Here is a 57,671-nt window from a genome sequence, read left to right as displayed (position 1 = left end):
TTGAGGATGCCGCTGTTCCGGAGTTCGCCATCGGTGCCGAACGTGACCGATGCCTCGGCGGCGAGGCTGCCGAGGCGCGGCGTGTTGGTGACGATGTTGACGAGCCCCGCCGAGGCGTTCTTGCCGAACAGCAGGCCCTGCGGCCCTTCGAGCACCTCGACGCGGCTGATGTCGATCAGCGACGCGGCGGACTGCGGCTGGCCGAGCACGACGCCGTCGACGACGGTCGATACGCTCTGTTCGACGGTCGAGGAAAAGGTCGAGGTGCCGATGCCGCGCACGGCGAAGCCCGACGAGGTGGGGATCGGATTGTCGCGAAAGGTGAGGGCGGGCGCGATCCGGGTCAGGTCGCTCGGCTGAACGATCTGCAGCGTATCGATAGACTCACCACTAACGACCGTGATCGATTCGGAGACGTCCTGGACATTCTCGGCCCGTTTGCGGGCGGTGACGATGATATCCGCAGGGCTGTGATCCGCTGTGCGAGCCGCGCCTTCGTCGGCGGCCGTTTCGGCCATTGCTGCTGCGGGCATTCCCGCGCCAAGGACCGCGCAGATGGTCAGGCTGACAGAAGTCGCAAGCGTCCCTTTACGCATATTTTCTCTCCCGCGTAGCATCCCTTTCTCGGGAATTGCCTTAACGCTGACCATAATTAGGGTTTGTGTCAATATTTATGATTGATATTCCGGCTTTTGAGGCCGTATTTTTGCAGGAATTGACATAATAATGGTGTGTCAGTCATAAAATTAAGTTGCCGAGACCAAGAGTTTCGGGACTTCGAATCGTCCCTGCCCTCGCTGATCGGCGGCGGGCGGTCCGGCAAGTCTGGCGCGGGCGACTCCCAATTGCGACGCGTGGAGCGGGCGTCGGCGTTCCGGGTGTCCGGACGCGGCCCGGCATCGATCCGGGCTCATCGGCGGCTGCGTCGATTTTTGTTGACAGAAACACCATAAAAATTGCTTGTGCCCGATGCGGTGCTGCTGCGGTGACGGCAGGCCGGGGACATGAGAGAGGATGGTCCGATGGCGCGAGGCGCGGACGCGAAGAGCGAAACGGTCGCTGGCGAAGGCCGCGAGGCGGCCGCCGGCGCGAAAATGCCGTTCGGGGCACGGCTGGCCTATGGCAGCGGGGCGATCTCGACCGCGGTCAAGAACGCTGCCTTCGCCTATCTTCTTCTCTATTATAATCAGGTGGTGGGGATTCCCGCGGCGATCGTCTCGACCGCAATCGCGGCGACCTTGATTATCGATGCGCTCGTCGACCCGCTGATCGGGCGCTGGTCCGACATGACGCGTTCGCGAATCGGCCGGCGCCATCCGTTCATTCTCGGCTCGGCGATCCCCACCGCGATCTTCTTCATCCTGCTGTGGTTCCCCCCCGCCGGGCTGACCGACGTCCAGACCGGGATATGGATTTTTGCCGTCGCGTCGCTGACGCGTGTCGCGGTCAGCGCCTACGACATTCCCTCGACCGCGATGGTACCCGAACTGACCCGCGATTATGCCGAGCGCACCAAGCTGTTCTCGCTGCGCTTCTGGTTCGGCTATGCCGGCACCTTCGCCTTCGTCGCGCTCAGCCTGTCGCTCTTTTTCGTCAAGACGTCCGAGCATCCCGTGGGCCAGCTCAATCCCGACGGCTATGTCAAATTCGCCTTTGCGGGCGGGTTCGCGATGATGCTCGCGATCCTCGCGTGCGGGCTAGGGACATTGGGGCAGGTCGCGCGCATGCGCCAGGCCGACGCGCCCGAACCGGTCCGCCTCGGCATGATGGGGCATGTGCGCGAGATCGGCACCGCCTTCCGCCACCGGAGCTTCCTCGCGATCTTCGCCTTCGGCGTCCTGAAATTCACCGCGATCGGCATGGCGAGCGCGATGGCGATCTATTTCAACACCTATATCTTCGACCTCTCGGCCAAGCAGGTCGCGCTGCTCGCGCTCGAAGCGGTGACGGCAGCGACGCTGGCAGCGCCGCTCGCGCCGGTCTTTTCGCGCAGGCTCGGCAAGAAGCGGACGGCGATGTGGATGGCGATCCTCGGTATCCTGATCAACAACCTGCCGCTCGCGCTCGTCTATTTCGGCCTCTTCTTTCCGATCGGGCACCCGATGGTCGTCCCGACGCTGCTCGTCTTTGGCACGATCGGCGGCGGCTTCATCGCCATCTCGCTCATCAACACCAGTTCGATGCTGGCCGATGTGGTCGAGGATTATGCCGTCAAATCGGGAAAACATCTGTCGGGGGTCTTCTTCTCGGCCTCGAGCTTCATGCAGCAATGTTCGGCGGCGCTCGGGGTGTTCGTCGCGGGGCTCGTCCTCACCTGGTCGGCTTTCCCCGAAAAGGCGAACCCGGCCAATGTCACGCGCGCCATGGAGCTGTCGCTCCTCGTCCATTATGTGCCGACGATCGTCAGTCTGTGGCTCGCCGGTTGCCTGTTCCTGCTCTTTTACGACATCGATCAGGACCGGCATCGGGCGAATATCGAAAAACTTCGCGCGCTCGAGGCGGAAGAGAATGCGCGCCGGCTGCAGGATGCCGGCGTGACCTCGCCGACCTTTTGAGCGGGAATTGCAATGCGCGGCGGCCGCGCTAGGAATCGGTGATGGACGATATGGGGCAACGGGGCGAAGGCCAGGCGCGCATGAAGGCGGCCGACCGCGCGGTGATGATGGTCGAGGAAGCCGACCGGCAGATCAACCTGCGCCGCAGCGCGCGCATCTCGCCCGCCGACATCGCGGGCGACCTCGGCACCAGCCGCTCGCTCGTCTATTCCTATTTCGCCGATCCGGCGGCGCTGCTGCGCGCGGTGCTCGACCGGCACGCCGGGCAGCTCGCGGCCGCCGGGATAGAGGAGGCCGTCGCGCGCCCCGATTTCGCCTCGGCGATGACCGACTGTTCGCTGATCTATCTGGACCATGTCGTCCAGCATGGCGCGGCGATCGAACTTTGCTTTCGCGACAAATGGCTGGCGCGTAACCTCGACGGGGCGATGCGCACGCTCGGCAACAGCATCTATCGCCGTCTGGCGCGCAAGGCGCAGCGCGAACTCAACTATTCGGCGCACGACGCACTCGGGATCGTCCAGATCTTGCAGGCCGTTCCCGAAGAGGGGGCGCGGCTCGTCCGCAACGGCGAGGTATCGTTCGCGATGGCGCAGGGGCTGTGCCGCCGCCTGATCGCGGCGTCGATCGACGAACTCCGTCCGTCGAACTAGGTGTCGCGGCTGCGGGGATGCGCCTTGGCGTGGCTCCGGATGCTGCCCATCACCATCGGCAGGCAGAGGCGGATCGCATTTTCGGTGGTGAGGCGTCCCGCCGAAACAAGGCTGCCCGCGCGCAGGCTGATCGCGGTGACGATCCAGTTGCTACCAAACGCTTCTTCCTCGCTCATGCCATAGCTCGATGCCATCGCCTGGACGATCGGCTTCGAAACCGAGATACGCGTCCGCTCGAATTCCTCGCGCATGATCTCGCGCACTTCGGGTTCGAGGAGCAATGTCTGGAGCAGCGCGCCGCGGCGCCCGGCCTCGCTCAGATAATTGACCGTCGACATGACGATCTGGGTGTTGCGGTCGCGCCCGCGCAGCACGACGCCGCGCCGCGAACGTTCATATTCGTCGATCTCGCGGCGCGCGAGCGCCGACAACATGTCGATCCGCCGCGCGAAGCAATTATGCGCCTGCGCTTCGGAAATGCCCGCCTCGCGCGCGACGCGGTTGAGGCTGACTTCGTCGATCCCTTCCTCGAGGCAGATGCGGCCGGCGATGCCGAGCATCTGCGCGCGCCGCGCCTCGATCGGCAGCCGCCGCCGTCCGGCCGGTCCGTTGGCCGGCGCCGCCTCGCCGCCGGGCGTTTCGGGCGACTTGAGCGAAGGCAGATATGCCGGTCGCGCGTCGCGTCGCTCGGCCGCCGGAAGGCGCCAGTAGTTGCGGTTCGGCCGCGGCACCTGCAACCGGTCGCAAAGCTTTGCCGCGCCGCCCGCTGTCATGCCGAGCGATTTGGCAACCTCGTGGAGCGGCGCGTCCCACACCTGCCGAAACAGCGTTTCGCGGTCGATCCGGGCGGCGGTCAACGGCGGCTCCGATCCGGCCGAACGCCGACGATCGGGTCGATGAGCCCGCGTGACAACGCCACCATAAAAATCCTGTGCCCCATGATGCCCGCTTGCCTAACGGATAATTGCTGGCGGTTCCAGAGGGACATATGCGCGCCCACTCTGACAGCCTGGCCATATCGAGGGGGTGATTGATCGTGCGGCCTTTTGCGGGCGGACCTATTCCTCGGCGTCGAGGGCCGCTTGTAGCGGGCCGAGCCAAGGCATATAGCCTTGCAGGCGGCTTTCGGCGCGGCGGACGGGCGCGCGGACCTGTTGGGCGCTCGGCGTGTATATGGCGCGCCGCATTTTCTCGGGCGCAAGACAGGCGGCCGCAAAGGGAAGGCGCAGAAAATCGAGCAGCGCGGATATCTCCGGCGCAGTATCCGATACCAGGCGCGCATAATCGAGCCGGTAGATTTTGCCGACTGCAGGACTGCCCACCATGTCCATCATCCGGAGATATTGCCGGTAGTATCGCCCCAGTTCGCCGAGCGTATTGGGAAAGTCCGTGTGGCGGTTGAAATAGGTCGTATAGGCCGAAAAGCAGCAGCCGAGCGGATCGCGCCGCACGTCGATGATCCGCGCGTCCGGGAGAATGCGGCGAATGAGCGCGACGAAGCGCCAGTTGGCCGGCATCTTGTCGGTGAAGCGGGGGCGGTCGGTCCGGCGATAGCGACCCATCCTCGCCAGATAGTCTGCACCGAGTTGCATGGCCTCGGCTTGCCCCAATGTCTGCAGGCGGCGGACAAAGGCATCGGGTGACGCAAAGGCGCCCGCCGCGGTGGCGACTTCGCGAAGCGCAAGCAGCTCGCCCATCGCTTCGACCTCGGGATGGCCGGCAAGAATCTGCTCCACGAGCGTCGATCCCGAACGCGGCATGCCAACAATGAAGATGGCCCCCGCCGATGCGGGAGGATGAGCCTGTGCCGTTTCGGAGAAATATGGCTCCAGATTCCGGTGCGCGTCGACGAAGGCGGCGAGCCCCGCTCCGTCGTGGCGAACGAGCGTGCTGCGGAGGGCGTTGGCTTCGGCGTATTTTTCGAAGGACCTGTCATAAGCCCCGCGCGCCCCATAACCGCGGCCGAGCGCGAAGAGGATCTGGACCTTGTGATAGGGATCGCGCGCGCGGGCGAGGCCGTTTTCCATCGCCGCGATATCGGCCTCGCTGGCGGCCGCAACGGGCAGAAGGGCAAGTCCGAGCCACGCGGGCCCGAAGTCGGGTGCAAGGCCGATCGCATTGCGAAAGGCGAGGGCGGCTTCGTCGACGTCGCCGAGGGCCGCGAGGTCGCTGCCGTAATTGGCCCACAGCAGGGGGATGCCGGGGGCTGTATCAACCAGAATCCGGTGGACGTCGATCGCGTCCGCCGCGCGCCGCTCGCCGGACAGAATGGCAGCCTTGATCGACAGCGGCCAGATGCGCGAGGGCCAGCTTTGAATCTGGCGATCGGCATGGGCCAGTGCCTCTTCGACGCGGCCGGCGTCGCACAGGAAGGAAGCGAGCGCGGCATGCGCGTGCGCCGAGTCCGGACTTCGCGCGGCCGCTTTGCGAAGCGCCTGCTCGTCGGGCGGGGGCGTTATGTCGGTTGCCGTCGACGGCGTGCGCGAGAACATCGGTTCGGCTTATCGGCCGCCGTGCGGTCGATGCAAGTGTCTCCCCCGCGACGAGCGCTTTGCAAGAGAGGCGTGGAGGTTACCCGGGTATCAATTCTCCGTATCGATACCGTGACATACCGGCATTTACTGCCTTCTGGTAACCGGTTGATAATAAATCCTTCGTAGCCGCGAACCGTGTCATCCATCGGACGAGCCGAAACGGGGACACGGCCTGGTTTTCCGCAATGACCCGCTTCGGCGGCGGAAGCCCGGTGGTGGGAGCGCGACGCGGGGCGTCCGGGTATCGGGCGCCTACGCGTGTCAATCGACGAAAGGGTTCGGCTGTGACGGACCCTTTGCGAAACCGCCGGGGGGCCGAATGATCGGAAGCCGCATTTTCTGTTCTCCGCGCCCGGCGCCCGCGGTGGCGATCGCCGCGCCTGAACGCATCCCGCGCCCTGACCTTTGCCCTGAAAAACCCGCTTGTCGTGACTCGTTCACGCAACCCGAACCGTGCCCGAAGGAAACAGTATGACGATCGACAGCAAGCCCGCTTTCTCCGTTCGCGATCAAAAGCGGCTGTCACGCCGCCTGCTCTGCGGCGCGTCGCTGGCGGCCGTGCTTGCCTGCGCTCCCGTGGCCGCGCAGGCGGAGGATCGTTACTGGGATGCCAACGGCACCGCTGTCGGTTCGGGTGGCACCGGGACCTGGAACCTCGGCAATCTCAACTGGAGCCCCAATGCCGACGGGGTCAGCGGGCCGTTCGTCGAGCCGTGGGTCAATGGCGATCTCGACAATGCGATCTTCGGCGGCACCGCAGGGACGGTGACGGTCGGCGCGCCTGTCACGGTCGGCAACATCACCTTCAGCTCGGCGGGCTATGTGCTGAACGGCAGCACGATCACGCTGGGCGGACCTGGTTCGACAATCACGACGGTGGGGAGCGGCACGATCAATTCGGTCGTCGCGGGTTCGAACGGGCTGACCAAGGCGGGGAACGGCGCGCTGGTCCTGAACGGCGTCAACAGCTTCACCGGCGATATCAATATCAATGCCGGCAGTCTTTATGCCGCCGCCGACAGCGCTCTCGGTGCGGGCGGCAACAACATCTTCACAGCGGCGGCGTCCAATGTCCGCCTGTCGATCGGCGGCGCGAGCACGGCGCGCACCGTTACGATCGGCAACGGCGGTAACCTGATCCTCGAGGGCTCGGGCGCCGGATCGGCGCTGATCACGGGCAACGGGTCGGTTTCGGTCGCGGCCAGCGGCGTCACGATGAGCAACGACGCCAGCACCTATACGGGGCGCACGGTTTTCTCCGGCTGCAACGGCGTCTGCTCGGTGCGCTTCACTTCGATCGGCGATCTGGGACAGGCCAGCTCGCTCGGCGCGCCGGTGACGGTCGAGGACGGTACGATCGTCTTCAACCAGTCCAGCCAGTATAGCGACAGCGTCATCTATCTCGGCGATGGCGACAGTTCGAACCGCAATTGGGATATCAACGGCAACAACGCGATCATTCGCAATCAGGGGACCGGCACGCTCGCGCTCACCGGCGATATCGATATTTCGGTCTCCGGCACGTTCAATGCCGAGACTGCCGACATCCACCTCCTCGGCGCGCTCAGTGGCGGAGCCTATGGTTTCGCCGCGTCGGCGGGGCGCAGCATCGAACTCGGCGACGCGAACAGCTTCACCGGACAGGCGGCGCTCGCGGGCGAAATCCGCCTCGGCAAACTCGCCGACATCGGCAGCGAAAGCTCGCTCGGCGCGGGCACGACGATCCTGCTCAACAATGGGACGCTGGGCTATACCGGCGCGGGCGATGCCAGCAACCGCGAGTGGTTGATCAACGGCGCCGCCAATATCATCCGCAACGACGGCACGGGCGCGCTCGATCTGTCGGGTGCGCTCGCCTTCAATGCCGCCAATCCCAATCCCGACACGCTGACCTTCGGGGGCAGCTTTGCCGGGACCAATTTCTTCTCGGGCGTCATGTCGGGCAACGGCAACATCGTCGCCGATAGCGCGGGGACATGGGTGCTCGGCGGCGCGAATGTCCAGCGCGGAACGGTGACCGTGAACGGCGGCACGCTCCGGGCGGGCGTTGCCGGCGCCTTCGGCAACGCGACGGGATTCGTCGTCAACGGCGGCACGCTGGACCTCGGCGGGTTCGATCTCGTCGCGCCGTCGCTGACGGGCAGCGGCGGCACGGTCGCGCTCGGGGCCTCCACGTTGACGGTCAAAGCGGCGGCGGCGCAGAGTTTTGGCGGCAGCATCGCGGGCAGCGGCGGGTTGACCAAGGCGGGCGCGGGCACGCTGACGCTGACCGGCGCGAACAGCTATACCGGTGCTACGACGATTTCGGGCGGCAGGCTCGCGCTCGATTTCGCGGGCGCCGGCGGCCCGGCATCGGACATTATTTCGTCGGCATCGCATCTGGTGCTGTCGGGCGGCGCGCTCGACGTGCTCGGCGCGGCGGGCGAAGCGAACAATCAGAGCTTCGACGGCCTGACGGTCAGCGCGGGCAGCAATACGCTGCGCGTGGTCAACGGCGCGGGCGGCACCATGAATGTCAGCCTCGGGGCAATCAATCGCACGGGCGGGCTCGTCAATTTCGTGCTGCCCGGCGCGGGCGCGATCACGACGAGCAACCTCGACGGGGTGCTCGGCGGCTGGGCGACGATCAACGGATCGGATTATGCGAAAGTCGTCGGCGGCAATATCGTCGCCTTCGACGCGAGCGACTATACCGACAAGGACGACGCCGGGACCTGGGCGAACGGCGAAATCGTCAGCGATGCGGCCGGGACGGCGAATTCGCCCTTCTTCGGCACGGTCAGCGGCGATGCCGCGCTGGGCGGGCTGCGCTATTCGGCCGCGGCGGGATCGACCGTCACGGTCGGCGCGGGCAACCGGCTGGGGATCGAAGGCACGATTATCGTCGCGCCGAGCGTCGGCACGGCGAATCAGGCGATCAACGGCGGCGAACTGACCAGCGGCGTTGCGGGCGGCGCGCTCGGCATCCAGCACAATGGCGGCGGCATCTTCACCATCGGCTCGGCGATCGTCGACGGCGGCGGGGTGACCTCCTTTGCCAAGGGCGGCGCGGGCCGCGTCATACTGTCGGGAGCGAACAGCTATACGGGCGCGACGACGCTGACCGACGGGGTGCTCCAGATCTCCAGCGTCGCAAACGCCGGGATCGCCTCCAGCATCGGCGCCTCCTCGGCCGATTCGTCGAACCTCGTCCTCGAAGGCGGGACGCTCCAATATAGCGGCGGTACGGCAAGCAGCGATCGCGGCTTCACGCTGGTCAATGGCGGCCCCGCGCGAACGATCGACGTCGCCGCGGCGGGAACCGACCTGACCTTCTCGGGCCTCGTCACGAGCTCTGACGATGCAGGCTTCATCAAGGCCGGCGCGGGGACGCTGACCCTCGCCAACGCCGCCAACGATTATGTCGGCGTGACGACGATTGCGGGCGGAACGCTGGCGATCGGCACGCTCACCGACGGCGGGAACGCGAGCGGGATCGGCGCAGCAAGCAGCGCGTCGGAAAACCTTGTCCTGACAACCGGCGGCCAGCTTCGCTACACGGGCGGCACCATCACGACCGATCGCGGCTTCACGCTTGCGGGCGGCAATGGCCGGATCGATGTCGCGCAGGCGGCGACGACGCTGACGATCAGCGGCGTTGCGACGGGCTCGGGCAATAATTTCATCAAGGACGGTGCCGGCACACTCGTGCTCAGCGGCACCAACACCTACACCGGCGATACGATCGTGACCGCGGGAACCCTGCGCGCGGGATCGACGCGCGCCTTCGGCTTCGGTGGCCGATACATGACGGTCAACACCGGCGCCACGCTCGACCTCGGCGGCTATGACATCAATGTCGCGTCGGTCACCGGCGGCGGCCTCATTGATCTGGGCGGGCGGACGCTGACGACCGCGGGCGGCCCCGGCTCCTTCACCGGCAGGATCACCGGCACCGGCGGCTTCACGCGCGGCGGCGGCAGCTATACGCAGACGATCAGCGGCTGCAACAATGACTATACCGGCGTCACGACGATCAGCAGCGGACTTGCGATCGATTGCATCGCCAACGGCGGGCAGGCGAGCGCGATCGGCGCGTCGTCCTCGGCGTCGTCGAATCTGGTGCTGGCGGGCGGCACGCTGGCCTATACCGGCGCCAGCGCCTCGACCGATCGCGGCTTCGCATTGACCGGCAATGGCGCGATCAACGTCGTCGACACCGACACCGTGCTGGAATTTTCAGGCGATGTCACGGGCGGCGGGCAATTGGCCAAGACCGGTGCCGGGACGTTGCTCCTGTCGGGAACGAACAGTTCGACCGGCTCCCTGCGCGTAATCAATGGCACGGTTCGCGCCGGATCGACGACCGCTCTGGGTAGTGGTCCCATGTCGCTCGACAACACCGCCGGCGTCCTGCTCGACCTCGACGGTTACGACAATGATGTCCGTTATCTGATCGGCGGGGGTGTGCTGGGCGGCAACATCGCGCTCGGTGGAGCGACGCTGACGATCAGCACGGGCGGCAGCGCCTCCGCCATTTATGGCGGTGCAATATCGGGAAGCGGCGGCCTGGTCATGAACGGGGGCAGCTATCAGGAGCTGTCGGGCTGTTCGAGCAGCTATAGCGGGACGACCGTCATAAACGCCGGCACGCTCGCGGTCGCCTGCCTCGAAGATGGCGGCGCGAACAGCTCGATCGGCGCTTCCTCTTCGGCCGCCGGCAACCTCGTGATCAACGGCGGCGGGCTGCGCTATGTCGGCACCGGCGGAAGTACGAACCGGCAGTTCACGCTCGGAGCCTCGGCTGCGAGCAGACTCGAGTCGTGGGGTACCGGCGCGATCGAATTCAGCCATGCGGGCCCACTGACCTTTGCCAGTGCGAATACGGCGCAGACGCTGACGCTTGGCGGCGTCAACACCGGGGACAATATCCTCGCGGCGCAGATTACCGACAATGGCACCGGCGTCACCCGCCTGACCAAGACCGACGCCGGCACCTGGATTCTGACCAATGCGGACAGTAGCTATACCGGGGTTACGACGATCAGCGGCGGCGTTCTCGGCGTCGACAAGCTGGCCGACGGCGGCTTGGCAAGCAGTATCGGCGCTTCGTCGGCGGCCGCCTCCAATCTGATCATCGGAAATGGCTCGACGCTTCGCTATACCGGCAGCGGCGATACGACGAACCGCCTTTTCACCCTGTCGCAGGGCGTCACCTTCATCGAATCGTCGGGCACCGGCGCGATCGTCTTTACCGACACGGGACCGGTTACGCTCGCGAACAACAACCAGGCGCGCACGATCGCGCTGGGCGGCACCAATACGGGCAACAATACGCTGGCGGGTTCGATCGGCAATGCCGGATCGGGTGTCACGACGCTCGCGAAGAACGACAGCGGCACCTGGGTGCTGACCGGCAATCACAGCTATACCGGGTCGACCAACATTAACGGCGGCACCCTCTTCGTCGGCGGCGGCGGCACGACGGGTGCGATCGCGAGCGCGATCGTCAACAATTTCGGCACGCTCGGCTTCAATCGCAGCGATCTTCTGGCCTATGGCGGGCAGATCGTCGGCACCGGGGCGCTGCGTCAGGCCGGGACGGGCACGACGGTTCTCACCGGCAACAACAGCTACACCGGCGGCACGACGATCGAGGCCGGCACGCTCCAGCTGGGCGACGGCGGAACGAGCGGCAGCATCGTCGGCGATGTCGCCAATGACGGGGTGCTGGTGTTCGACCGGTCGGACCTCGTCACCTTTGGCGGCCTCATCTCGGGCAGCGGCTCGGTCGAGCAGGTCGGAAGCGGCACGACGGTGCTCACCGGCATCAACAGCTATGCCGGCGGGACGTTGATCCTTGGCGGCACGCTGCAGGTTGCGGCCGACGCCAATCTGGGTGCCGCGGCGGGCGGCTTGACCTTTTCCGGCGGCACGCTGCGCACGACCGCTTCCTTCGCGAGCGGCCGCAACGCCAACCTGACGGGCGCGGGCACGATCCTGACCGATGCGGGAACCATTTTCTCGCTTGGCGGCGTGATTTCGGGCGCGGGTGGGCTCACCAAGTCGGGCGCGGGCACGCTCGTGCTGAGCGGAAACAACAATTATGCGGGCGCGACCAATGTCAGCGCCGGGACGCTGCGCATCAACGGCGACCAGTCGGCGGCGACCGGTCTTGTTACCGTTGCATCGGGCGCGACGCTGGGCGGCAGCGGGACGATCGGCGGCAGCGTCAATGTGCTGAACGGCGGTATTCTCGCGCCCGGCAACAGTCCCGGCACGCTCAACATCGATGGCGACCTGTCGCTCGCGGGCGGTTCGGTGCTGAACTTCGAATTCGGTGAGGCGGGGGTTGTAGGCGGCGCGCTCAACGACCTGGTCAATGTCGGCGGCGACTTGACGCTCGACGGCACGATCAACGTCACGAGCTCCAGCGGCGGCTATTTCGGCGGCGGTATCTACCGCGTGTTCAACTATGCCGGGACGCTCATCGACAATGGCCTCGCGCTGGGCTCGATGCCGGCGGGGAGCGATGTCACCGTCCAGACCTCGGTCGCGGGACAGGTCAACCTGATCAACAGCGAAGGTCTGGCGCTCAGCTTCTGGGACGGTGGTGCCGGACCGAAGTTCGACGATCTGGTCAATGGCGGCGACGGCATCTGGCATCTGGGCGGCGCCGACAACAACTGGACCGGCGCCGACGGCGCGGTCAATGCGGCCTATGCCGATGGAACTTTTGCAATCTTTGCGGGCGCCCCCGGCACCGTCACCGTCGACAACAGCGGCGGTGCGGTCACTTCGGCGGGAATGCAGTTCGCGGCAGACGGCTATGTGATCGATGGCGCGCCGCTGACGCTGGTCGGCCCCGAAGCGATCGTCCGCGTCGGCGACGGCACCGTCGCGGGTGCGGGCTTCACCGCGACGATCAGCGCCGACCTCACCGGCGCCTCGCAGCTGGTCAAGACCGACGGCGGCACGCTCGTGCTGACGGGCGCCAACAGCTATACCGGCGGCACGCGGATCGAGGGCGGCGTGATTTCGGTCGAGAACGACAGCTTTCTCGGCGATCCCTCGGGTGCGATAACGCTCGACGGCGGCACTTTGCGGATGACGGGTGCCAACTCGACCAATCAGCACAGCTATATTCTGGGCGCGAACGGCGGCGCGGTCGACGTGGCGAACGCCGCGACCTCCAACGGCATACTCGACGCCATGACCGGAACGGGCGGATTTACGAAGCTGGGTGCCGGCTCGCTCACGCTCGGCGGCGAAAATACCTACACCGGCGGCACGACGATCGAGGCGGGGGTGCTGCAAATTGGCGATCTCTCCGGCACCACAGGTTCGATCGCGGGTGACGTGGTCAACAATGCCCTCCTCGTCTTCAACCGCTCGAACGCCTATACCTATGGCGGATCGATCACCGGTACTGGCGGCCTTCGTGTAGCCGGAACCGGCGTAACCACGCTGACCGGCGACAGCAATTATGGTGGCGGGACGAGCATCAACGGCACGGGCGGCGAGCTGCGCATCGTCGGCGGGGCGAACGTCACGTCCGGCGGCGGCACGACCCTGGGCCGCTCGACGCTGAGCATCGACGGCGCGAACTCGCTCTACAGCACAGCGTTTGTTGGCGGGAATAATATCGCTTTCGCCGGTTCGGTTGTCGTGAACGTCACGAACGGCGGCACGCTACGGCTGAGGGCAGGCGATTTCGACCTGCGCGCGCCCACCGCCTCGACCCAGCTCAACATCACCGGCGCGAACTCGCTCGCCGATGTGTCGGGCGGCATCCGGGGGAGCGCGACCTTCAACGGCCCCTTCAGCCTGACGGTGGGTGCGGGCGGGACGCTGCGCACCGCGGGCGCGAGCCAGATCGGCACTGCGACCAGCAACAGCAACGCCATCGCCGTCGCGGTCACCGGGGCGGGCTCCAACTGGACGAGCACTGGCGCGTTGCTGATGACCGCTGGCGATTTCACCGTCGATCAGGGCGGCGCGGCTAGCTTTACGTCGGCGACCTTCGGGACCGCGCCGCAGGCCGCGAGCCTGACGGTGTCGGGTGCGAGTTCCAGCTTCGCCACCACCGGTGATCTTGTTATCGGTAGCGGGACCGGAACCGCCGTCCTGACGGTTGCCGACAACGGGCGGGTGATCGCCGGCTCAGGACTCCAGATTGCCTCCCAAGTCGGTTCGACCGGCACCGTAAATATCGGCGGCGTCGAAGGCGGTTTGGCGGCCGCAGCGGGCTTCATCGACGGCAACATCATTTTCGGCCCTGGCGCGGGCGAGTTGAACTTCAACCACGCTGGCACCGACTATCTCTTGGCTAGCAGTATGTCGGGCGCGGGTTCGATCAACCATGCGGCGGGCACGACGCGCCTGACCGGCGACAGCTCGGCCTTTACTGGCACAACGTCGGTCGCGGGCGGCACGCTGTTCATCGACGGAATCCTCGGCGGCGTGGCGAGTAATGTCGGCGTGGCGACGGGCGGCACGCTGGGCGGCACCGGCACAATTGGCGGTAATGTTGCCATCCTCGACGGCAACCTCAATCCGGGCAGCGTCGGCGGGGTTCCGGGCAGGCTCACGATCGCGGGCGATCTTAACCTCACCTCCGCCGCGACGCTCAACGTCGACTTCGGTCAGGCGAATGTCGTTGGCGGCGCGTACAACGACCTGATCGACGTGGGCGGCGACCTCGTTCTCGGCGGGACACTCAATGTGCAGGAGACCCTTGGGGGTAACTTCCAACCCGGCGTTTATCGCGTCATCAATTATGGCGGGTCGCTGACCGACAACGGATTGACGGTCAATGCGGGCTATTTCGTGCAGACATCGGTCGCGAACCAAGTCAATCTGGTGAACACCACCGGCCTCACGATGCGCTTCTGGGACGGCGTCAACGGCGGCAAGAATGACGGGGTGATCACGGGCGGCGACGGCCTGTGGCAGGCCAGCGGCGGCAACGACAATTGGACCGAGTTCGACGGTTCGGCGAACGCGCCGTTCACCGACGCGGCCTTCGCGGTCTTCTCGGGCGTCGGTGGCGCGGTAACCGTCGACGACTCGCTCGGTGCGGTCACGGCATCGGGAATGCAGTTCGCCAGCGACGGTTATGTCATCGCGGGCACCGATATCGCGCTCGTTGAATCAGAGGCGATCATTCGCGTCGGTGACGGCTCGATTGGCGGCGCGGCCTATACCGCCAACATCGCGTCGAACCTGACCGGCATCGGCGACGTCATCAAGACCGACCTTGGCACACTCGTGCTGACGGGCGACAACAGTTTCGTGGGCGAAACCAATGTCCGGGGCGGCGAACTACGGCTCGCGGACGGCGGCACGCTGAACAATACGGACGGCATGATCGGTCGCGAAAGCGGCGAGCAGGGCATCCTCACCGTCATAGGCGCCGACGGCAGCGGCAACGCCTCGACCTGGGCCAACACGGGTATCCTCCGTGTCGGCCGCCTTGGCACCGGCACGCTCAATATCCTCGATGGCGGCATCGTGACCGTCGCGGATATCGCCTATATTGGAGACGATGTGGGCAGCGAGGGGACCGTCAATGTTTCGGGGCGGGATGCCAATGGCAATGCTTCGACCTGGACCGGCGCAAGCGACATCGTCGTCGGCGAGTTTGGTAGCGGCACGCTGAATATCACCGCAGGCGGCCAGGTCAGCAATCAGTCGGGCTGGATCGGCTCCAACGCCGGCAGCCAGGGGATCGTCAATGTCTTGGGTGTCGGTGGCAACGGCGCCGCCTCGATCTGGACGAACAATGGCGATGTGCTCGTCGGCTATGACGGCAACGGCACGTTGAATATTGCCGACGGCGGCAAGGTCGTCAGCGTCGGCGGCCAGATCGGCGCCAATTCCGACGGCGTCGGCCAGGTGCTCGTAGCCGGCGCCGGCTCGCTGTGGGAGAACAGCGGACGGATCAACGTCGGCCTTTTCGGCGCCGGTACGCTGCGCATCGAAAATGGCGCGACGGTGACCAGCAATGACGCGATCGTCGGGGCCTCCGGAAACGGCAACGCGATCATAGCCGGCGTCGGCACGTCATGGGTCAACACCCAGCAACTGAGCGTCGGCAGCTTTGGCACCGGCTCCATGCGTATCGAGAACGGCGCGAGCGTCACCAGCAATCAGGCTTATATCGGCGCCAATTCCACCGGGAGCGTCGTTGTGACCGGCGCCGGGTCGCGCTGGCTGGTCACCGATTTCTCGATGACCGTCGGCAACGATGGTACGGGCTCGCTGCTGGTCGAAAACGGCGGGCTGGTCCGCGCCGAGGGCGGCTTCGCGCTCGGCTTCGCGGCGGGGTCCAGCGGAACCGTGACCATAGCGGGCACGACCGGCAACCGCGGTGTTGTCGAGACCAGCCAGATCGGTGCCGGTTTGGGGACGGTCAATTTCTCGTTCGACGGCGGCGTGCTCCGCGCGACGCAGGATGAAGGCGAGTTCTTCGCCGATTTCGGTGCGAACGACATCACGCTCGGCACAAACGGTGGCATCATCGACACCGACGGTCACAATATCGGCATTGCGCCGCGCTTCTCCGGCGCGGGCGGGCTGACGAAGGACGGCCTCGGCACGCTTACGCTGACGGGTGCCAATAGCTATGCCGGGGCCACATTCGTCAATGCGGGCACTTTGCTGGTCAATGGCGACCAGTCGGCGGCGAGCGGCCTTATGACAGTGTTTGCGGGCGCTACGCTCGGTGGCACCGGCACGATCGGCGGCAATGTCGCCATGCTCGATGGCGCGATCCTTGCACCGGGGGAAAGTGCCGGCACGCTGACGGTCGGCGGCAATCTGTCGCTCGCCGGTGGCTCGATCCTGAATTACGAGTTAGGGCAGGCCGATGTCGCGGGCGGCACGCTCAACGACCTGGTCAATGTTGGCGGCGACCTGACGCTCGACGGAACGATCAATGTGACGGTCCCGGCAGGGGGCACCTTCGGCCCCGGCATCTACCGCGTCTTCAACTATGGCGGTGCGCTGATCGACAATGGCTTGACGCTGGGGGCGATCCCCGGTGGGACTGGCGGCGTGTCGGTCCAGACCGCGATCGCGGGTCAGGTCAACCTCGTCAATTCGATGGGCCTTGCGCTCAGCTTCTGGGACGGCGCGGCGGGGCCCAAGCATGACGGAACGCTTAACGGCGGCGACGGCGTGTGGCGCGTCGCAGGCGGCCTCAACAACTGGACCGACGCGGACGGCTCGATCAACGCCGATTATGCTCAGGACAGTTTCGCGGTCTTCGCGGGCGCGCCCGGCACGGTCACGATCGACAACAGCGGCGGCAACGTTCTCGCCTCGGGTATGCAGTTCGCGAGCGATGGCTATGTAATCGCTGGCGACACGCTGACGCTGACCGGCACGCAGGCGATCGTTCAGGTCGGCGACGGCAGCGTCGCGGGCGCAGGCTATACCACGACGATCGACGCGGCGATCGCCGGTACCGCGCAACTGCTCAAGACCGACGCCGGCACGCTCGTTCTGACCGGCGCCAACAGCTATGGTGGCGGTACGCTAATCAACGGCGGCACGGTCCGGATCGGCAGCGATACCAATCTGGGCGACGCGAGCGGCGGGCTGTCGCTCGGCGGCGGCGCGCTTCACACGACCGCCGATATCGTTTCGGGCCGCACCGTCACGTTGATCGGCGATGGCGTGTTCCGCAGCGATGCCGGCACGACCTTGACGCTGACCGGCCCGGTCGGCGGCACAGGCGGGCTCACCAAGGCGGGCGCGGGCACGCTGGCGCTTGGCGGCAGCGGATCTTTCGCCGGCACCACGACGGTCGAAGCGGGCACCTTGTTTGTCAATGGCGACTATTCGGCGGCGACCGGCGCGACCAGTGTCGCCGCGGGCGCGACGCTGGGCGGTACGGGGACGATCGGCGGCAATGTCGACTTCGCCAGCGGTGCGACGTTGGCACCGGGTGCGGGCGGAACGGGCACGCTGACCATCGGTGGCAATCTGTCGCTTGCGGCGGGGACGCAGCTCGATTTCGAATTCGGACAGGCGGGGGTCGCGGGCGGTGCGCTCAACGACCTCGTCAACGTCGGTGGAAACCTTGTCCTCGACGGTGTGCTCAATGTCGGCGTTCCGGCGGGCGGCGCGTTCGACGTCGGCATCTATCGCATGTTCAACTATGGCGGCACGCTGACGAACAATGGCGTCACCTTCGGCACCATGCCGACGGGCGCCAACGCCGCCATCCAGACCTCGGTCGCGGGGCAGGTCAATCTGGTCAATTCGGGTGGGCTGATGCTGAACTTCTGGGACGGCGCGGCCGGGCCGAGGGTCGACGGCGTGATCAACGGCGGCGACGGCGTGTGGCAGAGCAGCGCCGGCAACGACAACTGGACCGACGCGACGGGCAACCTCAGTGCGCCTTATGCCGATGGCGCCTTTGCGATCTTCGGCGGCACGGCGGGTACGGTAACGGTCGATAACGGCCCGGGCGCCGTGTCGGCCACCGGCATGCAGTTTGCGACGAACGGCTACGTCATCACCGGCGACGCCCTCGCGCTCGACGGGGTGCAGGCGACGATCCGCGTCGGCGACGGCAGCACAGCTGGCGCGGGTTTCACCGCGACGATCAACTCGGCGCTCTCGGGTACGGCGCAGCTGGTCAAGACCGATGCGGGGACGCTCGTCCTCGGCGGCACGAACAGCTACACCGGCGGCACGCAGATCGTGGGTGGCACGCTCCGCATTTCGAACGACGCCAATCTCGGCGCGGCGAGCGGCGAAGTGACGCTCGATGGCGGCACGCTGGAGACGAGCGCAACTCTTACGAGCGCGCGCGGCTTCGCCGTGACCGGCGGGGGTACGATCGCGACCGCGGCCGATACGGTCTTTACCTATAACGGTCTCTTCTCGGGCACGGGTGCGCTGACCAAGAATGGTGCGGGCACGTTGCTCGTCACCGCCGACAACGGCGGCTTCGGCGGCAGCACGACGGTCGCCGGCGGCACGCTGGCCGTGCAGGGCAGCCTTGGCGGTGCGGTGACGGTCAATTCGGCCGGTCGCCTCGAAGGCGCGGGCCGCGTCGGCAGCATCGTCAACGCGGGCGTCGTCGCACCGGGCGGCAGCATCGGGGCGCTGACGGTCGCAGGCGACTATCGCGGCGAGGGCGGTGTGCTCGAGATCGAGGCCGAGCTTGGCGGCGACGCATCGCTTGCCGACCGTCTGGTCGTGAACGGCGCGACCTCGGGCAACACGCGGGTGACCGTGGTCAATCGCGGCGGCCTTGGCGCGCAGACGGTCGAGGGCATCAAGATTGTCGATGTCGCCGGCGCTTCGAACGGCGATTTCACGCTCGACGGCGACTATCTGTTCGACGGCGAGCAGGCGGTGATCGCCGGCGCCTATGGCTACCGGCTCTACAAGAACGGCATCGCGACGCCGCAGGACGGCGACTGGTATCTGCGCTCGGCGCTGCTCGACGATGGCGGAAATCCCGAAGGACCGCTCTATCAGCCCGGGGTTCCCGTCTATGAGGCCTATGTCGGTGCACTCCAGTCGCTTAATCGCTTGCCGACGTTGCAGCAGCGCGTCGGCAACCGGTCGTGGGCCGCTTCGCCGATCGCCGGGGCCGGGCTGTGGGGCCGGTTCGAATCCGAACGCCAGCGCCCCGAAGCGCTTGTCTCGACGAGCGGTGCCGACCGCAAGGTCGACCAGTGGCAGGCGCAACTCGGGCTCGATGCAGTGCTGGCAGAGCGCAGCGACGGCGCCGCGCTCGTCGGCGGCCTGACCGCGCATTATGGCAAGGCGGACAGTGCCGTGACGTCGATCTTCGGCAACGGCACGATCGATACGCAAGGCTATGGCGTCGGCGCGACGATGACATGGTATGGGCCCAAGGGCTTCTATGTCGACGGGCAGGTCAAGCTCAGCTGGTTCGACAGCGACCTTGAATCGAACATTCTCGGTTCGCTGGCTCAGGGCAACAAGGGCGACGGGCAGGCGTTCAGCCTCGAACTCGGCAAGCAGACCGCGATCGGGCGCAACCTGTCGATCACGCCGCAAATCCAGATGAGCTATTCCAAGGTCGATTTCGATCGCTTCGTCGATCCGTCGGACGCCGCGGTTTCGGCTGCGACGGGCGAAAGCCTCAAGACCCGCTGGGGTCTTGCGATCGATCACCAGACGAGCTGGAAGGGCCGGTCGGGCGATACCCGCCGCACGCGGCTCTATTCGGTGATGAACCTCAGCTACGAATGGCTCGATGGTGCGGTTGCCGACGTGTCCGGGACGCCGATCGCCAATCGCGACCATCGCCTGTCGGGCGAACTCGGCCTTGGCGGCAGCTATAGCTGGGGCGGCGACCGTTTCACCCTCTACACCGAAGTGTCGGGTGACACGGCCATCGCCGACTTTGGCGCCGGCTATAATCTGAAGGGCACCGCGGGCTTCCGGGTTCGCTTCTGAGCGGCTTCGAATCCGGCGCTCGCGAGGTTGGGGCCCGAAACGTCAGGATGCGCTGAGGGCAGGTTCGCGGCGCGGACCTGCCAAGGATAGAAACGCATCGGCCGCAAACTGCTCGGCGATTTCGGCAAGCACCGAAATGGCAAGGGTCGCGGGATCGCGCGTCGACGGGATGAGGCCCACCGGCGATCGGAGCGATGCGATCGCTTCGGCCGCCACGCCGGCGGCTTCGAGCATGATCTTGCGATCGGCGTGCGTCCGGCGGCTACCGAGTGCGCCGACGTAAAAGCGCGACTGTTCCAATGCCCAGGGTATCAGCTCTTCTTCCCAGTCGCGGTCGTGAAAAAGGAAGAGAAATGCGGTCCAGGGGTCGGAGCCGATGTCCGGGCGCCAGCCTCGATAGGGGAGAAGCGCCGCATCGACCGCGGCCGCGCCAAGGGCAGCGATATCGCGCGCATAGGGCGAGAAGGCGGTGGTGGCGGCGCCCGAGGCCGCAGCCAGTGTCGCTGCCGCCGTCAGTTCCTCGCCCTGCCCGAACGCCAGGATGCGAAGCTGCGGCACATAGGTGACGACGAAGTCGTCGCCGCGCCAACCGGTCGGCGCGCTCGCCTCGGCAAGGCGGAGCCCCGCGGGCGCGAGCGCCAGCGCTGCGGGCTTTCGTGCTGTGAGGAACGCGATGGCCGTCTCGATCGCCGCGGGATCGGGCTGCGGCGCGAACAGAAGGTCGATGCCCCCGCCGCAGGGCAGCCGGATGTCGAGATAGGGCGAGCCGAGGCCGAACCGCACGAGGCGCGGGGCACCCGCCGCGAGCGCGTCGAGGGCTTCGGCGACGACGGCCGCCTCGATGCAGCCGCCCGAGAATGAACCGGCATAATCGCCGTTCGCCGCGATCGCCATCTGCGCGCCGAGGGTGCGCGGCGACGAACCTTCGATGCCGGTGAGCGTCACGAGGACGCAGGCGTCGCCGGACTCGCCCCGGCTGCGCAGAAAGTGCAATATGTCGAGCGAAGATGTCGCCAATCCGGTCATCGCGATCGACCCGCTGAATTGCCTGGCCGCCGCGCAACGGGAGACAATGCCGTGATCGAAGCCAATCGCATCGCCGCCGTCCTGCTGGCGGCCGGCCGTTCCGAGCGCTTCGGAAGCGACAAGCTGCTTGCGCGGGTTCGCGGCGAACCGGTCGCGCTCATGGCGGCGAAGACGCTGGTCGCGATCGGGCCCGGCCGCCTGATCGCGGTCTGCCGCGCGGGAAGCGAGGTCGCCGCGATCCTGTCGGATTTTGGGTTCGAAATCATTGTCAATGCCGAGCCTGCGCGCGGATTGTCCTCCTCGCTCGCCCTCGCGATCGAGCGGGCGGACCTGTCGGGCGCCGATGCGGCGCTGGTGACGCTCGGCGACATGCCGTTCGTCGGACCGGAGCATATCAAGTCGCTGCTGGCGGCGTTCGACCCCGCCAAGGCGTCGATCGTCGCATCGGGGCGCGACGGCACCGCGATGCCGCCGGCGCTTTTTGCGCGTTCGCACTTCGAGGCACTGCGCAATATCGAAGGCGATCGCGGCGCGCGCGCCTTGCTCGCCGGTGCCCTGCTCGTCGCCGGGGATTCGCTCGAGCTTGCCGATATCGACCGTCCCGAAGACCTGCGCTGAGCGGGATGGGGACTCACGCGAGGTCCGGAAGTTTGTCGATCAGCTTGTCGAGCGTGACCGGGTAGTTCCGCACGCGAACGCCCGTCGCATGATAGACGGCGTTCGCGACCGCGGCGGCGACGCCGCAGATGCCGAGTTCGCCGACGCCCTTGGCCTTCATCGGCGATGTGGTCGGATCGACCTCGTCGAGGAAGATCACCTCCTGATGCGGAATGTCGGCGTGGACGGGGACTTCGTAGCCGGCGAGATCGTGATTGACGAAGAAGCCGAACCTCTTGTCGACGGCCAGTTCCTCCATCAGCGCCGCGCCTGCGCCCATCGTCATCGCGCCGATGACCTGGCTGCGCGCGGCCTTGGGGTTGAGGATGCGTCCGGCGGCGCAGACCGCGAGCATCCGGCGCACCCGTATCTCGCCCGTCATCGCGTCCACCCCGACTTCGCAAAAATGCGCGCCGAAGGTCGACTGCTGATATTTTTGGGCGAGGTCGCCATATTCCATCATATCTTCGGCGACGAGATCGCCATCGGCCGCGGCCTTTGCGAGCGCGACCCCCTTGCCCCCGGCGCGGACCTTGCCGTTTTCGAAGACCGCGGCCGCGGGGTCGAGTCCGAGCTTTTCGGCGACCTCCATGCGCAGCTTTGCGCATGCGGCATAGACGCCGGCGGTCGAACTGTTCGCCCCCCACTGGCCGCCCGAGCCCGCCGAGACGGGAAAGGTCGAGTCGCCGAGGCGAACCTCGACGCGTTCGAGCGGGACGCCGAGCATCTCGGCGGCGGTCTGCGCGATGATCGTGTAGCTGCCGGTTCCGATGTCGGTCATGTCGGTTTCGACAGTTACGGTTCCATTGCGGTCGAGGCGGACGCGTGCCGCGGATTTTTCGTTGAGATTGTTGCGGAAGGCCGCAGCGACGCCCATGCCGACGAGCCACCGGCCGTCGCGCGTGGCGCCGGGTTCCGCCTTGCGGCTCTTCCAGCCGAATTTTTCGGCGCCGAGTTCGAGGCACTCGTTGAGCCGGCGCTGCGAAAAGCGCCGCTCGGGCTTTTCGGGGTCGACCTGCGTGTCGTTGAGCACGCGGAAAGCGACCGGATCGAGGCCTAGCTTTTCCGCCATTTCGTCGATCGCGATTTCCAGCGCCATCAGTCCGGGGGCTTCGCCGGGCGCGCGCATCGCATTGCCCTCCGGAAGGTCCAGCGTCGCGAGTCGCATCGCGGTCATCCGGTTCGGCGCGGCGTAGAGGAGGCGCGTTTGCGCGACCGCGGTTTCGGGGCTGCCGCCCTTGAGGTCGCCCGACCAGCTTTCGTGGCCGATCGCAGTGAGCTTGCCGTCGGTCGTCGCGCCGAGCCGGATGCGCTGGATCGTCGCGGGGCGGTGCGTGGTGTTATTGGTCATGAGCGGCCGCGGCAGCGCGATCTTCACCGGACGCCCGGCGGCCTTCGCGCCGAGCGCGGCGAGCAGAGCGTCGGAACGGATGAACAATTTTCCGCCGAAGCCGCCACCGATGTAGGGCGAGACCAGCCGGACATTCTCCTTGGGAATACCCAGCGTCTTCGCCATGTCGCCGACCGACCATGCGATCATCTGGTTCGATGTCCAGAGTGTGAGTCTGTCGCCGTCCCAGCTCGCGATCGACGCGTGCGGTTCCATCATTGCATGGCTGTGGTCGGGCGTCGTGTAGCGCGCGTCGAGCTTGACCGGCGCGCTTGCAAAGGCCGCATCGAAATCGCCGAAGCGAGTGTCCGCCTCTGTGCCGAAGGCCGGCGGCGGCTTGACCGCGCCGTCCATCGATTTTGCGAGGTCGAAATTGCCCTTCGCGCGATCATATTGGACGCGAACGAGCGCGGCGGCCGCGCGCGCCTGCTCGAAGCTTTCGGCAACGACGACCGCGATCGCCTGGTGATAATGTTCGATGTCGGGACCGCCGAGAAGATGCGCGGTGTTGAAGTTGCCCTTGCCGAGCTTGCCCGCGTCGGCGGCGGTGACGACGGCGAGGACCCCGGGCGCGGCTTTTGCGGCGCCGAGGTCCATCGAGGCGATGCGGCCCTTTGCGATCGCCGAGCCGACGACATAGCCATAGGCCTGGTTGGGCACGACATCGTGCCGTTCATAGGCATAGGGTGCGGTGCCGCTTGTCTTGAGGGGGCCGTCGATGCGGTTCGTCGGCTTGCCGACGACCTTCAGCCGGTCGATCGGATTGTCGGTTGCGGGCGTGTCGAACTTCATGGGCTCAACCTTTTGCTTGCATCAGCACCCCGGCGAGCGTTCGCTCGACCAACGGCAGCTTGTAGGCATTTTCGTGGCTCGTCTTCGCGCCGGCAAGGAGCGCCGAGGCGGTCGCCTTGGCACCGCGCGGCAATTCGGCATCGGCCGCCTCGGTGCGCCACGGCTTGTACCCGACGCCGCCGAGCGCGACGCGCCCGCTGCCGTCGCGCCGGATCACCGCGCCGACCGAGATCAGCGCGAAGGCATAGGAGGCGCGGTCGCGGACCTTGTGATAGATGTGGGTGCCACCGAGCGGTTTCGGCAGCGTTACCGCGGTGATCAGCTCGCCCGGCGCGAGCACCGTTTCGAGATGCGGCGTGCTGCCGGGCGCGCGATAGAAATCGGCGAGGGCGATGCTGCGGGCCTTGCCCGCCGCGTCGACCGTTTCGACCGCGGCGTCGAGCGCCTGCATCGCGACCGCCATGTCGCTGGGGTGGGTGGCGATGCACGCCTCGCTTGCGCCGACAACGGCATGCAGACGGCTGAAACCGCCGATCGCGGCGCAGCCGCTGCCGGGCTTGCGTTTGTTGCACGGCTGGTTGGTGTCGTAAAAATAGGGGCAGCGCGTGCGCTGGAGCAAATTGCCCGCGGTCGTTGCCTTGTTGCGAAGCTGTCCCGAAGCGCCGGCGACGAGCGCGCGCGAGAGGAGGCCATAGTCGCGCCGGATGCGTGCGTCCGAGGCGAGGTCGGTGTTGCGCACCATCGCGCCGATCCGCAATCCGCCGTCGTTCGTCGCTTCGATCTTGTCGAAGCCGAGGCGGCTCACGTCGATCAGGTGCGCCGGCGTCTCGATCTCGAGCTTCATCAGGTCGAGCAGGTTGGTGCCTCCCGCGATGAAGCGCGCGCCCGGGGTGCGCGCGAAGGCGGCGGTTGCCGCGGCGGGCGTCTCTGCACGCTCGTAGGTGAAGCTTTTCATGCCTTCGCTCCCGCGACATCGGTGATCGCGTCGATGATGTTCGAATAGGCGCCGCAGCGGCAGATATTGCCGCTCATCCGTTCGCGCAGTTCGCCTCGCGTGACCTTGGGGGGCTCGTTCAGGTCCGTGGTCACGTGGCTCGGAATGCCTGCTTCGATTTCGTCCAGGACCGCGACCGCCGAACAGATCTGTCCCGGGGTGCAATAGCCGCATTGATAGCCGTCGTGAACGACGAAGGCTTCCTGCATCGGATGGAGCTTGCCCGGAAGGCCCAGCCCCTCGATCGTCGTGATCTTGTCGCCGTCATGCTGCACGGCGAGCGAAAGGCAGCTGTTGATCCGGCGACCGTCGGCGATGACGGTGCAGGCCCCGCATTGCCCATGATCGCACCCCTTCTTCGTGCCCGTCAGGCGAAGATGTTCGCGAAGCGCATCGAGCAGCGTCGTGCGCGTGTCGAGTTCGAGCTCATGTGCCGAGCCGTTGACCTCGAAGCTGACACGTGCGGTCGGCGGTCCGTTGGCCGGGCGCCCCGATTCCTGGGTCGCGGCCGCGGAATCGGATACCGCGACGGTAGCGACCGAGATCGCGCCGCCGGCGAGCAGCCCGCGCCGAGAGATGGAAATGTCGTGCGATATTGCCATGCGCTGTCCCAATCATCTTTTCTCCGCGCGACGGCTTCGTCGGCGGCTGTCCTTACAAATGAATGCAAAAGGGGACGATGCGTTGCCGCGCCCCCTGACGATTTTGGATCGAGACCAAAACTAGCATAACCCATGGGTCCGCCGCAACGGGCGACGATCAGCCGAGCCCGCGTCGAGCGTGCTCGCGTACGGAAGGCCTGTCGTCGCTTAGTGAAGCGCGCTTCGAGCGATATCGACCGGGCGTGACCGTGGTCACAACGCCGCCGCGCGCCTTGTCCTAGCGCGAACGGATGACAATAACTCAAGATATTCTGTATGTTGGGTAAAAACAGGGAAATGCAGCGCCATGGCCAGCCGCCGACTTAGCTTTTTCGCTCTTCTCCTCGCGGCGCCGCTGTGGACGATCGCGCCGACGGGGTTCGCGCACGAAACGTCGCCACCCGCCAAGCTCGACGGCGACGAACAGGAGCTGATCGACCTCCTCAATCGCGGCATGGATCTCGAACGCGCGGGCAAACGGCGCGACGCGGAGGCGGTCTACCGGCGCTGGACCGGCGAAGCGACGAAGCGGTACGGCGCCGACAATCTGATCACCAGCATGGGCTATCGGCTGCTCGCGGGCGTGCTGGAGGACGAGGGGCGGCTGAAGGAGGCCGAGCCCTTCCTGAAGCAGCTGCTCGCGATCAACCGGGCGTCGCTCGGCGAAAGCGACGACGAGACCTTGCTCGCCTACGCCCGCCTCTCGGCCAATTATATGGCGCAGGGTCGCCCCGTGGAAGCTATCCCGCTGCGCCGCGCGATCCTCGCGGCGCGCCTCGCGAACAATGGCAAGCACCACTCCAAGTCGATCATCGCGACCAGCAATCTGGCGCGTGCCATGGCCGAAAGCGGCGACATGAAGGGCGCCGAACCGCTGTACCGCGAAGCGGTCGAGGCGAGCATCGCGGTCCATGGCGAAAATCACCGCGAGACCGCGGCGAATTACGGCAATCTCGCGACCGTGCTCAGCACCCTCGGGCGCTTCGACGAGGCGGCGCCCGTCTTTGCCAAGGTGCTGGCGATCGAGGAGGCGCTGCCTGACAGCGATCCTGCCGACATCGCGCTCAGCCATTATAATGTTTCGGCGAATTTCTCCGAAATCGGGCGCTATGACGAGGCCTCGGCAGCAGCGAACAAGGCGCTCGACCTGTGGCGCGCGGCCAAGGGCGACGAAAGCGCCGAGGCGGCGCTCGGCTATACCGCGGTCGCCAACAGCCTGCGGCTGCAGGGACGCTATGAGGAAGCCGACGCCACCTATCGCAAGGCACTCGCGATCCGGGTCAAGGCGCTTGGCGACACCCACCCCCTGACCGGCGAGGCCTATAGCAATGTCGCGCTGATCATGGAAAACCGCGGGCTGCCGCCGTCGGCGATCGAACCTCTGCTGCGCAAGGCGCTCGACATCACGCGGCAGGCGTTCGGCGAAAGCAGCCATCGCACCGCCATCATGTACGGCAATGTCGCGCATAATCTGGTCCAGCAGGGCCGCTTCGACGAAGCCGAGCCGATGTACCGGCGCGGGATCGAAATCCAGAAGAGCGTCGCGGGGGCGGACCATCCCTCCTATGCGACGCAGCTGATCAACCTCGCCTATAATCTCGGCCCCGAAGCCGCCGAACCGCTGATGCGCGAGGCGCTCGGCATCTTTCGGGCCAAGTTCGGCGAAGACAATCCCGAGACCGCGCATGCCTTTGCCAGCCTCGGCACGACGCTCAGCCTGCTCGGCCGGCATGCCGAGGGCGCCGAGATGGCGATCAAGGCGCTGGACATCCGCCGCCGCCTGCTCGGCGAGGACCATCCGCTCACCGCCGATGGCTATGCCAGCGTCGCCGCGGCGCTGGTTCGCCGGGGCGGTCTCGATCGCGCCGGCGACGAAGCGGCCGAGCCCTATTACCGCCAGGCGCTGGGGATCCGCCAGCGCAGCCTCGGCGAATCGCACGTCGAGACCGCGCATGCCTATAGCGGTCTTGCCGCGAGCCTGCTGCGGCAGGGCAAGGCGGCCGAAGCCGAGGCGGCGGCTGCCAAGGCGGTCGCGATCGTGCGGCGACTCAACGACCGGACCGCGGCGGGCGGCAACGCCGTCGCCTTGTCGGCGCTCGACCGGCAACAGGTCGACCCCAACCGCGGTACCTTCACCACCTATATGAATGCGGCCTTCGGCCTGATGAGCGATACGCGCGAAGCAGCCGGGCAGTCGCGACTTCAGGACCTTGCCTTTCGGGCGGCGCAGGATGCGAACAGCTCGGCTTCGGGGCGCGCGGTGCTGCAGTCCGCCGCGCGCAGCGCCGCGAAGACGCCGCAAATGGCGGAAGCGGTGCGCCGCGAGCAGGATCTGGCCGCGCGCGCGAACGTCATCGACAAGAATCTGCTCCGCGCGCTCGGCGACCGGAAATCCGTCGAGGCTGCGCGGCTGCGCGGCGAACTCGACGGCGTGCAGGCCGAACTCGCCGACATCGGCGCGCTGATCGACAAGAAATATCCGTCGTACCGCCAGCTCGTGTCGCCGCGCCCGGTCGGGCTTGCCGAAGCGCAGAAGGCGCTGCGGCCGGGCGAAGCCTTGCTGATGATGACCGAGGCTGCGAACACCTTTCACCTCTTTGTCGTCACCCCCGACGCCGTTGGCTGGAGCCGGCCGGCGCAAGAGATCGACGTCATCCTGAAACAGATTTCCGACCTTCGCTGCGATGTCGACTTCGCGACCTGTTCGGCGGCGCGCAAGGCCGAACTCGACGCGCTGCCGATGACGACGCGCGAGCTCGAGGGGCATCGCCGCTTCGATCTCGACATCGCGCACGCGCTCTACAAGGAGCTGATCGCACCGGTCGAACCGCTGCTGAAGGACACGCGGCGCCTGTATGTCGCGAGCTCGGGCAAGCTCGGCGACCTGCCGCTCGCGATGCTGTCGTCGACCCCCTTGCCCGAAGGCGCCGACCTGGCCGACCCCGACACGCTTGCCCGCGCGGGATGGCTCGCCGATCGCTATGCCTTCACCAGCCTGCCGTCGGTCGCGGCGTTGATGCTGCCCGTCGCGGCGCGGGGAGAACGGCGGAGCAAGAGTTTTCGTGGCTATGGCGCGCCCGTGCTGCTCGGCGGCGATACGGGATCGCGCGCCGCGGCGGGGGTCGGCGTCTTCGACGGGGTGTCGGCCGCGGGCTCGCCGCTGGCCGACCCCGACGCGCTCCGCAAGCTCGCCCCCTTGCCCGGTACCAAAGTCGAGCTCGCGGCGATGGCCGAGCTGTTCGGCGCCGCGCCGGTCAGCCTCACGCTCGAGCGCGATGCCACCGAGGCGGCGCTGCGCCGCGATCCGGCGCTGCCGACGAGCGACATCGTCGCGATCGCCACGCACGGCCTGCTTCCCGATCCCGAGCTGGGGTTCGGCGAGCCCGGGCTGGTGCTCACCCCGCCTAGCGTCGCGAGCGATACCGACGACGGCCTGCTCACCGCGACCGAGGCCGCACGGCTGACGCTGTCGGCCGACTGGGTGATCCTGTCGGCGTGCAACACCGCCTCGGCCGTAAATTCGGGCGGCGGCGACAGTCTGTCGGCGCTCGCGCGCGGTTTCCTCTACGCGGGCGCCGACGCGCTGCTCGCGAGCCACTGGCGCGTATCGGATCAGGCGACCGCGGTGCTCACGGTCGAAACGCTGACCGCGCGCCGCGCAAACCCCGGAACCTCGCGCGCCGAGGCGCTGCAGATGGGCATGAAGGCGGTGCGCAGCGGCAAGCGTGCCGACGGCTCGGCGATCGCGGGCTGGAAAGCCGGCTGGGCGCATCCTTCCGCCTGGGCCGCCTTCACCAACATCGCCAACCGCGACGACTAGACCGAATCGACGATCGGCCCGGACGGTCTTGAAAATGGCGGTCCCCCGTCTTTTCGGCGCGCACTTCCCGCCGGTCCGGCCGCGCCCTTATTGCGGCCGGACCGTATCGCAGGACAAATAGACCGGATTGCCGACCAGCAGCAGCTTGCCTTCGCTACTGCGAACATTGACGGCGGCCCAGCCGCAAGCCTTTTCGGCTTTCAACACCAGCGTCAGCCGGGCATCGTCCGACGCGACCGGATGACGCGCGCCGGTCGGCTGGCCGTTGAGGATCAGTTCGGCGGAAGACCCCGCGGCGTCCCTTATATGCGCCCGGATCGTCGTGGGGCGGCGTCCCGGTAACACCTCCCCCATCGCGGCACGTCGTCCGTCTGCCGCGGCTTCGACTTCCAGGAGCCGCGTGCGCGTTCCCTCGACGTCGATGAACACATTGCCGGCGCGGATGCCGTTCAGGATCGCCGGCGTCGAGAGCGCGCGCGCATGAACGACCGTTCGCGGCCGGCCGATCGGCGCCGGGCCGGGCGGGGATTTGCCTGGCGCGACGTCGGGATCGTGATTGTCGCTGGCTGCAATGCCGGTCAGCCGGTGCCCTTCGTTCAGCCGCGCATACCAGAAACCAAGCCCGGCGAAGGGGCCCTCGGTCATCGTCCCGTTGATCGCCTCGATCGCGGCAACCTTGTCGTAATCGGTGTCGGGCCAGGTCCAGCCGCAGCCCATGCACTGCTCACCCGATGGCAGGGCGGGATGATTGAGCGACAGGATCGCGCCCGATGCTGCGGCGTCGCGCTGCAAGGCGTCGACATCGGGCACGCCGGCCGTCCCGACGCGAAAATCGACGAAACGGGCGGGGCCGAAAATATTGGCGTGGCCGCCGAATGTCGTCACCTCGATACCGGGGATCAGCAGCATCGTGTCGAAATAGGGCTGGAGCTCGCGCAGGCCGCCGAAATGCGCGGTGGTGTTGTGGTCGGTGACCGCGATGAAATCGAGCCCCGCATCGGCGGCGGCGAGGACGGTACGGAACAGCGGGCACGGCACTTTTCGGCCGCCGCGGCTTTGGCAGCTGCCGTCGCTGTGCGCATCGTGCATGTGAAGGTCGCCGCGATACCAACCCGGTTCGGTTTTGATCGGCGGATCGGCGATCGCGGCGCTGGCGCGCGACTGCCCTGCGCGATCGAAGAAGACATTGACCGAATAGGCCGCCCGGCTGTCCTTTCGCGCGTTGGGAACGCCCAGCAACACGCGCCAGCGTCCCGACGGCAGCGCCCCGGCAAGATAGCCGGGCGTCGCATCGCTCGGCGCGATCGTGAAGCGGTCGCGCGTGCCGCCGCTCCAGCCACGGAAACGCGCCGGATCCCAGACCCCCATGTCGACGACCGTCCGGTTCGCCTTGTCATAGGTCAGCGTCACGGTGATCCGTTCGGTGCCCTCGGGCACGTCGAACGGCACTTCGCGATAGGTCTGATGATCGGCGCCGCTGATCTCGCCCGCAACCGTGACGTCCGGCTGCGACGGTTCGGCCGCCGCCGCTGCGCCGGCGATCGCCAGCGCAGCGGCAAACAGGGTTGCCCGGGTCCACATCAGAAGCGGAAGTCCACCGCGAAGCGGAAATTCCGGCCGACGATCGGACGCCCGATGAACAACAGGTCGTTGGCCTGCCCGCTGGTGAGTTCGCCCGCGCGCGGATTGCCTTCGGTCAGTCCGATTTCGTTGGTGAGATTGTCGCCATAGGCCCAAAGCGTGATCTGGTCGGTGACGCGGAAGCGGACACTGGCGTTGAGGACCGTGTAGGCCGGAAGCTTCGATATGTTCGCCGCGTCGGCGAAGCGCTTCGTATAATGTTCGACGTCGAGCTGCGCGCGCAGCCGGTCATCGAGCAGCGTCACCGCGGGCGTCGCACGCAGCGCGATCTTCGGGACGCGGATCAGCTGATTGCCCGTATAGTCCCGCGGCACCAGCGTCTGCTGTCCGTCGACCGTCGTGAGCTCGTCGAAGCGCAGGTTGCGGAAGGTCGGGTCCTGCCAGGTCGCGTTGAGCGTGAAATCGAACCAGGGCGCCGGCCGCACCGTGCCTTCGAACTCGACGCCATAGGCGCGCGTGTCGGTGTAGATCGTCTGCGACACATAGCCGTTGGTGTCGGGGTCGAACCGCGTGTTGCCGATCCCGTAGGAGTTGAAGTCGGTGAGGAAGCCGGTGAGATAGACGCTGGCGAAGCGCGACTGATATTTGAGGCCCGCTTCCCAAAGGTCGATGCCCTGCGTGCGCGGAACGGCGGTGGCGCTGGTGATGAAGTTGCCGACGCTCGGCAGACGAAAAGCCGAAGTGTAGCGCGCGAAGACTCCGGCGCGCGGCGCGAACTGCCAATCGGCACCCACCGTGTAGCCGACCTTGTCGAATTTCTTGTCGAAGGGCGTGAAGACGCCGTTTCCGGTCAGCACATTGTTGTCGGCGAGCGTCGCCGCGTTGCCGAGATCGACCGTACGGCTGCCCTCTTGCGCGCCGCGGGTCTTGACCGTTTCCCAACGGATACCGGCGTCGAGGCGCAGCGAGGGAAGGATTTGCCATTCGTCCGCGGCATAAAGCGCGAATGTGTCCTGCGTACCGCTGCCGTTCGCGAATTCGGAGCCGTAGCGGACGACGCCATTTTCGGTTGCGGCGCCGACGACCTGCCCGGCGCCGTTCAGCGCGACGAGGTCGAGGAGGCGCGAATTGTCCGACACGTCCTGCAGCGTCGATGCCGAATAGCGGCGGAAGGTCTCCTCGATCCGCGCGTAATAGAAGCCGATGGCGAAGTCATGCGTCGTGCCGCCCATGTCGAAACTGTGCGCGAGGCGGAGATCGTTCAGAAACTCGCTCTCGTCGACCGTGACCGGTCGCGCCGCGTTGATGAAGACATCGCCATTGCCGTTCTGGCCGGTGACGTCGAACGCCTCGCCCGTGTCGCTGTAACGCAGCTGGATGCTCGTCGCACCCGGGAAGGCGGCGAGGAGCGACGCGCTATTCTGGTTGAGAAAGGCGGCCGCGGTGCTGATCGAGGCCGGATAGACGCCGTTGCGCACCGTCAGCGAATCGCGGTAGCGCGCACGGTTGCTGAGTTTCCAGCCCGGCGCGAACTCCCATTCGGCGAGCAGGCTGAACTGGTCGAGATTGACGTCGGTGCCGTCGGCATTGTCGAACTGGACCGGGCCATTGGCGTCGCGCAGCGTCAGGAAAGCGGTCGCCCGGCTTGCCGTCGTGCCATAATGCGGGTTGAAGCCGGGAAGGCCGACGATGTCGCCCTTGCGGTCCTTGGTGAGCGGAATGCCGGTGTAGAAGATCGTGCTGTCGTCGATCCGCTTGTACCCGAGCGTGATCCGACCATCGCCGAAATCATATCCCAAGTCGGCGCGGACCTGTCCGCCCTGATTGCCGGTGAAGCCGGGGTCGCGGACGCCATCCTCCTTGCGATAATAGCCGCCGACACCAAAGCTCCACCCGTTGCCGAGCGGCGCGCCGACCCAGCCGTCGAAGCGGAACAGGTCGGCGGTCGGGCCATAGAGGATGCGCGCGACACCGGTCATTTCGTCGGTGGGCTGGCGGGTGATGAAATTGACCGCGCCGCCGGGCGCGTTCGAATAGAAGATCGACGACGGACCGCCGCGGACCACCTCGATGCGTTCGATCGATTCGTCGATCCGAAAGGCCTGGTCGGCGTTGAGATAGCCGAGCGAGGGGTCATGCTGCACCGGCAGGCCGTTTTCGAGCAGGGTGATCGATCCGAAGCCGTCGACCGGAATGCCGCGCGCGCGGACGTTGCCGCTGCCTTCGCCGCCCGATGCCTCGACCCAGAAACCGGGGACCGACTTCAGCGCTTCGGTGACGCTCGAGGGCGCGCGCGAACGCAGCATGTCATTGTCGATCGAAGTGATCGCATAGCTGGTGTCGATCCGCGTGCGGTCGCCGGCGCCGGCGCGGCCGGTCACGACGATCTCCTCGCCCTGCGATTCGGCCGCGGCGGCGGATGTGTCGTCGGCATCCGACTGCGCCAGCGCGACGCTGCTTGTGCTCGCAAAAAGAACAAATAGGCTGGCGGAGGCAAGACCTCTGATCGTCATTCTGAAACCCCTGGATTGGATTGCCGCCGATTGCGGTCGGCACGTCCGCTAGGCGCGCAGGGTTGCGTTTCGATGGCCGCGATACGACGCGGCCATGACAATCATGATGCACCGACATGACACGCCGCGGGCGGCGACGGAGATCGAGGCTTCCGGCGAGCGGTGCCGGAACAATGTGCCGATGGAGAAAGGCCGCTGGCGGCAATTTATCGGGTGCCTCAATTTGCCTTGCTCGAGGCCGGATGCTAGGCGTCGCCTCGATGAAATCGGCACCATGTACCACCTCCATCGGGTTCCCGGTCGGCTGACGCGAGGAACATGAACAGGCGCTCCGAACGAAGCGCCTGAATGGAGGCGATTGCCTTCGCAGCGGCGGCATGCGCGTGCCGGCGTTTCTTCAGGTACATGAAATGACAAATTTTTTTGAAAGCCCCTTCAAGGGCATCACGCTCGACAAACAGGTGAGCCATCCCAATATTCGCGTGGGTCGCTTCAGCTATTATTCGGGCTATTATCACGGTCACAGCTTCGACGATTGCGCGCGGTTCATCCTTCCCGACAGCGACGCCGACAAGCTGGTGATCGGCAGTTTCTGTTCGATCGGATCGGGCGCCGCCTTCATCATGGCCGGCAATCAGGGGCATCGGCACGACTGGATCAGCACCTTTCCCTTTTACTGGATGCCGGAGGTTCCGGCGTTCGGGGGCGCGCGCAACGGCTTCGAGCCGGCGGGCGACACGGTGGTCGGCAACGATGTGTGGATCGGGTCCGAGGCGATCGTGATGCCCGGCGTCCGGATCGGCGACGGCGCGGTGATCGCAACGCGCGCCGTGGTCACGCGAGACGTCGCGCCCTATTCGATCGTCGGCGGCAACCCCGCCGCGCCGATCCGGACGCGTTTCGACGCGGCGCGCATCGCCTTGCTGCTCGAAATGCGATGGTGGGACTGGACCGACGAGCAATTGCACGCGGCCATGCCGCTCCTCACCGACGGAAAGGTAGAGGCGCTGCACGAATATTGGCTGGCCGGCGGTTCGCGCTGAGGCGGCATGGGGTGGGAGGGCGCGGCCTTCTCGCCCCATGTCCCAAATCCGCTCGGCCGGCCTTGCGTCGCGGACAGCTTCGATCAGGATATTTGATTCTGCCATAATGTTGCGACAAAGTCGTGATGCTCCTGTCCCGCGGCAAACCGGGGCGTCGCGTTGGAAAGCTGTCGACAGGTCCATCCATGATCGCTTCGCTCCGTTTGATCTTCCTTGCATTTTTCATTGCGATGGCGGGCGTCGCGCCGGGTTCGGCCCAGCCGATGTTTTCGGCGAACGTCGAGGTCTCGCTGGTGCCGATGAATCAATGGGCCGCGCCCGGATCGACCGCGATCGTCGCGGTTCGTCAGGACATCGAGCCCGGATGGCATACCTATTGGCGCAATCCGGGGGATTCGGGTGGCGCGACCGAATTGACGTGGACGCTTCCGGCCGGTTTTTCGGCGGGGCCGATTCTGTGGCCGCTCCCCGAACGTCAGCCGGTGAAGGGGCTGATGAACTATGGCTATTCGCGCCAGGTCTATCTGCCGGTGCCGATCGACGTGCCGCGGACGGCAAAAGCGGGATCGGTCGTGCCACTGAGCGTCACGGTCCTCTCGATGGTCTGCAGCGAGGATATGTGCGTTCCCGACGAGCGCACGGTGAAGCTCGACCTAGCGGTCCGCGACGGGGTGCCGCCACTGACCGAGGCCGAGGGAGCCGCGATCGAACGCGTCGTCGACGCGGCGCCGCGGCCCGCCGACATCGATGCGCATATCGCGCGCGATGGCGCCGATCTTGTGCTGACCTTGCGCGGCGCGGCATTGAACGGTGTCGATACGGCAGATGCCTATTTCTTTCCCTTCGATGGGGGCATCGTCGAGCATCCGGCGGTTCAGCGCGGCGAACGAAAGGGCGATGACCTGATCCTCCGGATGAAGGCCGGCGGCGCCGTGCTCGCGGGTGGTCTCGACAAACCGGTGGGGGGTGTCGTCGCGACATCGGACGGGGCATGGGAAGTCGTCGCTGACCCGGGCGGAGCGCCGGCGGCGGACGGCGGCGGAACGAGCCTCCTGCTTTTCGCCCAAGCCGCGCTGTTCGCGCTGATCGGCGGCCTGATCCTCAATCTGATGCCGTGCGTGTTCCCGATCCTCGCGATGAAGGCCGCGTCGCTGTCCGCTTCGGCGCACGATCCGCGCGAGGCACGGCGCGACGGAGTCGCGTTCCTGCTCGGCGTGCTGACGACCTTCGTCCTGCTGGCGGGCGCGCTGCTCGCCTTGCGCGCGGCGGGCGAGGCGGCGGGTTGGGGGTTTCAGCTTCAGAATCCCGCGGTCACGGCGGGGCTCGCGCTGCTGATGCTCGCGGTTGGCCTCAGCCTTTCGGGCGCCTTCGAGGTCGGCCTTTCGGGAAGCGGGGCGGGCGGCGGACTGACGCGCCTGCCCGGCGGAACCGGCGCCTTTTTCACCGGGGTGCTCGCGGTGGTCGTGGCCGCGCCCTGTACGGCGCCCTTCATGGCCTTCGCGCTCGGCGCGGCGCTCGTGATGCCCGCACCGATGGCGCTCGCCGTTTTTGCGATGCTCGGGCTCGGGCTCGCGCTTCCCTATCTGGTCATCAGCCTGTCGCCGGGCGTGCTCGCGCGTTTTCCGAAGCCGGGACCCTGGATGGACCGGCTGAAGTCGATCCTTGCCTTTCCGATGTATGGCGCCGCGCTCTGGCTGGTCTGGGTGTTCGCGCGCCAGACGAGCGGCGAAGCCCTCGCGCTGATCCTGGCCGGCGGCCTGTTGCTCGCCTTCGGCCTCACCCTCTGGGGCTGGCGGCAGGGCGCGCGAATGGGGGGACGCAAGGCGTTCGGCACGACCGCCGCGTCGACATTGTCGCTGCTGGCGGCGGCTGTCGTCGCGGTGTCGGCGGCGTCGCTCGCGCCCGGCGCCGGGCCGGCGGCTTCGCAAACGGCCGCCGAAACGCCCTGGTCGGCCGATGCCGTCGCGGCGGCGCGCGCCGAGGGCAAAGTCGTGTTCGTGAATTTTACCGCCGACTGGTGCGTAACGTGCAAGGTCAACGAGCGCGCCGCGCTTGCCAGTGAGGGAACGCGCGCGCTGTTTGGCGGCGCCGACGCGGTCTATATGGTCGCCGACTGGACGCGGCGCGACGACCTGATCGCGCGCGAGCTCGAGCGGTTCGGCCGCTCGGGCGTCCCGCTCTACCTCGTCTATTCGCCCGGCAGGGCCGAGCCGGAAATATTGCCGCAGCTGCTGACCCCGGGCATCGTCGCCGATGCGGTGAAACGGGCCGGAGCGGAAGCTTGAAGATGTTGAAGACCGAGAGGAGAAGAACCATGAAACATGCGTTGCTTTCGATCGCCGCCGCGTCGGCGTTGCTGCTCGCCGGTTGCGGACAGCCGGCCGAAAAGACGGCCGAAGCTCCTGCCGGGCAGGCGACCGAAACCGCCGGGGGCCAGATGGCGCCCGCCTTCACCCTTGCCAGTGCCGATGGTCAGCAAGTTTCGCTGGCCGATTTCCGCGGCAAGACCGTGGTTCTCGAATGGACGAACGAAGGCTGCCCCTATGTGAAGAAACATTATAGCGGGGCGATGCAGGCGCTGCAGAAGGAAGCGGTCGCCGACGGCGTCGTCTGGCTGACGATCATCTCGTCGGCGCCCGGCGAGCAAGGCTTTGTCGAGGGCGAGAGCGCGAAAAACTGGAAACAGCGCTTCAACGCGGGCTTCACCCATCTGCTGCTCGACCCTACGGGCGCGACGGGGAAGGCGTATGATGCGAAGACCACCCCCGACATGCGGGTGATCGATGGCGAGGGACGGATCATCTACGCCGGCGGCATCGATGACAAGCCGACCAACAAGGTCGAGGATCTGGAGGGCGCGAAGAACTTCGTCCGCGCGGCGCTCGACGATCATGCCGCGGGGCGGCCAGTGACTACGGCGTTCGCGCAGCCCTATGGCTGTTCGATCAAATATGCCGATGGTGCGGAGGCGGCTCCCGCCAAGGGCTGATCGGGCCGGTCAGATGAAAAAATGGTCGCGCCGCGGATCGTCCGCGGTCGCGGTCATTCGGCCAGCAATCCCGTCAGGCGGTATGTGCAGGGCCGGGGAGCGCCGGCAGGTCGGCGAACGGAACGGCGGCTGCGTCGCTGGCGCGTCGCCCGATCGAAGAGGGCTTCAGACCGGATCGCTTTGATCGAGAATATCGGACCAATCGCGCGCCGCGGCCCCGAGGGGGACGAGGTGCCGGTAGATGCGGTCGCCGAGCGGCGTCGGAACATATCCGCGCGCCGATCGCGTCACGAATCCGGCCTCCTTTAGTTCGCTGAGGCGTTGGTTGAGCACCGATGGGGAGATCGTCTCGCACCGGTCCTGGAGTTCCCGGAACGTCATCGCTCCGCCTTCGCTAAGCGTCCAGAGCACCCCCATCGCCCAGCGGCGACCGAGCAGATCGAACAGCGCCATGATCGGCGCCCCGGAGCGCGATCCGCGAACGGGCTGGCCGGGTTTGGGCAGTTTCGCCATGGGTTTCTCCTGCGCTGGCACGTTCCTGTGCGAGTGCGGATGATCGTGGCTCCGCTGGTAGCGTGCTAGCATTTTGATAGCTAGCCCGACTTGGGAAGGCGCAGTTTTCAAAGCATTCTTGCTATCGATTCGATAGCGCGCTATGAAATCCGTAGCAACTATTCGGGACATTCGCCATGAAACCTTTTCTCTATTCGGGAACGAAAAACGCCTCGAGCTGGGCGATGCGCGCGTGGCTCGCGTTGCGCGAGGCGGGGATCGACTTTGACGAGGAGGTCGTCGACATCCGGCGGCCGCAACGGTTCGCGAATCTGGAACGGATCGGTGCTTTCTCGCCCCCGGCCATGGTTCCCGTGCTGGTCGTCGATCAAATGGCGATCTTCGATTCGGTCGCGATCATGGAATATGCGAACGATGTCGCGGACGGGGCGTTGCTCCCCGCCGACCGCGCGGCGCGCGCCCGCGCCCGATCGCTTGTGGCCTGGCAGCATTCGGGGCTGTCGGCGATTTGTGCGCGAATCTCGTTCGAAAGCGCTTTCTATCCGCTCAAGCGATCGCTGACCGATGCCGAGAGTGCCGAATGCCGACGCCTCTTCGACTGCCTCGAGCAGGCGCTCGAGCTGAGCGGCGGGCCGTATCTGTTCGGGGCTCTGAGCCTTGCGGACCTGATGCTCGTGCCGACGGTGGTGCGGCTGACCCGTCACGACCTCGACCTCGCACGCTGGCCCCGTTCGCGGAATTGGGCGGCGGCGTTGCTCGAGCGTGCCTCCGTTGCCGAATGGATGCGCGAGGCCGATGCGCTTCCCCATATCTGGTTCGACGACTATCTGGTGCCCGGCGACGCCATCCGGATGGTGCCGGCTGCGGCCTGAGGCGATAGCGCCGGATCATTGGCTGAACAAATTCAAGAGGAGGACTGATCGTGGCGACCCGGCATGATTTTACAAGCCGTATCGAGTGGACCGGCAATCGCGGCGACGGGACGCGCAGCTATCGCGGCTATGACCGCACGTGGAGCGTGACCACGCCGGGCCAGCCGGTCATCCATTGTTCGAACGATCCGCGGCTGGGCGGCAATCCGGCGCTGCCCAATCCCGAGGACATGCTGCTGTCGGCGCTCGCCGCCTGTCACATGCTCTGGTATCTTCATCTGGCCAGCAAGGCCGGGATCGTCGTGCAATCCTATCAAGACACGCCTATAGGAGCGGCTGAAAGCACGCCCGACGGCGCGGGCCGCTTCGTTCGCGCGATCCTCAAACCGCATATCATCGTCGAGCGGGGCAGCGATCTGGCGCGCGCGGATGCGATCCACCATGAAATCCACAAGGTCTGCTTTATCGCGCGCTCGGTGAATTTTCCCGTGTCCTATGAGGCGAGTTATGCGGTCGCCGGATGACCGGAGCGATCCTGTCGGCTAATGCGCATCCCACCTGATTTTAATCTCTATTGCGTCGCAGTTGCAATTAGTCTAGGCGGCCCCCGTTCATCGCACGGATATCCGGGGGCATCATGGTTCGTTCGTTTCGTCCAGTCTTCAAATTCGCGCTGCTCGCCGCCAGCGTTCTTTCGGTTCCGGCCTTTGCGCAGGAAGCCGCGCCGGAGCAGGAAGAGGGCGGGGCGAGCGGCCGCAAGGACGATACGATCGTCGTCTATGGCAGCGGCATCGACCGCAATAGTGCGGCCACCGGGCTCGACCTGACGCCGCGCGAGACGCCGCAGTCGATCACGATCATCACGCGCGAGCAAATCGACGACCAGGCGGCGTCGACGGTCGCCGACGTGCTCGAATATACCACCGGGCTTTCGGTGAAGCGCGTCGACCGCGGCCGTAACCTGCTGTCGGCGCGCGGCTTCGACATCACCGCCTTCCAGCTCGACGGCCTGCCCTTTGCGACGGGCAATGTCGGGCTCGAGGAGACGAGCACCGCCATCTATGACCGGGTCGAGGTCATTCGCGGCGCGACCGGCCTGTTGCAGGGGGCGGGCGAGCCTTCGGCGTCGATCAACATGGTCCGCAAGCGCGCCGACGCGCGCGAGCTGACCGGCGACGTGAATTTCGAAGCGGGTTCGTGGAATCATTATTCGGGGCTGATCGACATCGGCGCGCCGCTGACCGCCGACGGATCGGTGCGCGCGCGCCTCGTCGCCGAGGTCTATTCGCAGGATGCCTTTGTCGACCTCGAAAGCAGCAACGGCTTTACCCTCTATGGCACGATCGCTGCCGATCTAGGCCCGGGCACGCGGCTCCGCGCCGGCGCGAGCTATCAGCGCGACGAGCGCGACGGAGTGATGTGGGCGCAGCTGCCCTATTGGTATGCCGACGGCTCGCGTCCCGACTGGGCGCGTTCGAAGACCACGGGCGCCGACTGGAACGAATGGGACACCACCGAAAAGGCGGCGTTCGTGTCGCTCGAGCAGGATCTGGGCGGCAGCTGGCAATTGCGCGGCGACCTCTCCTATTTCGAACAGGTCGAGGATTCGAAGCTGATCTGGCTGTGGGGCAACCCCGACCGCGAAACCGGGACGGGCATGGACATATGGCCCTATTGGTATCTTTCCAAGCCCAAGCAATGGAGCGCCAACCTGCAGGTCAAGGGCGATTACCAGCTCTTCGGCCGGCAGCACGAGCTGGTGTTCGGCGCGATGTACAGCCACCAGAAGGGCGGCTGGACCAATCGCGACCCCGACCCCGCGAGCGTCGCCCCGGTCGGCGATTTCCACGACTGGGACGGCAGCTATCCCGAGCCCGTCTGGGGCGAACGCTATCGCATGAGCGGGTTCGGCACGACCGAACAGACCGCCATCTATGGCGTGACGCGTTTCCGGATTCTCGACCGGCTGAAGCTGATCGCCGGCGGGCGGTTGAGTTCGTGGACGCGCGACGAGGAGGAGGCGCTTTACACGCCCGAAGCCTATCGGATCGAGCACAAGGGGGTGTTTACACCCTATGCGGGGCTGATCTTCGACTTCACCGATTTCTTCTCGGCCTATGCGAGCTATACGAGCATCTTCAACCCGCAGACCGCGCGCGACCGCACCGGCCGCTATCTCGATCCGCTCGAGGGCGACAATTACGAAGCGGGGCTGAAGGCCGACCTGATGAACGGCCGGCTGCGCGCGTCGGCGGCAGTCTTCCGCGTCGAGCAGAGCAATTTCGCCGTTCCCGACATCGATCCCGAAACGGGCGACCCCTATTTCGTGCCCGGCACCACCGACGTCGCCTCGCGCCCCGCCAAGGGCGTGGTGTCGAAGGGCTATGAACTCGAGATGCAGGGCGAGCCGCTTCGAGGTTGGGACATCAGCGTCGGGTGGAGCCATTTCAAGGCGAAGGATCCGGACGGCGTAGACGTGCAGGCGCACCAGCCGCGGCGTGTGTTCCGCATGGCGACCAAATATGAATTCGGCGGCGCGTTGGGCGGCTTCAGCCTCGGTGGTTCGCTGCGCTGGGAAAGCCGGCCGCCGCAGACGGCGCCCAATCCCGTGACCGGGCAGGATGAACCGGTTGGGCAAAAGGAATATGCTCTGGTGAACCTGATGGGCGCTTACGCCCTGACCGAGGCGTGGTCGGTGCAGGTCAATGTCAACAATGTTTTCGACAAGAGCTATTACAACACCAACAGCTGGTTCGGCGGCTTCATCTATGGCGAACCGCGCAATGCACGCGTGACGCTGCGTTACGGGTTTTAAGCGGCATCGAAATCGCGCACGATCGGACGATATAACCTAATAGGTGAAAATATCTTGACATCGTCACGCTGATATGGCACAAGTATCACATCATGAAGAATTGCGAGTCGGGCCGGCGGCCTTCCGTTTTGCGGGAGGCCTTCCGGCCCGATTGCCTTGGGAGGTGGCGATGGACTTGGTGGTGAAAAGCGGGAAAGGGCGATTGCTGGTCAAGACGAAGCGCTCGCGCCGCGAAATTTCGCAGGGCAAGCGTGACGAGTTCATCCAGCATCTGAGCGAGACCTGCAACGTCACGCTGTCGGCCGAGCGGGTCGGTGTCGCCTTTTCGACCTTTTACAAGATACGCCAGCGCGACCCGGCGTTCGCGGCCGCTTGGCAGGGCGCGCTCGACGCCGGTTATCAGCGGCTGGAGATCGGGTTGCTCCATGCCGCTTTGGCAGTTGTCGAGGGCCAGTCACCGAGCGAAAACGAAAAGGGCGAGGGCGTGGTAATTGCGCCGATGACGATGGAGCAGGCGCTGCGGGTTCTCGGGCGGCATGAAGGGAGCGTTCGCGACGGTAAGCTGCGCAGCCTCCGCCTCGGCAAGGGCAAACTGCCGACGTCGGAGGAGACCGATGCCTATGTGCTGAAGCGGATCGACATATTGCGACGCCAGCGCGGCTGGGATCAACTCTAACATGGCGCAGGCGACGCGCGATGTCGTCGGCGACCTGTTGGAGCTGTTGGCGACGCTGACGCCGGGCCAGTTGCGACGGTTGATGCGCGACCTTCCATATAAATATCGCCGCGAGTTGATCGAGCGGTGGCAAGGTTGGGCGCAGGAGGGGCAATGCGAGCCGCCGGGCGACTGGCGCATCTGGATGATTCGCGCGGGGCGCGGGTTCGGCAAGACGCGCGCGGGTGCCGAATGGATCAGCGAATGGGCGCGGATGTTACCGGGAGCCCGGATCGCGCTGGTTGCGGCGAACGATGCCGACGGACGCCGGGTGATGATCGAAGGGCCGAGCGGGCTGCTGGCGGTCGCGCGGTCGGATGAGGAGCCGCTTTGGCGCGAGAGCCTGCGCGAACTGCATTTCGACAGCGGCGCCGTGGCGACGCTCTATTCGGCGGCGGCGGCTGAAAATTTGCGCGGACCCGAGCATCATGTCGCTTGGTGCGATGAACTGGCGAAGTGGCCGCAAGGCCATATGGCATGGGACAATCTGATGATGGGATTGCGGCTGGGCGACGCGCCGCGTGTGCTGGTAACCACGACGCCGCGGCCGACCGCGCTGATGCGGCGGATCATGGCGCTGCCGGGGTTTGAGGAAACGCGCGGCGGGACAAATGACAACGCGTATCTGCCGTCGAATTTCGTGGAGGCGATGGTCGCGAGTTACGGCGGCACGCGGCTGGGGCGGCAGGAGCTCGATGGCGAGATGTTGGAGGATGTCGAGGGCGCGTTATGGACGCGGGGGCTGATCGAGCGGTGCCGGATCGGCGCCGACGAGATCGGCAAGCCGGTGCGCGTGGTGATCGGCGTCGATCCGCCCGCGACGAGCACGGGTGATGCGTGCGGGATCGTCGTCGCGGCGCTGCTGCGCGACGGGCGGCTGGCGGTGGTCGAGGATGCGAGCGCCCTGAACCCGCCGCCCGCGGTGTGGGCGCAGGCGGTGGCGAGCGCGGCGGCGCGCTGGGGCGCCGACCGCGTGGTCGCCGAGAGCAATATGGGCGGCGAGATGGTCGAAAATACGCTGCGGCAGGCCGAACTGACGCTGCCGGTGGTGCCGGTGCACGCGAGCGTCGGCAAGGCGCGCCGCGCCGAGCCGGTCGCGATCGCCTATGAGCGCGGGCGGGTGGTGCATGCGGGGGCGTTCGCGGACTTGGAAGACCAGCTTTGCGGGTTGCAGGTGGGCGGCGGCTATGCGGGACCGGGGCGCTCGCCCGATCGGGCGGATGCGTGCGTTTGGGCGCTGGCGGCTTTGCTGGACGGGCTGAAGAGAGGGAAGGAGCCGGGGGTGCGGGTGGTTTAGGCTGAACGGTAGTCAGGTGTTAGGCTTGTCGATTGTTTTGATCGTCCCAGCGCCTCTGCTCGATATCGCATGCTGCTTCGATGACATTGCCTATGTCGGATACGAATTGACGCATCGAAACGAGGTCTGCGGATTCGCGGGAGGACGTTGGCATGAAGTTGTCGACGATCTCGACCATCTGGCTGTGCGATTGCAGCAGTCGATTTCGCAAGGCCACCGGATTATCGACGCCCCGGAAATAATAATCCTCGCGGCTATATACATAGTTGCAGCCACCGGAAGTCACGATGCTGTAAACCGGACCGGCCAGCGCGACTTCTAGATGTGCCGTCTCGATCCAGTGGATCATAGCGCGTCTGGACTGCCAGCCGTACTTTGCGGGCACGTAAAAAGCTTCGTTGAATTGGCTTTCCAGTCCCGTCACGTCGTTTTCGTGCATTGCGAGCAATTAGCCATCGTCGCGTCGGGATGCAACGCGTCCGGGGATTACGAACGAGTGGAATAGGCAGGCCCCGGGTCAAGCCCGGGGTGACGAGAGGTAGGGTACTGTCCCTCTTGGGCGCGACATAGGAGATCATCATGAACTGGTTTGGCCGCAAGGCCGCGCAGCATCCTGCGCGGCCCGCTTTGTCGCGTGTGTATGGGAGCTGGTCGGCGCCCGCGCCGTTGAGCTGGGAGGCGCAGGTTCGCGAGGGCTATTTGTCCAATGCGATCGTGCAGCGGGCGGTGCGGCTTGTTGCCGAGGCGGCGGGGTCGGCGCCGGTGGTGGCGAGCGACCCGGCGCTGGCGGCGCTCGTTGCGGGCACTTCGGGCGGGCAGGGGCTGGTCGAGACGTTGGCGTCGCAGCTGCTGCTCCACGGCAATGGCTATGTGCAGATATTGACCGATGGTGCGGGGGCGCCGGCGGAGCTGTTTGCGCTGCGGCCCGAGCGGGTGACGGTCGAGGCCGATGCGCGGGGGTGGCCGGTAGCCTATCGCTATAAAGCCGGCGGTAGTGCCGCGGTGCTTCCGGCGGAAGATGGCGCCGGGCGCGTGGCGGTGGTGCATGTGAAGGCGCTGCATCCGCTCGACGATCATTATGGCGCGGGGTGTCTGGGCGCGGCTGCGGGTGCGATCGCGGCGCATAATGCCGCCGCGAAGTGGAATGCGGCGCTGCTCGACAATGCGGCGCGGCCTTCGGGGGCGCTGGTGCACGACCCGGGCGACAAGGGCATGCCCTTGTCGGCCGAGCAGGTCGACCGGCTGCGCGAGGAGCTGGCCGAGAGTTTCGCGGGCGGGGCGAATGCGGGGCGGCCGTTGCTGCTCGAAGGCGGATTGAAGTGGCAGGCGCTGTCGCTGTCGCCGGCCGAGATGGATTTCCTGGCGCTGAAAGATTCGAGCGCGCGCGAGATCGCGATGGCGTTCGGGGTGCCGCCGATGCTGCTCGGACTGCCGGGGGACGCGACCTATGCCAATTATCGCGAGGCCAATCGGGCGCTGTGGCGGCTGACGGTGTTGCCGCTCTGCGCGAAGATTTTGGCGGCGGTGGCGCAGGGACTTTCGGGCTGGTTTGCGGGGGCGGAGCTGCGCGTCGATCTCGACCGGGTGCCGGCGCTGGCCGAGGACCGGATGGCGCTGTGGCGCGAGGTGTCGGCGGCCGACTGGCTGAGCGCGGACGAGAAGAAGGCGTTGCTGGGGTTGGATTGAACTGGACCGTCACCCCGGGCTTGACCCGGGGTTCCGCTCAGCGACGCTCGAAAAGCGGGACCCCGGGTCAAGCCCGGGGTGACGAAGAGGAGTTATGCAAATGGATGAAGACGAAGCGCTGGCGCGGTTGGTCGCGCTGGCGGGGACGAGTGCGGCCGGAGCTTCCGGCGCGCCTGACGCGGCCTTGCTGCGCGCGGTGGTCGAGGAGGCGAGCGAACTGGGGGCGCGGCGGGCGCTGGCGCGGCTCGGGCTCGCCGACGAGGCGGCGCGCGACGATGTAAGCGATTTGCGGCAGCTGCTCGGCGCGTGGCGCGACGCGAAGAAGAGCGTGTGGGCGGCGGTGGTCGATTGGGCGGTGCGCTGTGTGCTGGCGCTCGTCGTCGTCGGGCTGGCGGTGAAGCTGGGGCTGCCGGGGCTCCTGAAGTGAAGGCGGTAGCCGAACGGGCCCTCTACCGACCCCTCTCGCAAGCGGGAGCGGGGGTCAGGTTCGCGGGCTATGCATCGGTGTTCGACCGCGTCGATCGCGGGGGCGATGTGGTGCGCGCGGGGGCGTTTGCGGCGAGTCTGAAGGAGGGACGCGCCGTGCCGTTGCTGTGGCAGCACCGGCCGGGGGCCGTGATCGGCGCGATCGAGACTTTGGCGGAGGATGCGCGGGGGCTGCGCGTGGTGGCGCGGGTGACGCATCCGACCGCCGCCGCGCTGGTAGCGCGCGGCGCGCTGACGGGGCTGAGCTTTGGATATCGGGTGCGGGCTGCGCGTGGAACGGGGCCGCGCGAGCTGACGGCGCTCGATTTGGCGGAGGTCAGCCTGGTGGCGGCGCCGATGCAGCCCTTGGCGCGGGTAATCGCGGTGGATTTGGTGAAGGAGTGACAAGCATGGATGATATGGAAGTGAAGGCCGACGCGCTCGAGGGGGCGTTCGATGCGGTGCTGGCGGCCGAGGCCGTGGATGAGCTGAAGGCGTCGGTGGCTGCGCTGAAGACGCAGGTGGACGCGCAGGCGGTGGCGGCGTCGCGGTTGCCGCTCGACGGGGCGAAGGCGGCCGATCCGGCGCGCGACGCCTTTGTCGAACGCTATCTGCGGCGCGGGATCGATGCCGGCGTGGAGATGAAAAGCCTTTCGGGAGCGTCGGGCGGTGAGGGCGGTTATGCCGTGCCGCGCGAGATCGACGGCAGTATCGCGGCGACGCTGAAGACGCTGTCGCCGATCCGCGGAATCGCGACGGTGGTGCAGACGGGGACGAGCGGATATCGCAAGCTTATCGCGACGGGATCGATGGGCGCGGGCTGGGTCGGCGAGACCGCGGCGCGGCCCGAGACCGCGACGCGCAGCTTTGCCGAGATAGCGCCGCCGTCGGGCGAGCTCTACGCCAATCCGGCGGCGAGTCAGGCGATGCTCGACGATGCGATGTTCAATGTCGAGGACTGGCTGGCCGAGCAGCTCGGCCGCGAGTTCGCGGTCGCCGAAGGATCGGCGTTCGTGACCGGCAACGGGACGAACCGGCCGAAGGGTTTCCTGACCTATGCGACCACGAACGAACTCGACGGTGTACGCGCCTTCGGCACGCTGCAGCATCTGGCGACGGGGACCGCGGGCGCCTTTCCGGCGTCGAACCCGCAGGACAAGCTTGTCGAGCTCGTCCATTCGCTGAAGGCTCCCTATCGTCAGGGCGCGTGCTGGGTGATGAATTCGGACACGCTGGCGCGCATTCGCAAGTTCAAGACGACCGATGGCGCTTTCGTGTGGCAGCCGGGGATGGTCGAGGGGCAGGCGGCGACCTTGCTCGGCTATCCGGTGGTCGAGGCCGAAGACATGCCCGATGTCGGCGCGAACAGCCTGTCGGTCGCCTTCGGCAATTTCCGCGCCGGTTACCTGATAGCCGATCGCGGTGAAACGCGGATTCTGCGCGATCCGTTCAGCAACAAGCCCTTCGTGCATTTCTATGCAACCAAAAGGGTCGGCGGCGCGATCATCGATACGCAGGCCATCAAGCTGATGAAGTTCGCCGCCAGCTAAGAGGCTGGTGCGCGAGGGCGCCCGGCCCGTCCAACCCTTTCGGGGCGGAGCCGGGCGCCAAATGCCGATCGCCATTCCGCCCATACCGGCCTGCAAATGCCTGTCGCCCGCGCTTCCGGTGCTCATGTACAATGGTACGCAGCACGCCGGGTCGCGGGCGAAAGTCATTTTCGACTCGGTCTGAACGAAATGGCAACCGGCATTTTCTCCATTAAAATCCTATTGGAAAGGATGGCCCTGCCATGCCGACCCCCTTTTTTGCCGATCTGGTACGCGAGCTTGCCCAAGACGGCGGGACCGGGCCGCTGACGCCGACCGGCGCGGTGCCCGGTCATCGCCGCTTTGCCGACGCGGTGCCGCCCGGCGCTTCGTTTCACTATGCCGTGGCGGGGATCGCCCGCCCCGAACAATGGGAGGTCGGCACCGGCCGGATCGACGTCGACGGCCGCTTGCTTCGCGAGACGGTGGCGGCATCGTCGGCGGGCGGTGCGACGGTCGATTTCGCGACCGGACTGAAAACGATCGCGCTGACCGTGGGCGCCGGATGGTTCGCGGCGAGCGATACGCAGGCGGCGACGCTGGCGGCCGGCGTGACGGCGGTCGGCGGCGAACTGGCGGGGCTGGCGGATGCGGTCGAGGCGAAGCAGCCGCTGTCGACAACGCACGCAAGCGCGGGCGCGGGCGACGCAACGGACGCAGTGACGGTTCGCCGTGGCGCCGGCTGGGTCAATATTCCGCTGTCGGCACTGGCGTTTCGCGATGGGGATGGCCGTTATGCGCTGGACGGCGCGCTGGCCGCAAGAAACGGAAGCGCGCTCGCGCCGTCGATCGGCTTTGCGGGCGACGGCGGAACCGGCTTGTGGCAGCCCGCGAGCAATATACTGGGCTTTGCGACCAATGGCGCGGAGCGTGCGCGGATCACCGGCAGCGGGAATTTCGGTATCGGAGCGAGCGCGCCCGCCGCTTTGCTGCACGTTCGTGGAGGCGGTGCGGGCGCCACGCAGCTTCGCCTCGAAAGCAGTGCGACGCAGCCGAACATCGCCTTTTACAACGGCAGCGGCAATGTGAACGACCGCAATTGGGCCATCGTCGCTAGCCATGTCGCCTATGGCGAACTCGTTTTTCGCCGGTCGAACGCCTCTGCGGGCGACCCGCTTGCGGCGGGGACGACCCTGTTCCGTATCCTGCCCGAAGGGCAATTGCAGGGCGTTTCCGGGACCAGCGCGGCGCCCGCTTATAGCTTCGCTGCCGATCCCGATACCGGCCTTATGTTGTCGGCTTCAAACCAGATCGCCCTGGTTACGGACGGCGCCCAACGGTTGACGGTCGATGCCGCCGGAAATGTGACGCCGGGAGGAGACAATATACAGGTGCTCGGATGGTCGTCGGCGCGCTGGTCGCTAATCTATGCCGGCACCGGCACGATCAACACCTCGGACGCCCGCGAAAAGACGTGGCGTGGCGAGCCGACCATCGAAGAAATAGCCGCGGCGCGCCGCATCATCGGCGAACTCGGCTTTTTCCGATGGGACCACGCGATCGCCATGAAAGGGGAAGACGGCGCTCGGCTGCACTTTGGCGTTCGCGCGCAGGCGGTATGGGCGATCATGGCCGATGAAGGGCTGATCGACCCGATCGCTGAAGGCGCGGCGTCGAGCAGCCGCTATGCCTTTTTGTGCCACGACAAATGGGACGAGGAAGCCACCGGCGAAGGCCCGCCCGCCGGCGACCGCTTCGGCGTGCGCACCGATCAGCTGGCGCTGTTCCTGATCGCGGCGCAGGACGCGCGCCTCGCGGCGCTTGAGGCCGCGGCATGATGGACGGATCGGCATTGGCCGCGCGCGCGATCGGCGATGTCGCAAGGCGCGATCTCGCTAGCGAGTGGGCCGGTCCCGAGCCGGCGGCGCCGCAGACGGTGCTGCCGCTGGCGCGCGAGGCGGCGCGGCGCGTGACGGTGCGCAAACCCTGACGGGAGGGGAAGACGATGACGATGATGGTGAAGGATCCGGGCACGCGGATCGATTTCGAGTTCGACTGGGCTGCCGCCTATCCGGGCGGCCAGGCGGTCGTGGCGAGCGACTGGTCGGTCGCACCGGACGAAGAGGGCGGCGTGACCGTGATCGGTAGCGCGCACGACCTTAAGGAGGTGACCGTCACGCTGGCGGGCGGGGTCGCGGGCCATGTCTATCGTGTCACCAATCGCGTGACGATGAGCGACGGGCAAATCGACGAACGGTCAATGACCTTGCGGGTGGAGGAGCGATGATGGCGGAAAGCCTGTTGCCGGGCGAGGCCCCGGTGAGCCTGAACGAAGCGCGCGGCTGGTTGCGGCTGGGCGCGACGATTGACGACGCGGTGATCGCAGGGCTGGTGCGTGCGGCGACCAATATCTGCGAGGCGTTCATCGGCCAGTGGCTGGTCGTGCGCGCGGGCGAGGAGGAGGCGCAGCTGTCAGCGGAACGCATCCTGCTTGGCGCGCGGCCGGTGATCGGGGTCGACGGCGTAACATTGCTGTCGGCGGACGGTTCGGAAATCCCGCTCGGCGAGGACGCGTATCGCGTGACGATCGCGCGCGACGGCAGCGCCTGCGTTACGGTTACCGATCCGGAGAGCGCGGCCCGCGTGCGCATCGCCTATCGCGCCGGCATGGCCGAGGGCGCGAACGGCATCCCCGAAGCGATCCGCCAGGGCATCGTGCGGATGACGCAGCATTTGCACGACGCACGCGACGGCACGGGGGTGGGGCCGCCCGCGATGATCGCGGCGCTGTGGCAGCCGTGGCGGCGACTGACGCTGGGAAGCGGGCGATGAGCGGCGCCGAGCAGGCGGTGCGCGCGAAGGCGCTGGCGCTGCTGGCGGGTGACGCGGATCTCGCAGGGATGGTGCATGGCGTGTTCGACGGCGTTCCGCCGCGGACAAGCGCGCCCTATGTCTCGGTGGGCGGGGCGGAAGGCCGCGACTGGGGCACGAAGGACCGGGCTGGGCGCGAGGTGCAGGTGATGCTGGTGTTGAACGGCGTCGGCGAGAGCGCCGACTGCGGTGCCGTCGCGCGGATCGAGGCGGCGGCCGGCGGCTTGCGCGGTGCGGCGGACGGCTGGACGGTCGTCAGCGTGCGGGTGATGCGGACGCGGTTCACCTTCGCGCGCGACGGTGGCTGGCGCCGCGAGACGATCGTGCGGTGTCGCTGTCTGGCGGGATAGAGCGAGGTTTTCGCTATTCGCCCGGCATCGTGTTGGTCGACTTATAGTCCTTGAACTTTTCGGTGAAATTGGCGTGGTAATCCTCGATCTGAAGGTCGGCGTCTTCGGTCGCGACCGCTTCGGAGTCGCCGCTTGCGCGGCCGAGCGCGATCACCGCCTTGCGAAAGGCGTCGCGCTCGGTCCCGCAGTTCGATTTCACCTGCATTTCATATTGGACGTCTTCGACCTTGGCCTCGAGCGCCTTCTTCATGTCGTCGCGCAGGCATTTGGTGAAGGCAACGCGCGTCGTGGCGACGGTCGCCGCGGGCGACGACTGCACCATGGCGGCCAAAAGCAATGTCGTGATCAGCATCCTGCGACTCCCCATCCGCATGATTATATTTTGAGGAGATTAGACGATGGCTATCGAAAATGGGAGCGATTTTCTGCTCAAGGTCGGCGACGGCGAAGCGCCACCGACCTATCGCACGGTCGCGGGTCTGCGCACCACCCAGCTGTCGGTGAACGGCGAAGCGGTGAATGTCACGACCAAGGATTCGGGCGGGTGGCGCGAGCTGCTGTCGGGCGCAGGCGTCCGGTCGGTGTCGGTGAGCGCGGCGGGCATTTTTACGGGTTCGGACGCCGAGGTGCGGCTGCGCGGCCATGCCTTGTCGGGGACCATCGACGATTATGAGCTGAGCTTCGAAAGTGGCGAGCGGATGCGCGGGCGTTTCCTCGTCACGCGGCTCGACTATGCCGGCGATTATAATGGCGAGCGCAATTACACGCTGAACCTGGAATCGAGCGGCGCGGTGGTGAGCCTGTGAGCGGGGCCAACGCGCTTCGCGGCGAGGCGGAACTGACGGTCGGCGGGCGGCGGCTGGTGCTGCGGCCGAGCTTTGCGGCGCTGGTCGCCGCCGAGGCCGAGCTGGGGCCGCTCTTCGGCCTGGTCGAACGGGCGGCCGAGGGGCGGTTGGGGCTGGGCGAGTTGGCGGGGCTGTTCTGGCATTGCGTTAAGGAGCGGCCCGAGGCCTTGACGCGCGAAGCGGTGGGCGAGGCGGTGGTCGCCGAGGGACTGGCTGCCGTGACCCCGGCGCTGCGCGTGCTGCTGGGACAGATATTGCAGGGACGATGAGGTGGCGGACGATCGGCTTGGCCCCGCAGCGATCAGGCTCGCAGGGGTGATGGCACGCGTCGCGGGATGGCGGCCGGGCGAGTTCTGGGCGGCGACGCCGGCCGACGTCCGCGCGGCGCTGGCGGGGTGGGTCGACCCCGGCGAGGCGACCTGTTTCGACGGTGCGGCGCTGACGGCGATGATGGAGAGATTTCCCGATGGATGAGGTGGACGAAATGATCGTCGCGGTGCGCGCCGATACCGGAGCGTTCCGGCGCGACATAGCGGCGCTGCGCGCCGAACTGGGCGGGCCGCTGGTCGTCGAAGCCGATCGCGCGGGGCGTGCGATCGAGCGGGCGCTGTCGCGCGCGATCGTGAGCGGCAAGATGGGGTTCGAGGATCTGAAGCGGCTCGCGCTGTCGGTGATGGCCGATATTGCGCGCGCGGCGATTTCGAACGGTATCGGCGCGGCGAGCGGCGGATCGGGCGGCGGGGGGCTGCTGTCGCTGGGTACGTCGATCGCGATGGCGCTGTTCGGCGCGCCGGGCCGGGCGACGGGTGGGCCGGTGAGCGCGGGGCGGGCCTATCGCGTCGGCGAGCGCGGGCCCGAGCTGTTCGTGCCGACCGCGAGCGGGCGGATCGAGGCGGCGGGCGGGGGCGTGCGCAACATCGCGATCACGGTGAATGTGCGGGGCGAGGCAGGCAGCGAGCCGCAGCGGCTGGCGCAGACGGGGCGGCAGCTGGCCCGTGCGGTGCGGCGCGCGGTGGCAAGCGGAGAGGATTGATGGGCTGGGCGCTGGTTTCGGCCGCCGAGCCGCATCATCGGAAAACCTGGCTCAAGCGGTTCGACCCGAGGTTCTGGACGGTCGATTTCGCGCGGCCGATGATGGCGAGCGTGACGAGCGACGCGCCTGACGCCCTGCGCGTTGAGGCGGTCTTTTATCGGAAGCAGGATCTGGCGGGGCTGATCTGGGAGAGCGAGGATCGTTGGGATCACCCGCTGCTCGCCTATGAGACGAAACGCGATTTCCGGCACGCACGGCTGAGCTTCCGCTGGCGGTCGGGCGGGGTTAAGCCGCTCGATGCGCTGCACGGGCCGACGCTGACGATCGAGGGGCGCGACGCCGCGGGGAGCGCTCGCGCCTGGTATGTGCGGCTGTGGAATTACGCCGAGGGGGCGGCGGAAGACGCCATCGTCACACTCGATTTCGATGCGCTGGCCGGCGGGTTTCTGTTGCCCGGCGAAGCCGACCCCGTGTGGGCGGGCGATATCGACCGGATGTTCATTTCGCTGGTGCCACCGGTCTATGACGGCGGCGATGGCGTGCTGCCGGCCCCCGTGCAGGGCTGGGCCGAGATGAGCGAGATCGTCTGCTCGGGATCGGGATCGGTGCTTGCGATCGGCGATGTGGTGATGCCCGAGCTGGACCCGGCAGACGGGGGGCTGGGCATCGCGAGCGGCTATGACGACAGCTATCATCTGACGCCCGCGCGGCTGGTGCGGCAGGTCGTGCAGCTCGGCTATCGCGGCGACATCGTCCATTATGTCGGGATGAGCCATTATATGCGGCTCGAGGCGGCGGAGGGCGCATTTCATGTCGGCGTTGCGGGCGGCGCGCTCAATGCGCCGAGCGCAGCGTGGCACGCGGCGTTCGCGGCGGCATGCGAAGCGGCGGGGCTGGGAGTGATCTGGTCGCTCTCCTACGAGCTGTTCGATGCCTATTGCCCGGAAAACTGGAAGCAGCGCGCGAGCGACGGGTCGCCGGCGCTGACCGGGTGGGAGCCTCCGTCGACCTTGCTGTCCCCCGCGAATGACGAGGCGATGGGATATTTGCAGTCGGTCGCACGCGCGTTCGTCGCAATCGGCGCGGCGGCGGGACTCGACCTGAAATTCCAGGTCGGCGAACCGTGGTGGTGGATCGCGGGCGAAGGGCGGATATGCGCCTATGATGCCGCGACGACGGCGGCGCTGGGCAGCGCCAGCGTGCCGATCGCCGATGTGCGCGGGATGCTGGACGCGTCGCAACTGGCGATGCTCGATGCGTTGGGGGCGCTGCTTGCGGCGTCGACAACGGCGCTGGTTGCGGCGGCGCGCGATGAGGCGGACGCGACGGGGCTGGTTAGCCATCTGCTAGTCTATCTGCCGACGGTCCTCGACCCCGCGGCGCCCGCGCTGCGCCGCGCCAATGTGCCGTTAGGGTGGGCAGCGCCGGCCTTCGACGTGCTGCAACTGGAGGATTATGACTGGGTAACCGGCGGGCGCGGCGTGGAAACGGCGGGCGCGCGGACGGCGATGACGGTACGGCTCGGCTATCCAGCCCATGAGCAGCATTATTTTTCGGGCTTCGTGCTGTTGCCCGAGCAGCGCGCCGGGTGGGCGGCGATTGCCGAGGCGGCTGGCGCGGCGCGGCGCGCGGGGGTGGCGCGCGCCTTTATCTGGGCGCTGCCGCAGGTGGCGCGCGACGGGTTCGTGATCTTTGACGGGGAGGATGATGTGCAGGCTTTCGATGCGGTGGATTTTCCGCTCGCGATCGGGCGCGAAGCGGTGGTCGTCACCGAATTTTCGACCCAGATCGTGAGTTCGCCATCGGGGCATGAGCAGCGCGCGAGCGAATGGGCCGAGCCGCGGATGCGTTATGACGCGGGGCCGGGAATCCGGTCCGAAACCGATGTGCGCGCACTGACCGATTTCTTTCGCGCGCGGCGCGGCGCGGCGCGGGGGTTTCGCTTTCGCGATCCCTTCGACGGGAGTTCGGCCGCCGACGGCGGTCTGCCGGCGGCGGACGATCAGCTGCTCGGTCTGGGCGACGGGGAACGGCGGCAGTTCGCGCTGGTGAAGCGCTATGGCGAGGGCGATGCCGAACAGGTCCGCCCGATCCGGCTGCCGGTCGAAGGGAGCGTGCGCGTCGCGGTCGACGGGATCGAGACGGCGGCGTTCCTGATCACCGACGATGGCGAGGTGTCGCTCGACGCCGCGCCGGGGCCGGGGGTCGCGGTGCGCGCGGGCTTTCTGTTCGATGTGCCGGTGCGATTTGCCGAAGACCGGCTGGAGGCGAGCCGCGCGACCTTTCTCGCGGGCGAATTGGCGAGCGTGCCGCTGGTCGAGGTGCGGGCGCCATGGTGATGATGGAAGCGCCCGGCTGGCTGCGCGAGGAGTTGGTGACGCTCGCCTGGTGCTGGCGGTTGGCGCGGCGCGACGGGATCGCGATCGGCTTCACCTCGCACGACCGCGATTTGGTAGTCGGCGGCTTGGCCTATCGCGCGGCGCCGGGGATGAAACCCTCGGCGATCGAGACGAACGACGGCATCGACGCCGCGACGATGGACCTGGAGGGCGCAATCGCGAGTGACGCGATCGCCGCGCGCGATCTGGAAGCGGGGCGATGGGACGGGGCGGAACTCGAGCTGTTCGTCACCGACTGGACCGCGCCGGAGGCGGCGCCGGTGACGGTCGCGCGCGGATCATTAGGGGCGATCGAGCAGCGCGGGACGGCCTTTGCCGCCGAGCTGCAAGGCGTGACGCGGCTGCTCGACCGGCCGGTATGCCCGGCGACCTCGCCCTCGTGCCGCGCAATGCTCGGCGACCGCGCGTGCCGCGTCGATCTGGCGCCGCGCACGCATATCCGGCGGGTGCTGGCGGTCGACGGGCGCGTGGTGACGCTCGACGCGGCGGTGGGCGGCATGGCTTTTGGCAGCTTGTCGTGGATCGAGGGCGCCAATTGCGGCCTGGAAAGCCCTGTGATTTCCGCGGACGGAGAAAGTCTTCATCTCGCCGAGGCGCCGGCGTTCGAACCAGCGGCACCGGTGCGCGTGCGGCTGGTCGAGGGATGCGACAAGCAGCTTGCGACGTGCCGCGACCGCTTTGCCAATGCGATCAATTTTCGCGGCGAGGCGCATCTGCCGGGCAATGATTTGCTGACGCGCTATCCCGGTGGCTGATTGCGGTGAGGCCGCCTTTCGCGCGGCCCGTGCGATGGTGGGGGCGCGGTTCCGGCCGCAGGGGAAGGATCCGGCGACGGGGCTCGATTGTGTCGGACTGGTATGGGCGGCTTATGCGGCGGCGGGACGGCGGCTGGCGCGGCCGGCGGCTTATCCGCTGCGCGGCTGGGGCCTCGATCGGATCGAGGGCTCGCTCGCTGCTGCGGGTTTTGTCGGCGCTGGCGATGCGGTGCGTCCCGGCGATGTCGCGCTGATCGTGCTTCCGGCGCGGCAATATCATCTCGGCCTGATCGGGCGCGAGACTTTCATTCATGCTCATGCGGGGCTGCGCAAGGTGGTCGAGACGCCGCTCGACTTGGGCGTGCGCGGCGCCGGGCGATGGCGGCTTTCATAAGGGGACGGCAATGGCGACTTTGGTGCTGACGGTGGTGGGCGGGATTGTCGCGGGCCCGGTGGGCGCCGCGATCGGCGCGACGGTCGGGCAGCAGGTCGACGCCCAGATATTCAAGCCCAAGGCGCGCGAGGGGCCGCGGCTCGCCGATTTGAAGGTCCAGGCGTCGATCTATGGCCAGCAGATCCCGCAATTGTTCGGGACGATGCGCGTCGCGGGCAGCGTGATCTGGGCCACCGACCTGATCGAGCGGCGGGCCAAGCGCGGGGGCGGCAAGGGGCGGCCGTCGACGAGCGAATATAGCTATGCCGTATCGCTGGCGATCGCACTGTCGTCGCGCCCCGTCCGCGCGATCAAGCGCATCTGGGCCGACGGCAATCTGCTGCGCGGGACGAGCGGCAGTTTTCGCGAACGCTGCACCTTTCGCTGGTATGACGGGAGCGAGGATCAGGAGGCCGATCCGTTGATCGCGTCGGCGCTGGGGATCGCGTCGGCGAGCGCGTTTCGCGGGCTGTCGTACGCGGTCTTCGAGGAACTCGAACTGGGGGCGTTTGGCAACCGGATCCCGTCGCTGACCTTCGAGGTAGAGGCCGATGTGGGGAGTATCGACGTCGGGCTGATCGGCGACGAACTGCTTGGAGATGTGGGGCGCTGTGGCGGCGAATGGCCCTTTTCGGGCTATGCGGCGTCGGGCGACCGGGCACGCGACGCGCTGGCGCCGCTGTTCGATGCCGACGGAGTGCGGCTGGCGAGCGGGCCCGAGGGCTGGCATTTGGCGCCGGCGACAGGAGCAGGCGACGTGCCGGCGCTGAGCGGCTTTTTCGAAGCGCGGCGGAACGACGCTGCTGGCGATTGCGCCGAGCGGAAACGCGCGCCCTTGTCGTCGCTGCCGGGGATGGTTCGCCTGCGCCACTATGAGCCGGAGCGCGATTTTCAGCTCGGCCAGCAGACGAGCCGGGTCGCGGGCGGCGGCGCACACGAGGAACGGATCGACCTGCCGGCGGTGCTGCCGGCGTCGTCGGCGCGGGCGCTGGCGCAACGCCTGGCCTCCGCCGCTGCGGACGAGCGCGAGACAGTGATTCGGCACGCCGACCTGGCCGCGCTGGTGCTAACCGTCGGAGGGGTTGTCGTCGACGCCGACGGGAGCCGCTGGCGGCTGGTGGGGCGGATAGTGCGCGGGAACGAAATCTCGCTCGAATTGCGACGCCACCAACCGCTGCCCGCCGCCGAGCTTCCGGCAGCGCCAGGCGTTCCGGTCGGCGCTCCCGACTGGCCCGACGCCGCCGGCATGGTTCACCTGTTCGATCTTCCCAACGCGGGGAGCTTCGCCGCCTCGACGCCTAGAATCCTGATCGCCGGGGCGGGTAGCAACGATGGTTGGCGTGGCGCCGATTGCTGGTTTGTCGCGTCGCCCGGGGCCGAACCGGTCTCCGTGGGATCGTTGCGCCCGGCGGCAGCGCTCGGCCTGCTTACCGCGCCGCTGACGATGGGGAACGAAAGCCTGTTCGATCTTGTCG

Annotated in this window: 42 protein-coding genes (2 of these 42 cut by a window edge); 30 read left to right on the top strand and 12 right to left on the bottom strand. The window is 66.9% G+C overall.

The genetic code is table 11. The features are described from left to right. On the bottom strand, nucleotides 1-596 hold the beginning of the coding sequence (locus E5675_RS17830) for a TonB-dependent receptor (protein WP_168707921.1). 1,729 nt of this gene lie to the left of the window's left edge; the window shows 596 of its 2,325 coding nt (coding positions 1-596); the start codon lies at nucleotides 594-596; its stop codon lies off the left edge, out of view. A gap of 426 nt (nucleotides 597-1,022) precedes the next feature. On the opposite strand from E5675_RS17830, the gene E5675_RS17825 reads away from it, so the two are divergent. Both E5675_RS17825 and E5675_RS17820 read left to right on the top strand, forming a co-directional pair. Next, a complete protein-coding gene (locus E5675_RS17825) occupies nucleotides 1,023-2,555 on the top strand; it encodes an MFS transporter (RefSeq protein ID WP_247594676.1) in 1,533 nt (510 codons plus the stop codon). 41 nt (nucleotides 2,556-2,596) lie between these two features. Continuing rightward, the gene (locus E5675_RS17820) at nucleotides 2,597-3,208 is read left to right on the top strand and encodes a TetR/AcrR family transcriptional regulator (protein ID WP_136175680.1); all 612 of its coding nucleotides are present in this window, start codon (nucleotides 2,597-2,599) and stop codon (nucleotides 3,206-3,208) included. Here the strand turns inward: E5675_RS17820 and E5675_RS17815 are convergent. After that, nucleotides 3,205-4,065, bottom strand: a complete 861-nt coding sequence (locus tag E5675_RS17815; protein ID WP_136175679.1) for a TetR/AcrR family transcriptional regulator — start codon at nucleotides 4,063-4,065, stop codon at nucleotides 3,205-3,207. The genes E5675_RS17820 and E5675_RS17815 overlap by 4 nt on opposite strands. A 201-nt stretch (nucleotides 4,066-4,266) precedes the next feature. After that, nucleotides 4,267-5,700, bottom strand: coding sequence for a sulfotransferase (locus tag E5675_RS17810; protein ID WP_136175678.1), 1,434 nt, complete (start codon nucleotides 5,698-5,700; stop codon nucleotides 4,267-4,269). Nucleotides 5,701-6,213: 513 nt separating this feature from the next. Between E5675_RS17810 and E5675_RS17805 the strand changes: the two genes are divergently transcribed. Then, nucleotides 6,214-20,172, top strand: coding sequence for an autotransporter-associated beta strand repeat-containing protein (locus tag E5675_RS17805; protein WP_136175677.1), 13,959 nt, complete (start codon nucleotides 6,214-6,216; stop codon nucleotides 20,170-20,172). Between the two features lie 42 nt (nucleotides 20,173-20,214). Here E5675_RS17805 and E5675_RS17800 read toward each other — a convergent pair whose 3' ends face one another. Continuing rightward, on the bottom strand, nucleotides 20,215-21,198 hold the full coding sequence (locus E5675_RS17800; RefSeq protein WP_136175676.1) for an XdhC family protein: 984 nt from the start codon (nucleotides 21,196-21,198) through the stop codon (nucleotides 20,215-20,217). 51 nt (nucleotides 21,199-21,249) lie between these two features. Here E5675_RS17800 and E5675_RS17795 point away from each other — a divergent pair, with 51 nt between their 5' ends. Continuing rightward, nucleotides 21,250-21,816, top strand: coding sequence for a nucleotidyltransferase family protein (locus E5675_RS17795; RefSeq protein ID WP_168707920.1), 567 nt, complete (start codon nucleotides 21,250-21,252; stop codon nucleotides 21,814-21,816). Nucleotides 21,817-21,829: 13 nt separating this feature from the next. Here the strand turns inward: E5675_RS17795 and paoC are convergent, their stop codons facing one another. Genes paoC through paoA form a run of 3 tightly spaced genes read right to left on the bottom strand, consistent with a single transcriptional unit; the run spans nucleotide 21,830 to nucleotide 25,633 of the window. After that, nucleotides 21,830-24,037 (bottom strand): aldehyde oxidoreductase molybdenum-binding subunit PaoC, encoded by a 2,208-nt coding sequence (paoC, locus tag E5675_RS17790; protein ID WP_136175674.1) that lies wholly within the window; start codon nucleotides 24,035-24,037, stop codon nucleotides 21,830-21,832. Nucleotides 24,038-24,041: 4 nt separating this feature from the next. Continuing rightward, complete coding sequence (locus tag E5675_RS17785; protein ID WP_136175673.1) at nucleotides 24,042-24,992, bottom strand: xanthine dehydrogenase family protein subunit M; 951 nt, start codon at nucleotides 24,990-24,992, stop codon at nucleotides 24,042-24,044. Further along, nucleotides 24,989-25,633 carry an aldehyde dehydrogenase iron-sulfur subunit PaoA gene (gene paoA, locus E5675_RS17780; RefSeq protein ID WP_136175672.1) on the bottom strand — a complete coding sequence of 215 codons (645 nt, stop codon included), beginning with the start codon at nucleotides 25,631-25,633 and terminating at the stop codon, nucleotides 24,989-24,991. The genes E5675_RS17785 and paoA overlap by 4 nt, the downstream gene beginning before the upstream one ends. Nucleotides 25,634-25,979: 346 nt before the next feature. Between paoA and E5675_RS17775 the strand changes: the two genes are divergently transcribed. Next, nucleotides 25,980-29,492, top strand: a complete 3,513-nt coding sequence (locus tag E5675_RS17775; protein WP_136175671.1) for a CHAT domain-containing tetratricopeptide repeat protein — start codon at nucleotides 25,980-25,982, stop codon at nucleotides 29,490-29,492. A gap of 87 nt (nucleotides 29,493-29,579) precedes the next feature. On the opposite strand, the gene E5675_RS17770 is transcribed toward E5675_RS17775, so the two are convergent. Both E5675_RS17770 and E5675_RS17765 read right to left on the bottom strand, forming a co-directional pair. Then, a complete protein-coding gene (locus tag E5675_RS17770; RefSeq protein WP_136175670.1) occupies nucleotides 29,580-31,073 on the bottom strand; it encodes a CehA/McbA family metallohydrolase in 1,494 nt (497 codons plus the stop codon). Next, nucleotides 31,073-33,586 carry a TonB-dependent receptor gene (locus E5675_RS17765; protein ID WP_136175669.1) on the bottom strand — a complete coding sequence of 838 codons (2,514 nt, stop codon included), beginning with the start codon at nucleotides 33,584-33,586 and terminating at the stop codon, nucleotides 31,073-31,075. Before E5675_RS17765 ends, E5675_RS17770 begins: the two co-directional genes overlap by 1 nt. Before the next feature lie 410 nt (nucleotides 33,587-33,996). Here E5675_RS17765 and catB point away from each other — a divergent pair, with 410 nt between their 5' ends. The 3 genes from catB to E5675_RS17750 all read left to right on the top strand — a co-directional run bounded on the left by catB (nucleotide 33,997) and on the right by E5675_RS17750 (nucleotide 37,618). Further along, the gene (gene catB / locus E5675_RS17760) at nucleotides 33,997-34,629 is read left to right on the top strand and encodes a type B chloramphenicol O-acetyltransferase (protein ID WP_136175668.1); all 633 of its coding nucleotides are present in this window, start codon (nucleotides 33,997-33,999) and stop codon (nucleotides 34,627-34,629) included. A 185-nt stretch (nucleotides 34,630-34,814) separates the two neighbouring features. Then, nucleotides 34,815-36,914 (top strand): protein-disulfide reductase DsbD domain-containing protein, encoded by a 2,100-nt coding sequence (locus tag E5675_RS17755; RefSeq protein ID WP_210727557.1) that lies wholly within the window; start codon nucleotides 34,815-34,817, stop codon nucleotides 36,912-36,914. 29 nt (nucleotides 36,915-36,943) lie between these two features. Continuing rightward, nucleotides 36,944-37,618, top strand: a complete 675-nt coding sequence (locus tag E5675_RS17750) for a thioredoxin family protein (RefSeq protein ID WP_136175667.1) — start codon at nucleotides 36,944-36,946, stop codon at nucleotides 37,616-37,618. A gap of 165 nt (nucleotides 37,619-37,783) precedes the next feature. Here the strand turns inward: E5675_RS17750 and E5675_RS17745 are convergent, their stop codons facing one another. Next, on the bottom strand, nucleotides 37,784-38,131 hold the full coding sequence (locus E5675_RS17745) for a helix-turn-helix domain-containing protein (RefSeq protein WP_136175666.1): 348 nt from the start codon (nucleotides 38,129-38,131) through the stop codon (nucleotides 37,784-37,786). A gap of 176 nt (nucleotides 38,132-38,307) precedes the next feature. On the opposite strand from E5675_RS17745, the gene E5675_RS17740 reads away from it, so the two are divergent. The 5 genes from E5675_RS17740 to E5675_RS17720 all read left to right on the top strand — a co-directional run bounded on the left by E5675_RS17740 (nucleotide 38,308) and on the right by E5675_RS17720 (nucleotide 43,830). Beyond that, entirely contained in the window at nucleotides 38,308-39,003 is a 696-nt protein-coding gene (locus tag E5675_RS17740; protein WP_136175665.1) for a glutathione S-transferase family protein, read from the top strand. Nucleotides 39,004-39,053: 50 nt separating this feature from the next. Continuing rightward, entirely contained in the window at nucleotides 39,054-39,527 is a 474-nt protein-coding gene (locus E5675_RS17735; protein ID WP_136175664.1) for an OsmC family protein, read from the top strand. Nucleotides 39,528-39,640: 113 nt separating this feature from the next. Further along, nucleotides 39,641-41,818, top strand: a complete 2,178-nt coding sequence (locus tag E5675_RS17730; protein WP_136175663.1) for a TonB-dependent siderophore receptor — start codon at nucleotides 39,641-39,643, stop codon at nucleotides 41,816-41,818. A gap of 181 nt (nucleotides 41,819-41,999) precedes the next feature. Next, nucleotides 42,000-42,494 (top strand): hypothetical protein, encoded by a 495-nt coding sequence (locus E5675_RS17725; RefSeq protein WP_136175662.1) that lies wholly within the window; start codon nucleotides 42,000-42,002, stop codon nucleotides 42,492-42,494. A 1-nt stretch (nucleotide 42,495) separates the two neighbouring features. Further along, nucleotides 42,496-43,830 carry a terminase family protein gene (locus tag E5675_RS17720; protein WP_136175661.1) on the top strand — a complete coding sequence of 445 codons (1,335 nt, stop codon included), beginning with the start codon at nucleotides 42,496-42,498 and terminating at the stop codon, nucleotides 43,828-43,830. Between the two features lie 19 nt (nucleotides 43,831-43,849). Here the strand turns inward: E5675_RS17720 and E5675_RS17715 are convergent, their stop codons facing one another. Further along, the gene (locus E5675_RS17715; RefSeq protein WP_136175660.1) at nucleotides 43,850-44,269 is read right to left on the bottom strand and encodes a hypothetical protein; all 420 of its coding nucleotides are present in this window, start codon (nucleotides 44,267-44,269) and stop codon (nucleotides 43,850-43,852) included. Between the two features lie 140 nt (nucleotides 44,270-44,409). Here E5675_RS17715 and E5675_RS17710 point away from each other — a divergent pair, with 140 nt between their 5' ends. The 9 genes from E5675_RS17710 to E5675_RS17675 all read left to right on the top strand — a co-directional run bounded on the left by E5675_RS17710 (nucleotide 44,410) and on the right by E5675_RS17675 (nucleotide 50,731). Next, the gene (locus E5675_RS17710) at nucleotides 44,410-45,516 is read left to right on the top strand and encodes a phage portal protein (protein WP_136175659.1); all 1,107 of its coding nucleotides are present in this window, start codon (nucleotides 44,410-44,412) and stop codon (nucleotides 45,514-45,516) included. Between the two features lie 100 nt (nucleotides 45,517-45,616). Continuing rightward, entirely contained in the window at nucleotides 45,617-45,943 is a 327-nt protein-coding gene (locus tag E5675_RS17705; RefSeq protein ID WP_210727556.1) for a DUF6127 family protein, read from the top strand. Between the two features lie 77 nt (nucleotides 45,944-46,020). Continuing rightward, nucleotides 46,021-46,386 carry an HK97 family phage prohead protease gene (locus tag E5675_RS17700; protein WP_348769811.1) on the top strand — a complete coding sequence of 122 codons (366 nt, stop codon included), beginning with the start codon at nucleotides 46,021-46,023 and terminating at the stop codon, nucleotides 46,384-46,386. 5 nt (nucleotides 46,387-46,391) lie between these two features. Continuing rightward, complete coding sequence (locus E5675_RS17695) at nucleotides 46,392-47,531, top strand: phage major capsid protein (protein WP_136175656.1); 1,140 nt, start codon at nucleotides 46,392-46,394, stop codon at nucleotides 47,529-47,531. 242 nt (nucleotides 47,532-47,773) lie between these two features. Further along, a complete protein-coding gene (locus E5675_RS17690; protein WP_136175655.1) occupies nucleotides 47,774-49,348 on the top strand; it encodes a tail fiber domain-containing protein in 1,575 nt (524 codons plus the stop codon). After that, nucleotides 49,345-49,500 (top strand): hypothetical protein, encoded by a 156-nt coding sequence (locus E5675_RS21580; RefSeq protein ID WP_168707919.1) that lies wholly within the window; start codon nucleotides 49,345-49,347, stop codon nucleotides 49,498-49,500. The genes E5675_RS17690 and E5675_RS21580 overlap by 4 nt, the downstream gene beginning before the upstream one ends. A gap of 15 nt (nucleotides 49,501-49,515) precedes the next feature. Continuing rightward, nucleotides 49,516-49,797 carry a hypothetical protein gene (locus E5675_RS17685; RefSeq protein ID WP_168707918.1) on the top strand — a complete coding sequence of 94 codons (282 nt, stop codon included), beginning with the start codon at nucleotides 49,516-49,518 and terminating at the stop codon, nucleotides 49,795-49,797. Then, nucleotides 49,794-50,342 carry a hypothetical protein gene (locus tag E5675_RS17680; protein ID WP_136175654.1) on the top strand — a complete coding sequence of 183 codons (549 nt, stop codon included), beginning with the start codon at nucleotides 49,794-49,796 and terminating at the stop codon, nucleotides 50,340-50,342. Before E5675_RS17685 ends, E5675_RS17680 begins: the two co-directional genes overlap by 4 nt. Further along, nucleotides 50,309-50,731, top strand: coding sequence for a DUF3168 domain-containing protein (locus tag E5675_RS17675; protein WP_136175653.1), 423 nt, complete (start codon nucleotides 50,309-50,311; stop codon nucleotides 50,729-50,731). Before E5675_RS17680 ends, E5675_RS17675 begins: the two co-directional genes overlap by 34 nt. Before the next feature lie 13 nt (nucleotides 50,732-50,744). Here the strand turns inward: E5675_RS17675 and E5675_RS17670 are convergent, their stop codons facing one another. After that, a complete protein-coding gene (locus tag E5675_RS17670; protein WP_136175652.1) occupies nucleotides 50,745-51,083 on the bottom strand; it encodes a hypothetical protein in 339 nt (112 codons plus the stop codon). Nucleotides 51,084-51,129: 46 nt separating this feature from the next. Between E5675_RS17670 and E5675_RS17665 the strand changes: the two genes are divergently transcribed. The 8 genes in view from E5675_RS17665 to E5675_RS17630 are tightly spaced (at most 10 nt apart) and all read left to right on the top strand, a layout consistent with a single transcriptional unit that may run on beyond the window. Beyond that, nucleotides 51,130-51,537 carry a phage major tail protein, TP901-1 family gene (locus E5675_RS17665; protein ID WP_136175651.1) on the top strand — a complete coding sequence of 136 codons (408 nt, stop codon included), beginning with the start codon at nucleotides 51,130-51,132 and terminating at the stop codon, nucleotides 51,535-51,537. Beyond that, complete coding sequence (locus tag E5675_RS17660) at nucleotides 51,534-51,845, top strand: gene transfer agent family protein (protein ID WP_136175650.1); 312 nt, start codon at nucleotides 51,534-51,536, stop codon at nucleotides 51,843-51,845. Before E5675_RS17665 ends, E5675_RS17660 begins: the two co-directional genes overlap by 4 nt. Before the next feature lies 1 nt (nucleotide 51,846). Further along, nucleotides 51,847-52,050, top strand: a complete 204-nt coding sequence (locus E5675_RS17655) for a phage tail assembly chaperone (RefSeq protein WP_136175649.1) — start codon at nucleotides 51,847-51,849, stop codon at nucleotides 52,048-52,050. Next, nucleotides 52,043-52,609, top strand: coding sequence for a tail tape measure protein (locus E5675_RS17650; RefSeq protein WP_136175648.1), 567 nt, complete (start codon nucleotides 52,043-52,045; stop codon nucleotides 52,607-52,609). Before E5675_RS17655 ends, E5675_RS17650 begins: the two co-directional genes overlap by 8 nt. Then, nucleotides 52,609-54,948, top strand: a complete 2,340-nt coding sequence (locus tag E5675_RS17645) for a DUF2460 domain-containing protein (RefSeq protein WP_136175647.1) — start codon at nucleotides 52,609-52,611, stop codon at nucleotides 54,946-54,948. Before E5675_RS17650 ends, E5675_RS17645 begins: the two co-directional genes overlap by 1 nt. Further along, nucleotides 54,942-55,763: a DUF2163 domain-containing protein gene (locus tag E5675_RS17640; RefSeq protein WP_136175646.1), complete on the top strand. Its 822-nt coding sequence runs from the start codon at nucleotides 54,942-54,944 to the stop codon at nucleotides 55,761-55,763. The genes E5675_RS17645 and E5675_RS17640 overlap by 7 nt, the downstream gene beginning before the upstream one ends. Continuing rightward, on the top strand, nucleotides 55,756-56,157 hold the full coding sequence (locus E5675_RS17635; RefSeq protein ID WP_247594675.1) for an NlpC/P60 family protein: 402 nt from the start codon (nucleotides 55,756-55,758) through the stop codon (nucleotides 56,155-56,157). The genes E5675_RS17640 and E5675_RS17635 overlap by 8 nt, the downstream gene beginning before the upstream one ends. Nucleotides 56,158-56,167: 10 nt before the next feature. Beyond that, nucleotides 56,168-57,671: the 5' portion of a phage tail protein gene (locus tag E5675_RS17630; protein WP_136175644.1), read on the top strand. It continues 674 nt past the right edge of the window; only the first 1,504 of its 2,178 coding nucleotides appear in the window; it begins with the start codon at nucleotides 56,168-56,170; its stop codon lies beyond the right edge, outside the window.

The sequence above is a fragment of the Sphingopyxis sp. PAMC25046 genome (assembly GCF_004795895.1).
GTDB lineage: Bacteria > Pseudomonadota > Alphaproteobacteria > Sphingomonadales > Sphingomonadaceae > Sphingopyxis.
This window is presented reverse-complemented; position numbering and strand designations above follow the sequence as displayed.

What these genes read in the sequence shown, in the direction of transcription:
- E5675_RS17750 (WP_136175667.1), top strand. Translation starts at nt 36,944, where the DNA reads ATGAAACATGCGTTGCTTTCGATCGCCGCCGCGTCGGCGTTGCTGCTC.
- E5675_RS17805 (WP_136175677.1), top strand. Translation starts at nt 6,214, where the DNA reads ATGACGATCGACAGCAAGCCCGCTTTCTCCGTTCGCGATCAAAAGCGG.
- E5675_RS17705 (WP_210727556.1), top strand. Translation starts at nt 45,617, where the DNA reads ATGGATGAAGACGAAGCGCTGGCGCGGTTGGTCGCGCTGGCGGGGACG.
- E5675_RS17820 (WP_136175680.1), top strand. Translation starts at nt 2,597, where the DNA reads ATGGACGATATGGGGCAACGGGGCGAAGGCCAGGCGCGCATGAAGGCG.
- E5675_RS21580 (WP_168707919.1), top strand. Translation starts at nt 49,345, where the DNA reads ATGATGGACGGATCGGCATTGGCCGCGCGCGCGATCGGCGATGTCGCA.
- E5675_RS17710 (WP_136175659.1), top strand. Translation starts at nt 44,410, where the DNA reads ATGAACTGGTTTGGCCGCAAGGCCGCGCAGCATCCTGCGCGGCCCGCT.
- E5675_RS17730 (WP_136175663.1), top strand. Translation starts at nt 39,641, where the DNA reads ATGGTTCGTTCGTTTCGTCCAGTCTTCAAATTCGCGCTGCTCGCCGCC.
- E5675_RS17665 (WP_136175651.1), top strand. Translation starts at nt 51,130, where the DNA reads ATGGCTATCGAAAATGGGAGCGATTTTCTGCTCAAGGTCGGCGACGGC.
- E5675_RS17685 (WP_168707918.1), top strand. Translation starts at nt 49,516, where the DNA reads ATGACGATGATGGTGAAGGATCCGGGCACGCGGATCGATTTCGAGTTC.
- paoA (WP_136175672.1), bottom strand. Translation starts at nt 25,633, where the DNA reads ATGGCAATATCGCACGACATTTCCATCTCTCGGCGCGGGCTGCTCGCC.
- E5675_RS17715 (WP_136175660.1), bottom strand. Translation starts at nt 44,269, where the DNA reads ATGCACGAAAACGACGTGACGGGACTGGAAAGCCAATTCAACGAAGCT.
- E5675_RS17640 (WP_136175646.1), top strand. Translation starts at nt 54,942, where the DNA reads ATGGTGATGATGGAAGCGCCCGGCTGGCTGCGCGAGGAGTTGGTGACG.
- E5675_RS17695 (WP_136175656.1), top strand. Translation starts at nt 46,392, where the DNA reads ATGGATGATATGGAAGTGAAGGCCGACGCGCTCGAGGGGGCGTTCGAT.
- E5675_RS17690 (WP_136175655.1), top strand. Translation starts at nt 47,774, where the DNA reads ATGCCGACCCCCTTTTTTGCCGATCTGGTACGCGAGCTTGCCCAAGAC.
- E5675_RS17765 (WP_136175669.1), bottom strand. Translation starts at nt 33,586, where the DNA reads ATGACGATCAGAGGTCTTGCCTCCGCCAGCCTATTTGTTCTTTTTGCG.
- E5675_RS17650 (WP_136175648.1), top strand. Translation starts at nt 52,043, where the DNA reads ATGGATGAGGTGGACGAAATGATCGTCGCGGTGCGCGCCGATACCGGA.
- E5675_RS17775 (WP_136175671.1), top strand. Translation starts at nt 25,980, where the DNA reads ATGGCCAGCCGCCGACTTAGCTTTTTCGCTCTTCTCCTCGCGGCGCCG.
- E5675_RS17785 (WP_136175673.1), bottom strand. Translation starts at nt 24,992, where the DNA reads ATGAAAAGCTTCACCTACGAGCGTGCAGAGACGCCCGCCGCGGCAACC.
- E5675_RS17680 (WP_136175654.1), top strand. Translation starts at nt 49,794, where the DNA reads ATGATGGCGGAAAGCCTGTTGCCGGGCGAGGCCCCGGTGAGCCTGAAC.
- paoC (WP_136175674.1), bottom strand. Translation starts at nt 24,037, where the DNA reads ATGAAGTTCGACACGCCCGCAACCGACAATCCGATCGACCGGCTGAAG.
- E5675_RS17720 (WP_136175661.1), top strand. Translation starts at nt 42,496, where the DNA reads ATGGCGCAGGCGACGCGCGATGTCGTCGGCGACCTGTTGGAGCTGTTG.
- E5675_RS17800 (WP_136175676.1), bottom strand. Translation starts at nt 21,198, where the DNA reads ATGACCGGATTGGCGACATCTTCGCTCGACATATTGCACTTTCTGCGC.
- E5675_RS17670 (WP_136175652.1), bottom strand. Translation starts at nt 51,083, where the DNA reads ATGCTGATCACGACATTGCTTTTGGCCGCCATGGTGCAGTCGTCGCCC.
- E5675_RS17755 (WP_210727557.1), top strand. Translation starts at nt 34,815, where the DNA reads ATGATCGCTTCGCTCCGTTTGATCTTCCTTGCATTTTTCATTGCGATG.
- catB (WP_136175668.1), top strand. Translation starts at nt 33,997, where the DNA reads ATGACAAATTTTTTTGAAAGCCCCTTCAAGGGCATCACGCTCGACAAA.
- E5675_RS17745 (WP_136175666.1), bottom strand. Translation starts at nt 38,131, where the DNA reads ATGGCGAAACTGCCCAAACCCGGCCAGCCCGTTCGCGGATCGCGCTCC.
- E5675_RS17825 (WP_247594676.1), top strand. Translation starts at nt 1,023, where the DNA reads ATGGCGCGAGGCGCGGACGCGAAGAGCGAAACGGTCGCTGGCGAAGGC.
- E5675_RS17770 (WP_136175670.1), bottom strand. Translation starts at nt 31,073, where the DNA reads ATGTGGACCCGGGCAACCCTGTTTGCCGCTGCGCTGGCGATCGCCGGC.
- E5675_RS17740 (WP_136175665.1), top strand. Translation starts at nt 38,308, where the DNA reads ATGAAACCTTTTCTCTATTCGGGAACGAAAAACGCCTCGAGCTGGGCG.
- E5675_RS17645 (WP_136175647.1), top strand. Translation starts at nt 52,609, where the DNA reads ATGGGCTGGGCGCTGGTTTCGGCCGCCGAGCCGCATCATCGGAAAACC.
- E5675_RS17810 (WP_136175678.1), bottom strand. Translation starts at nt 5,700, where the DNA reads ATGTTCTCGCGCACGCCGTCGACGGCAACCGACATAACGCCCCCGCCC.